General features: G+C 71.7%; 44 protein-coding genes (2 of these 44 cut by a window edge). 16 read left to right on the plus strand and 28 right to left on the minus strand.

The window, feature by feature from the left end:
* From ACFQS9_RS00830 to ACFQS9_RS00845, 4 genes are all read right to left on the minus strand, one after another.
* Positions 1 to 26 carry the beginning of a globin domain-containing protein gene (locus ACFQS9_RS00830; protein WP_378400576.1) on the minus strand. The gene continues 1,138 nt to the left of window position 1, outside the view, so only the first 26 of its 1,164 coding nucleotides appear in the window; the start codon lies at positions 24 to 26; its stop codon lies beyond the left edge, outside the window.
* A gap of 133 nt (positions 27 to 159) precedes the next feature.
* On the minus strand, positions 160 to 1,359 hold the full coding sequence (locus tag ACFQS9_RS00835; RefSeq protein ID WP_378400578.1) for a sensor histidine kinase: 1,200 nt from the start codon (positions 1,357 to 1,359) through the stop codon (positions 160 to 162).
* Position 1,360: 1 nt separating this feature from the next.
* Positions 1,361 to 1,999: a response regulator gene (locus ACFQS9_RS00840; RefSeq protein ID WP_378400580.1), complete on the minus strand. Its 639-nt coding sequence runs from the start codon at positions 1,997 to 1,999 to the stop codon at positions 1,361 to 1,363.
* 104 nt (positions 2,000 to 2,103) lie between these two features.
* A complete protein-coding gene (locus ACFQS9_RS00845; protein ID WP_378400582.1) occupies positions 2,104 to 3,429 on the minus strand; it encodes a lipase family protein in 1,326 nt (441 codons plus the stop codon).
* Between the two features lie 72 nt (positions 3,430 to 3,501).
* Here ACFQS9_RS00845 and ACFQS9_RS00850 point away from each other — a divergent pair, with 72 nt between their 5' ends.
* The gene (locus ACFQS9_RS00850) at positions 3,502 to 4,539 is read left to right on the plus strand and encodes an AraC family transcriptional regulator (protein WP_378400584.1); all 1,038 of its coding nucleotides are present in this window, start codon (positions 3,502 to 3,504) and stop codon (positions 4,537 to 4,539) included.
* A 45-nt stretch (positions 4,540 to 4,584) separates the two neighbouring features.
* Here the strand turns inward: ACFQS9_RS00850 and ACFQS9_RS00855 are convergent, their stop codons facing one another.
* The 4 genes from ACFQS9_RS00855 to dnaK are packed head-to-tail and all read right to left on the minus strand — an operon-like array spanning position 4,585 to position 8,630.
* A complete protein-coding gene (locus ACFQS9_RS00855; RefSeq protein WP_378400587.1) occupies positions 4,585 to 4,962 on the minus strand; it encodes a heat shock protein transcriptional repressor HspR in 378 nt (125 codons plus the stop codon).
* Positions 4,963 to 5,000: 38 nt separating this feature from the next.
* Positions 5,001 to 6,203, minus strand: a complete 1,203-nt coding sequence (gene dnaJ / locus ACFQS9_RS00860; RefSeq protein WP_378400589.1) for a molecular chaperone DnaJ — start codon at positions 6,201 to 6,203, stop codon at positions 5,001 to 5,003.
* Positions 6,204 to 6,237: 34 nt separating this feature from the next.
* Positions 6,238 to 6,786, minus strand: coding sequence for a nucleotide exchange factor GrpE (gene grpE, locus ACFQS9_RS00865; protein WP_378400591.1), 549 nt, complete (start codon positions 6,784 to 6,786; stop codon positions 6,238 to 6,240).
* The gene (dnaK, locus tag ACFQS9_RS00870) at positions 6,783 to 8,630 is read right to left on the minus strand and encodes a molecular chaperone DnaK (RefSeq protein ID WP_378400593.1); all 1,848 of its coding nucleotides are present in this window, start codon (positions 8,628 to 8,630) and stop codon (positions 6,783 to 6,785) included. The genes grpE and dnaK overlap by 4 nt, the downstream gene beginning before the upstream one ends.
* Before the next feature lie 434 nt (positions 8,631 to 9,064).
* Between dnaK and ACFQS9_RS00875 the strand changes: the two genes are divergently transcribed.
* Positions 9,065 to 9,445, plus strand: coding sequence for a hypothetical protein (locus tag ACFQS9_RS00875; RefSeq protein WP_378400595.1), 381 nt, complete (start codon positions 9,065 to 9,067; stop codon positions 9,443 to 9,445).
* Positions 9,446 to 9,540: 95 nt separating this feature from the next.
* Here the strand turns inward: ACFQS9_RS00875 and ACFQS9_RS00880 are convergent, their stop codons facing one another.
* On the minus strand, positions 9,541 to 10,719 hold the full coding sequence (locus tag ACFQS9_RS00880; protein ID WP_378400597.1) for a beta-ketoacyl synthase N-terminal-like domain-containing protein: 1,179 nt from the start codon (positions 10,717 to 10,719) through the stop codon (positions 9,541 to 9,543).
* A 158-nt stretch (positions 10,720 to 10,877) separates the two neighbouring features.
* On the opposite strand from ACFQS9_RS00880, the gene ACFQS9_RS00885 reads away from it, so the two are divergent.
* Entirely contained in the window at positions 10,878 to 11,462 is a 585-nt protein-coding gene (locus ACFQS9_RS00885) for a hypothetical protein (RefSeq protein WP_378400600.1), read from the plus strand.
* Positions 11,463 to 11,586: 124 nt separating this feature from the next.
* On the opposite strand, the gene ACFQS9_RS00890 is transcribed toward ACFQS9_RS00885, so the two are convergent.
* The 3 genes from ACFQS9_RS00890 to ACFQS9_RS00900 form a co-directional block, all read right to left on the minus strand.
* Positions 11,587 to 13,059, minus strand: coding sequence for a dynamin family protein (locus ACFQS9_RS00890; RefSeq protein WP_378400602.1), 1,473 nt, complete (start codon positions 13,057 to 13,059; stop codon positions 11,587 to 11,589).
* A complete protein-coding gene (locus tag ACFQS9_RS00895; RefSeq protein WP_378400604.1) occupies positions 13,056 to 14,909 on the minus strand; it encodes a dynamin family protein in 1,854 nt (617 codons plus the stop codon). The genes ACFQS9_RS00890 and ACFQS9_RS00895 overlap by 4 nt, the downstream gene beginning before the upstream one ends.
* A 129-nt stretch (positions 14,910 to 15,038) precedes the next feature.
* Positions 15,039 to 17,876 (minus strand): IniB N-terminal domain-containing protein, encoded by a 2,838-nt coding sequence (locus ACFQS9_RS00900; protein WP_378400606.1) that lies wholly within the window; start codon positions 17,874 to 17,876, stop codon positions 15,039 to 15,041.
* A 370-nt stretch (positions 17,877 to 18,246) separates the two neighbouring features.
* On the opposite strand from ACFQS9_RS00900, the gene ACFQS9_RS00905 reads away from it, so the two are divergent.
* The 4 genes from ACFQS9_RS00905 (at position 18,247) to ACFQS9_RS00920 (ending at position 23,999) form a co-directional block, all read left to right on the plus strand.
* Complete coding sequence (locus ACFQS9_RS00905; protein WP_378400607.1) at positions 18,247 to 20,100, plus strand: Hsp70 family protein; 1,854 nt, start codon at positions 18,247 to 18,249, stop codon at positions 20,098 to 20,100.
* A gap of 11 nt (positions 20,101 to 20,111) precedes the next feature.
* Positions 20,112 to 22,622: a LuxR C-terminal-related transcriptional regulator gene (locus ACFQS9_RS00910; RefSeq protein ID WP_378400609.1), complete on the plus strand. Its 2,511-nt coding sequence runs from the start codon at positions 20,112 to 20,114 to the stop codon at positions 22,620 to 22,622.
* 109 nt (positions 22,623 to 22,731) lie between these two features.
* Positions 22,732 to 23,535: a hypothetical protein gene (locus ACFQS9_RS00915; protein WP_378400611.1), complete on the plus strand. Its 804-nt coding sequence runs from the start codon at positions 22,732 to 22,734 to the stop codon at positions 23,533 to 23,535.
* 8 nt (positions 23,536 to 23,543) lie between these two features.
* Positions 23,544 to 23,999 (plus strand): RDD family protein, encoded by a 456-nt coding sequence (locus ACFQS9_RS00920; RefSeq protein ID WP_378400778.1) that lies wholly within the window; start codon positions 23,544 to 23,546, stop codon positions 23,997 to 23,999.
* A 129-nt stretch (positions 24,000 to 24,128) separates the two neighbouring features.
* Here ACFQS9_RS00920 and ACFQS9_RS00925 read toward each other — a convergent pair whose 3' ends face one another.
* Positions 24,129 to 24,647 (minus strand): nitroreductase family deazaflavin-dependent oxidoreductase, encoded by a 519-nt coding sequence (locus ACFQS9_RS00925; protein WP_378400613.1) that lies wholly within the window; start codon positions 24,645 to 24,647, stop codon positions 24,129 to 24,131.
* 83 nt (positions 24,648 to 24,730) lie between these two features.
* Between ACFQS9_RS00925 and ACFQS9_RS00930 the strand changes: the two genes are divergently transcribed.
* From ACFQS9_RS00930 to ACFQS9_RS00940, 3 genes are all read left to right on the plus strand, one after another.
* Entirely contained in the window at positions 24,731 to 26,530 is a 1,800-nt protein-coding gene (locus ACFQS9_RS00930) for an Hsp70 family protein (protein WP_378400615.1), read from the plus strand.
* 103 nt (positions 26,531 to 26,633) lie between these two features.
* On the plus strand, positions 26,634 to 27,983 hold the full coding sequence (locus ACFQS9_RS00935; RefSeq protein ID WP_378400617.1) for a S1 family peptidase: 1,350 nt from the start codon (positions 26,634 to 26,636) through the stop codon (positions 27,981 to 27,983).
* 128 nt (positions 27,984 to 28,111) lie between these two features.
* Positions 28,112 to 29,410: a S1 family peptidase gene (locus ACFQS9_RS00940; RefSeq protein ID WP_378400620.1), complete on the plus strand. Its 1,299-nt coding sequence runs from the start codon at positions 28,112 to 28,114 to the stop codon at positions 29,408 to 29,410.
* Between the two features lie 453 nt (positions 29,411 to 29,863).
* Here ACFQS9_RS00940 and ACFQS9_RS00945 read toward each other — a convergent pair whose 3' ends face one another.
* Positions 29,864 to 30,559, minus strand: coding sequence for a DUF8020 domain-containing protein (locus tag ACFQS9_RS00945; RefSeq protein ID WP_378400622.1), 696 nt, complete (start codon positions 30,557 to 30,559; stop codon positions 29,864 to 29,866).
* A gap of 327 nt (positions 30,560 to 30,886) precedes the next feature.
* Here ACFQS9_RS00945 and ACFQS9_RS00950 point away from each other — a divergent pair, with 327 nt between their 5' ends.
* Together ACFQS9_RS00950 and ACFQS9_RS00955 are read left to right on the plus strand one after the other, a co-directional pair.
* A complete protein-coding gene (locus ACFQS9_RS00950; RefSeq protein WP_378400624.1) occupies positions 30,887 to 33,955 on the plus strand; it encodes a heterodisulfide reductase-related iron-sulfur binding cluster in 3,069 nt (1,022 codons plus the stop codon).
* A gap of 261 nt (positions 33,956 to 34,216) precedes the next feature.
* Entirely contained in the window at positions 34,217 to 35,098 is an 882-nt protein-coding gene (locus ACFQS9_RS00955; RefSeq protein WP_378400625.1) for a type IV toxin-antitoxin system AbiEi family antitoxin domain-containing protein, read from the plus strand.
* A gap of 48 nt (positions 35,099 to 35,146) precedes the next feature.
* Here ACFQS9_RS00955 and ACFQS9_RS00960 read toward each other — a convergent pair whose 3' ends face one another.
* Together ACFQS9_RS00960 and ACFQS9_RS00965 are read right to left on the minus strand one after the other, a co-directional pair.
* Positions 35,147 to 37,096, minus strand: coding sequence for a prolyl oligopeptidase family serine peptidase (locus ACFQS9_RS00960; RefSeq protein WP_378400627.1), 1,950 nt, complete (start codon positions 37,094 to 37,096; stop codon positions 35,147 to 35,149).
* Positions 37,097 to 37,151: 55 nt separating this feature from the next.
* The gene (locus ACFQS9_RS00965) at positions 37,152 to 38,546 is read right to left on the minus strand and encodes a carotenoid oxygenase family protein (RefSeq protein WP_378400629.1); all 1,395 of its coding nucleotides are present in this window, start codon (positions 38,544 to 38,546) and stop codon (positions 37,152 to 37,154) included.
* Between the two features lie 105 nt (positions 38,547 to 38,651).
* Here ACFQS9_RS00965 and ACFQS9_RS00970 point away from each other — a divergent pair, with 105 nt between their 5' ends.
* From ACFQS9_RS00970 to ACFQS9_RS00985, 4 genes are all read left to right on the plus strand, one after another.
* Positions 38,652 to 39,959, plus strand: a complete 1,308-nt coding sequence (locus ACFQS9_RS00970; RefSeq protein WP_378400631.1) for a pyridoxal phosphate-dependent aminotransferase — start codon at positions 38,652 to 38,654, stop codon at positions 39,957 to 39,959.
* Positions 39,960 to 40,050: 91 nt separating this feature from the next.
* On the plus strand, positions 40,051 to 40,680 hold the full coding sequence (gene bluB / locus ACFQS9_RS00975; protein WP_378400632.1) for a 5,6-dimethylbenzimidazole synthase: 630 nt from the start codon (positions 40,051 to 40,053) through the stop codon (positions 40,678 to 40,680).
* Positions 40,681 to 40,762: 82 nt separating this feature from the next.
* A complete protein-coding gene (locus tag ACFQS9_RS00980; RefSeq protein WP_378400634.1) occupies positions 40,763 to 41,443 on the plus strand; it encodes a helix-turn-helix domain-containing protein in 681 nt (226 codons plus the stop codon).
* 472 nt (positions 41,444 to 41,915) lie between these two features.
* Positions 41,916 to 43,232 (plus strand): YibE/F family protein, encoded by a 1,317-nt coding sequence (locus tag ACFQS9_RS00985; protein WP_378400780.1) that lies wholly within the window; start codon positions 41,916 to 41,918, stop codon positions 43,230 to 43,232.
* Here the strand turns inward: ACFQS9_RS00985 and ACFQS9_RS00990 are convergent.
* The 12 genes from ACFQS9_RS00990 to ACFQS9_RS01045 all read right to left on the minus strand — a co-directional run.
* Positions 43,229 to 44,542, minus strand: coding sequence for a DUF7159 family protein (locus ACFQS9_RS00990; protein WP_378400636.1), 1,314 nt, complete (start codon positions 44,540 to 44,542; stop codon positions 43,229 to 43,231). The two genes, ACFQS9_RS00985 and ACFQS9_RS00990, sit on opposite strands and share 4 nt — an antisense overlap.
* 149 nt (positions 44,543 to 44,691) lie before the next feature.
* Positions 44,692 to 46,014: a UDP-glucose dehydrogenase family protein gene (locus ACFQS9_RS00995; protein WP_378400637.1), complete on the minus strand. Its 1,323-nt coding sequence runs from the start codon at positions 46,012 to 46,014 to the stop codon at positions 44,692 to 44,694.
* Between the two features lie 99 nt (positions 46,015 to 46,113).
* Positions 46,114 to 46,686: a hypothetical protein gene (locus tag ACFQS9_RS01000; RefSeq protein WP_378400638.1), complete on the minus strand. Its 573-nt coding sequence runs from the start codon at positions 46,684 to 46,686 to the stop codon at positions 46,114 to 46,116.
* A complete protein-coding gene (locus ACFQS9_RS01005) occupies positions 46,683 to 48,398 on the minus strand; it encodes an alpha/beta hydrolase (RefSeq protein ID WP_378400640.1) in 1,716 nt (571 codons plus the stop codon). The genes ACFQS9_RS01000 and ACFQS9_RS01005 overlap by 4 nt, the downstream gene beginning before the upstream one ends.
* Complete coding sequence (locus tag ACFQS9_RS01010; RefSeq protein ID WP_378400641.1) at positions 48,398 to 48,703, minus strand: hypothetical protein; 306 nt, start codon at positions 48,701 to 48,703, stop codon at positions 48,398 to 48,400. Before ACFQS9_RS01010 ends, ACFQS9_RS01005 begins: the two co-directional genes overlap by 1 nt.
* Before the next feature lie 88 nt (positions 48,704 to 48,791).
* The gene (locus ACFQS9_RS01015) at positions 48,792 to 50,372 is read right to left on the minus strand and encodes a sugar transferase (protein ID WP_378400643.1); all 1,581 of its coding nucleotides are present in this window, start codon (positions 50,370 to 50,372) and stop codon (positions 48,792 to 48,794) included.
* A gap of 240 nt (positions 50,373 to 50,612) precedes the next feature.
* A complete protein-coding gene (locus ACFQS9_RS01020; RefSeq protein WP_378400645.1) occupies positions 50,613 to 51,824 on the minus strand; it encodes a lipase family protein in 1,212 nt (403 codons plus the stop codon).
* Entirely contained in the window at positions 51,814 to 53,085 is a 1,272-nt protein-coding gene (locus ACFQS9_RS01025; RefSeq protein ID WP_378400648.1) for a hypothetical protein, read from the minus strand. The genes ACFQS9_RS01020 and ACFQS9_RS01025 overlap by 11 nt, the downstream gene beginning before the upstream one ends.
* The gene (locus ACFQS9_RS01030) at positions 53,075 to 54,178 is read right to left on the minus strand and encodes a glycosyltransferase (RefSeq protein WP_378400650.1); all 1,104 of its coding nucleotides are present in this window, start codon (positions 54,176 to 54,178) and stop codon (positions 53,075 to 53,077) included. Before ACFQS9_RS01030 ends, ACFQS9_RS01025 begins: the two co-directional genes overlap by 11 nt.
* 14 nt (positions 54,179 to 54,192) lie before the next feature.
* Complete coding sequence (locus ACFQS9_RS01035; RefSeq protein WP_378400652.1) at positions 54,193 to 55,395, minus strand: YveK family protein; 1,203 nt, start codon at positions 55,393 to 55,395, stop codon at positions 54,193 to 54,195.
* A 118-nt stretch (positions 55,396 to 55,513) separates the two neighbouring features.
* On the minus strand, positions 55,514 to 56,653 hold the full coding sequence (locus ACFQS9_RS01040; RefSeq protein ID WP_378400654.1) for a glycoside hydrolase 5 family protein: 1,140 nt from the start codon (positions 56,651 to 56,653) through the stop codon (positions 55,514 to 55,516).
* A gap of 22 nt (positions 56,654 to 56,675) precedes the next feature.
* Positions 56,676 to 57,671, minus strand: the 3' portion of a protein-coding gene (locus ACFQS9_RS01045; RefSeq protein WP_378400656.1) for a glycosyltransferase family 4 protein. Its footprint extends 90 nt past the window's final position; 996 of the gene's 1,086 nt are visible here — the last part of the coding sequence; the start codon falls outside the window, past its right edge; the stop codon is at positions 56,676 to 56,678.

The following is a 57,671-nucleotide window of genomic DNA, read 5'->3' on the forward strand; positions in this document are numbered from 1 at the left end:
ACAAGCGAAATTGCCGTTGAATCCACTGCAGAGTCCCCGTTCCGCATACAAACGCGGCCTGCGGCGTTCTCTGCAGGTCGCGTGGCCCCTCTCGGCGGGTTGCCGTTGGGTTTGAGGAAGTCTAGCGAGGAATCCCCGCGACCGAAACACGTATCGGAATTACAACAATGTGAGTTGATCCGCAGGGACCGTGGCCACCACGCGGGTGCCCTCTCCGGGCGCAGACGTCAGGTCCAATGTCCCGCCCAGGTTCTCTATCCTGAGGAACTGCGAGGCCAGCCCGATGTGCCCCTCCGCGACGCGCGCCGGCAGGTCGTCCGGGTCGAACCCGACGCCGTCATCGGCCACCACGAGGGTGATGGCGGTGCCGGTCCGGGACAACAGCAGCTCGACCCGATGCGCGTTCGCGTGCCGGTCGATGTTGCCGAGCGCCTCCCTGGCCACCCGGTACAGCAGCGACTGGCAGTCCGGCCTGCCCACCTCCGCCAACCGCACCCGCATCTCGTAGCCGCCGCGGCGCGCCATACCGTCGGCCAGCTCGCGCAGCGCCGCCGTCAGGCCCAGTTGCTCGAGTACCTGCGGGTGCAGCGTGGTGACCGTCGAGCGGAGCTGCGTGGCGGTCTCGCGCAGCGCCGCCTCCGCGGCCACCAGCGCGGGATCGCGGTCGCGCTCGATCGCCTCCTCGAGGTCCATCCTCGCCGCGAGGACGTTCTGCAGCGGGCCGTCGTGCAGGTGCTCGGCCAGTCGCCTGCGTTCGCGTTCCTCCGCCCCCATCGACTCGGCGACCAACTGCCTGCGCACGTCCAGCAGCGAGATCACGGTCCCCGAGCGGCGCACCAGCACCAGGGACAACGCGGTGGTCGCGGCGGTGAGCCAGAGCAGGAATCCGAAGTAGAGGAACACCACGCCGGGCAGATCGACGAGGTCGTCGCGGACCGCGTAGAGAAGCCACACCAGCAGGTAGCCGACCGCCGTGCAGGTGCCGAGCGTCGCCGTCAATGCGGGCCGGTACTGGAACGCCACCGCCACGGGCAGCAGGAAGAACACCGGCAGCAGCGACGAAGTCGCCCCGCCGGACGCCAGGCAGAGCGCGAGCAGGGCCGCGATGTCGACGACGGTGGACGCCCAGCCCGCCCAGGGCCGCACCCGCCTGCGCAACACCACCGCGAGCCACGCCGCGGCGGCGACGGCATACCCGAGCAGGACCAGCCGGAACACCGTCGGCATCCAGTGCTCGATACGGACGACGGGTCCGAACAGCGCGATGAGCGCGATCAGCGGCAGCCGCAGGAAGGCGGTGACCCGCACGGCCTCCGTGGCGTATCGCTCGACGACGCGGTCCCGATCGCGGCCTGCCACGTCACTCCAGCAGTCCACGGCGCATGGCCTCGGCCACCGCTGCCGCGCGGTCGCTGACCCCGAGCTTCTCGTACAGCCGCTGGACGTGGGTCTTGACGGTGGACGGCGCGAGATACAGCTCGCCCGCGATGGCCGGGATCGTCAGCCCCCGGGCGATGGCCGCCAGCACCTCCCGTTCACGGGCGCTCAGCGCCGGACCGGTGGGTTCCGCGTGCCGACGGACCTCGCCGACCAGGCCCGCGGCCAGGCCGGCGGGGAGCACGTCGCGGCCCTTCGCGCACTCCAGGACCGCGGCCACGATCTCGGCCCGCGTCGACTCTTTGGGCAGGAACCCGGACGCGCCCTCCTGCACCGCGTGGTAGACGATCGCGGACTCGTCGTGCGCGGAGAGCAGCAGCACGCGGGTGCCCAGGCCGTCGCGGCGCACGGCGGCGGCGACCTGGCCCCCGTCGAGCTGCGGCATCCGGTAGTCGACCAGCGCGACCTGCGGGCGGTGTTCCCGGATCAGCGCCAGCGCGGCGGCCCCGTCGTCGGCCTCCCCCACCACCTCGACGTCGCCGCTCCCGACGAGCGCCCGGACGACGCCGTCACGAAAGAGCGGGTGATCGTCGGCCACCACGACGCGTACCTTCTCGACCATCGTTCACCACGACCCGAGACCGGCCATGGCTCACTGTCTCATGGCGCTCACACCACGATCGGGCGATTCGCCGGATAGGGCACGCCGGCCGAAGGCGCTCGAACCTAGAGCTGGCAGCCCACCGGGCCGGGGCGGCCCTCGAAGCGGTCGGTCATCCAGGTGAGGGCCTCGGGGATGCCGCTCAGCAGCGGCAGGCCGTGGCCGACGATGAATCCGGGCGCGATGGGTGGGAAATCCGCGGTGCTGAATCGGACGGTCGCGCCCCGCGCGCACCACGCCGCCGCGACCTCGCGCGCCGGTCCGTAGGGGATCAGGTCGTCGCCCAGGCCCTCGACGACCAGGACCGGCGCCGCAGGCGTCTGCCGACCGATCTGCTGCGCGTCGACCGCCGCGCGCACCATCGGAAGTGTGTCGATCGTGTCCGCGACCGACCGGCCGTCGGCAGTCCACTCGGACGTGCGGTGCAGGCCGTGACGCAGCAGGGTCTCGGCCAGGCACTGCTCGCGCACGTCCTCGACCGTCGCCCGGCCGGCCGGGCTCATGGCCCGATCGATCTCAACCCTGGTCTCGGGGTAGGCGGCATAGATGCCGTTGATGGCGTAGCCGATCAGCCCGGTTGCGGCGCTGCCGTCCATCATTCGCGCCACCTGCCGGAGATCCGCGGGGATCCCGCCGGCGTAGGCGCCGCGCAGATCGAGGTCCGGCGCGTAGTCGGCCTGCAGCTCCGCCGCGGCGGCCACGGCACCGCCGCCCTGCGAGTACCCCCAGAGCCCGACCGGGCCGGTGGTGCCCAGGCCCGACCCGGGCAGGGCCCTCGCCGCCCGCGCGGCGTCGAGGACCGCGTGCGCCGCGGCGGCCCGGTTCAGGTAGGTGTGCACCCCCGGGGTGCCGAGACCCTGGTAGTCGGTGACGACCACCGCGATGCCGCGGGAGAGCAGCGCGAACACCTGGAGCAGTTCGTATTCCGCGCGCACGTCGAGCGGGGCGTCGTATCCGACGATCTCGGTGAACAGCCGCGACGGAGCGCACTGGTCGCCCTGCCCCTGCGTGCCCGTGGCGAGGCTGACCAGTGGCCGGGCCCCCGCGCCCGTCCAGGGCAGCGTGGGGGCGAAGTAGGTGCCGGTCACCGCGATATCCGCGCCGTGGGTGTCGGTGCTGCGGTACATGATCCGGGTCGCCTCGGCCGGCCACCGCCTGCCGTCGATCGGAACCGCGACCGCGAGCGTGACCGGCTCGGTGCGCAGGATCTCGCCGGGCCGCCCGGGTGCCAGGTGGGCGGGGGCGGCGTAGAAGTCGGGCGCCGGGGTACCCGACGCGACCGCGGTCGACCCGACGGCGGCCAGGACGGCGGTGCCCAACGCCACCGCCAGTCGACACGCCACCCGCAGCGATCCGGTGCCGAGCCCGCCCGCCACGTCACGAATGTCCATGCCCTGACCCTAGGAGCGCGACGCGCTCGTGCTGAATGACGAAATCGGCACGCCGCTTGATACTTTCGGCAGATGCCCGGTATGGGAGCGCCGTCGCCGTGGTGGGACTTCCCGCGCGGGGTCGCAGGCGCACGCATCATCGCCGGAGTCGGTGCCGAGCACGGACTCACGGCGGGCCGCTGCCTGCGGGGCACCGGCCTGACCCCTGGCGACCTCGATGATGCCGACGCCGTCGTGGACGCGGGCGACGAGATCCGGATCGTTCGCAACGTGTTGGCGGGGGTGCCCACCGAGGTCCGCGGCGACGGGTCGTGGCTCGGCGCCGCGGCCGGCGCCCGGTACACGCTCGGACAGGCGGGCGTGCTCGGGTTCGCCCTGATCGCCAGTCCGACCCTCGGCGACGCGATGCGGATCGGTATGCGGCATCTCGGGGCGAGCAACGCGTTCGTCCGTGTCGGGCTGAACGCCGGTGGCGCCGAGGTCCGGGTCACCTTCGACGACTCGGACATCGACGAGGACGTGCGGCCCTTCCTCGTTGCCCGCGACCTGATGGCGATCCTGCAGGTCCTGACCCACGTCACGGCGGGCTCGACGTCGCACGGCCGCCTCGAACTGCGCCTACCTCGGGTTCCCGCGATCGAGACGGCGGCCGCCGGGCTCGTCGACCGGATCGAGTTCGGGCGGCCTCGCAACGTCACCGTGCTTCCGGCGGAGTTCCTGGCCCGGCCGCTCCCGCAGGCCGATGCCCGGACCGCGGAGGTGTGTGCGCGTCACTGCTCGGATCTCGTCGAACAGCGCCGGCTGCGGCGCGGGACCTCGGGTGCCGTGCGGGCCGCACTCCTGCGCGACCCGGCGCGCCCACCGTCCATGCGCGGCGTCGCCGGGGAACTCGGCGTCAGCGAGCGGACCTTGCGGTCCAGGCTCGAGTTCGAGCGGACCTCGTTTCGGGTCATCCGGGACGAGGTCCGGGAGGCACTCGCCCTCGACATGCTGGGGACGAGCGCCCTGTCCGTCGAGGAGGTCGCCCGGCGACTCGGCTACGCGGAAACCGCGTCGTTCACCCGCGCATTCACGCGCTGGCGGGGAGCCCCGCCGAGCCGACACCGCTGACCGGCAGTGGGCCTCCGCGCGTCGCCCATCCACGTCGAGCCGGGATCAGCGCTCGTGCCGGGGCTTCCAGACGACCAGAGCGTTGTTGCGCGGGATCGGCACCAGGTCCCGCCGATAGCTGGCGTGCACCTGGGCGATCTCGGCGGCCATCTCGGTGACCCGCCGTTGCAGCGCCTCCACCTGATTGGTCAGCTCGATGATCCGTTTGATGCCGGCCAGGTTGACGCCCTCGTCCTGGGACAACCGCTGCACCTCACGCAGCAGCGCCACGTCCCTCGGCGAGTACCGGCGTCCCCCGCCCGTGGTGCGGTGCGGGGTCACCAGGCCGAGCCGGTCGTAGTTCCGCAGCGTCTGCGCGTGCATGCCGGCCAGTTCCGCGGCCACCGAGATCACGAAGATCTGGGCGTCCGGGTCCGTGGACATGTCAGACGCACTCTGGCCGGGCACCCGGGGCGCGGTCATCACGCACCCGCCCAGCCCGCACGCGGATCGAATCCGCTGGCCTTCTCGGCCGACAGATAGGTCTGCAGCGCCTCGGTGGCGGTCTCGTCGAGATCCTGCGGCACCGCGACCTTGACGGTCACGAGCAGATCCCCCGCACCGCCGCTGCGCTTGGGTACCCCGCGACCGCGCACCCGGAGGATCCGGCCGTCCACGGTGCCCGACGGGATCTTGACGCCGACCCGGCCCTCGAGGGTGGGGACGGAGACGGTGGTGCCGAGCACCAGTTCGCCGTAGCTGACCGGCACGGTGACCGTCAGGTCGTCGCCGTTGCGGCCGAACACCTTGTCCGGCTTGACGTGCACGGTGACGTACAGGTCGCCCGACGGCGCGCCGCGCAGGCCCGCCTCGCCCTGCCCGGCCAGCCTGATCCGCTGCCCGTCGCTCACGCCCTTCGGGATCCGGACGGTGAGGTTGCGGGTGCGGTTCTGCACGCCGGTGCCGCGGCAGTCGGTGCACGGGTCGTCGATGATCGAGCCGGTGCCGCGGCAGTCGTCGCACGGCTCGCTGAACCCGAACGCGCCCTGGTTCCGGCTGACGATTCCGGAACCGTTGCAGCGCGGGCACACCCGCGGGCTGGTGCCCGGCTTCGCCCCGCTGCCGTGGCAGGTGGTGCAGGAGGCCGGGCTGGTCAGCCGCAACGGCACCGTCACGCCCTGCGCGGCCTCGCGGAACGGCAGGGTGGTCTCGGCCTCGACGTCGCTGCCCCGCTGCGGGCGGGTGCTCGCCCCGGTCCGCGTGCCCGCGCCTCCGCGACCGCCGCCGAACAGCCCGCCGAAGATGTCGCCGATGCCGCCATCGCCGGAGGTGTAGCTGGTGCCACCGCCGAACAGGTCGCCGATGTTGAACTCGCCGCCTCCGAAACCGCCGCCCGCCGTGGTGTACTCGGCGCCCGGACGGTACCCGCCGCGGCCGAAGCCGCCGCTGGCGAACAGCCGGCGGGCCTCGTCGTACTCCTTGCGCTTGGCCGTATCCGAGAGCACGGCGTACGCCTCGCTCACGGCCTTGAACCGCTCCTCGGCCGCCGTGTCACCGGGGTTGGCGTCGGGATGCAGGTCCCGGGCCAGCTTCCGGTAGGACTTCTTGATCTCGTCGGCCGAAGCCCCAGAGGAGACGCCCAGCTCCTTGTAGAAGTCCTTCTCGATCCACTCCCGCTCACTCACCGGGCGTCTCCTCCTCTCGTTGCTTCCTGTGTAACTACTCCGAGGCCTCGTCCGGCGCAGGCGCGCCGTCCGTGACCGTCACCATCGCCGTCCGCAGGATCCGGTCGCCGAGGCGGTAGCCCTTGCGCAGGACCGTCCCGAGCACCGGATGGTCGCCGTCGCCCTCGACCTGCACGGCCTCGTGCAGCTCCGGGGAGAAGGTGTCGCCCTCCTCGCCGAAGGCGGCGAGACCGAGACCGTCGAGCACCCCGGCGAGCTTGTCGGACAGCGCCTTCAGCGGGCCCGACTCCAGGTCACCGTGCGCACGCGCCCGGTCGAGGTCGTCGACGACATCGAGGAACTTGCCGACCACCGAGGCCCGCTCGGCCGCGACGGCCTGGTCGATCCGGACGAGCGCGTTCCGGCGGATGTTCGCGATCTCCGCCTTCGCGTAGCCCAGTTCGGTGCTGGCCTTCTCGAGCTCCGAGGTCAGCGTGAGCAGCTCGTCGACCTCGGTGTCGGCCGCGGCCCCGGCCGCCGCATCAGCGGCGGCCGGGGTCTCGGTGTCGACTACTTGTTCGCGGTCGGCGTCCTGCTCGGTCACTTCTTGTCCTGATCGGCGGGCTCGTCCACGACCTCGGCGTCGACAACGTCGTCGTCGCCCTGGCTCGGTCCGGCGCCGTCGGTGCCGGCCGCGGCCTCGTCGGCCTGTGCCTTGTAGATCGCCTCACCCAGGGCCTGGGACTCGGTGGCGAGCTTCTCCACCGCGGACTTCACCGCGGAGATGTCGCTGCCGGCAAGGGCGGTGTTGGCCTCCGCGATGGCGGCCTCGACCTTCTCCTTGACGTCCGCGGGCACCTTGTCCTCGTTGTCCTTGATGAACTTCTCGGTCTGGTGCACCAGCGACTCGGCCTGGTTGCGGACCTCGGCCTCCTCACGACGGGCCTTGTCCTCCTCGGCATGCGCCTCGGCGTCCTTGACCATCCGCTCGATCTCCTCCTTGGACAGGCCGGAGCCGTCCTGGATCTTGATCGTGTTCTCCTTGCCGGTGCCCTTGTCCTTCGCGGTCACGTGCACGATGCCGTTGGCATCGATGTCGAAGGTGACCTCGATCTGCGGCACGCCGCGCGGGGCCGGCGGGATGCCCGCGAGCTCGAAGGATCCCAGGAGCTTGTTGTGCGACGCGATCTCGCGCTCACCCTGGAACACCTGGATCTGCACCGACGGCTGGTTGTCATCGGCCGTGGTGAAGGTCTCCGAGCGCTTGGTCGGGATCGTGGTGTTGCGCTCGATGAGCCTGGTCATCACGCCACCCTTGGTCTCGATGCCGAGGGAGAGCGGGGTGACGTCGAGGAGCAGCACGTCCTTGACCTCGCCCTTGAGGACGCCGGCCTGCAGGGCGGCGCCGATGGCGACGACCTCGTCCGGGTTCACGCCCTTGTTGGGCTCACGGCCGCCGGTCAGCTCGCGGACCAGGTCCGAGACGGCGGGCATGCGGGTGGAGCCACCGACGAGCACGACGTTGTCGATGTCCTTGACCGAGATACCGCTGTCCTTGATCACGGCCTGGAACGGCGCACGGGTGCGGTCGAGCAGGTCGGAGGTGATCTTCTGGAACTCGGCGCGGGTCAGCTGCTCGTCGAGGAACAGCGGGTTCTTGTCCGCGTCCACGGTGATGTACGGCAGGTTGATCGAGGTGCTCTGCGAGGAGGACAGCTCGATCTTCGCCTTCTCGGCGGCCTCGCGCAGACGCTGCAGGGCCATCTTGTCCTTGGTCAGGTCGATGCCCGAGGTGGCCTTGAACTTGTCGACCAGCCAGCCGACGATGCGCTCGTCCCAGTCGTCGCCACCGAGGTGGTTGTCGCCGGAGGTCGCGCGGACCTCGACGACGCCGTCGCCGATCTCGAGCAGGGACACGTCGAAGGTGCCGCCACCGAGGTCGAAGACCAGGATGGTCTGTTCCTTCTCGCCCTTGTCCAGGCCGTACGCCAGCGCGGCCGCGGTGGGCTCGTTGACGATGCGGAGCACGTTGAGGCCGGCGATCTGGCCGGCTTCCTTGGTGGCCTGACGCTGCGCGTCCTCGAAGTACGCGGGCACGGTGATGACGGCGTCGGTGATCTCCTCACCGAGGTACGCCTCGGCGTCGCGCTTGAGCTTCATGAGCGTGCGCGCGCTGATCTCCTGCGACGTGTACTTCTTGCCGTCGATCTCGACGTTCCAGTCGGTGCCGACGTGGCGCTTGACCGAGCGGATGGTGCGGTCGACGTTCGTGACCGCCTGGTTCTTCGCGGGCTGGCCGACCAGCACCTCACCGTTCTTGGCGAAGGCGACGATCGACGGGGTCGTGCGTGAGCCCTCGGAGTTGGCGACCACTACGGGCTCGCCGCCTTCGAGCACAGACACGACCGAGTTGGTGGTCCCGAGGTCGATTCCGACCGCACGAGCCATAGTGTTTCCTCCTACTTGTCGCAGCACCCCCGGCGATGAAGGCGTCGGGGCTGGTTGTGCTGGTTTTTCTTGGCAATCTCACCCGAAGTGAGTGCTACACGCTCAAGTTTGCTACCCATCGAATTGGGAGTCAAGCTCGAACTTGAGTCGCATCCACTCAAGGTTGTCGAATTGCTCAACGGGGGCCGTGCGCGATTTGTTCCCGGGCCCAACCCCCAGATCGCACAGGTCTTGACGAGAACGCACAGATTCTGCGCGCCCAGAACCCGTGCGATCACGTCAATGGGTGTGCGCGCGTGACCGTGGACGCAACATTTTCGAGCGGAGGGAGGGCTTCCACCCTTCTGGTGATGGTGTGCGGTCGGCACCGGCCATAGCGTTGGAGTGTCCGGTGCGCTTCGGCCCACACACCAAACACGAAACGGTCTGTCCCCATGTCCACCAACCGAATCACCACCGCGCTCCGCACCGCAGCCGTCGCCGCACTGATCGGCCTGCCCGCGCTCGGGTTCGCCGGCACCGCTGCCGCCATGCACCCGGGCGAGCACCCGCCCGCCGTCGATCCGATCGTCGGGACGCTGGGTGGGCAGCCGTGCCCGGGCAATCGGGTCGGCATCGACGCCGACACCGGCGAACAGCTCATGTGTGTCTACAGCCCCAACGGCGGCATCTGGGTCCGCACCAACGGAGGAATCATCGGTGTCCATGAATGGTCATCACCGTGTGACCCCTCGACTGACAACGTGTCACAAACGCCGGAGGGCAAGGTGGTCAGGTGCACGCCCACCAAGAATCAGTGGCTCTACGGCGCATAGACCAGAATCCACAGGGAACGCCGGGCTCGTGAGCGTCGGTATCGCGGCGCTGTTCGCGCGATTGCCACTGCCCCGCTTCCGTCACGCCGTGGCCGTCAGTCATCAACCGGCCGACTCGACGGCGGCGCCAGCACGACGACCGTATTGTGCCCGCCCATCCCCAGGGACGACTTGACGGTGACACCGCCCTCCACCCGCACCGGGCCGCGGAGCAGCTGCCGGTGCCCGCCACCCAGCACGGGCGGCGCGGGCAGCACACCGCCGTCGTACCCCAGCGCGGCGACGGCGATCTCGACCGCGGCCGCGGCGCCCTGGCAATGCCCGGTCAGCGGCTTGACGGAGTAGACCCGGGCGGCCGGCGGGAGCAGCTCGTCCAGCACCGCGGTCTCCGCCCGGCTGCACTGGGCGGTCCCCGGACCGTGCGCATTCAGGTACCGCACCCGCCCCGGCTCGACCCCGGCGTCGGCCAGCGCCTCCCGGAAGCACCCGAACAACCGGGACGGCTGCGGGTCGATCGAGACGGCGTGGTGCGCATCGTGCGACACCGCGCCGCCCAGCACCTCCGTGTACGGGCGGGACGCCCGGCGCGAGAGCACCAACGCCACCGAGGCCTCACCCATCCCGAAGCCCCGGCTGCCCTCCTGGAACGGCCGGCACGCGCTCAGCGGTGGGGCATCGGTCACCGCGACGCCGAGCCGAACGAAATGCTCGACGATCTCCGGGCTGAGCGACAGGTCCGTCGCGACGACGACGACGTCGTCCGCGATGCCCTGGTCCAGCCAGGACTTCGCGGTGAGCAGTCCGGCATTGCCGGAGGCGCACATGGCCGACACGTTCAGGGCCGGTCCGTGGAACCCGAACTCCCGCATGATGTTCGACACCGGGGTCGACGACATCATGGCGGGGAAGTCGCGGACCCGACGATGCCCGCGGTCGACGGTGAGGAACTGTTGCCACTCGTCGATGTCGCCGCCGACGACGGCATGCAGCACGCCCACCCTCGCACCCGGGCGCCAACCGCGGCCCTCGGCGTCGCCGATCGCCTCCCGTGCCGCCGCGCGGACGGCGCGGGAGAAGCGGCTGGTGCCGTCGCCCGGGTCGCCGCCGTCGGGCACCCGCGCCAGCCACGCCGACTCGGTCCGATCGACGCCGTACCCACCGACCAGCGTTGCCGCAGGCTTGCCGCTCAGCAGGCCCTCCCACAGTCGCTCCCGCCCCCAGCCGTAGCCGGTCACGGCACCGATGCCACAGATCGCCACCTCGGGTGTGCCCATGTCCTCGTCTCCTCTCGACGCCCGAGGAGCGTTCGCCTTGGGCACCTCCAGGCTCACCCGGACCTGCACCGGAGCACCATCACCCGCAGGGCGGGAACGCACCACCCGTGTCGGTGGCGGTACGTCCGGAGATCGACCCGGACGCCTACGATCCAGTCATGGACAACGCAGGCGAGCAGGAGTTCGGAGACCCGCCCCAGGCCGCATCCCCGCAGCCGCCGCACCGCCCGCAGCCGCCGCGCCCGGAGTTCTCCGCCGTCCCACTGCGACCGGCGCCCTCCGAGACCCCGCCGCGCGCGATCACCGTGGCCAGGTCCGCGTGGATCGGCTCGTTCGCCGTCCTGGTCGGCATCGGCGCCGCCACCGCACTGAAGCTGTCCGCGGTCCGCGACGCGCTCGAGTCCGCGCTGTCCGCCGAACAGCCGGGCACCTCGCAGCGCGACATCGCCGACACCATCTCGCTCACCCTGCTGGGCTGCGCGTCGGCCGCCGCGGTCCTGCTGGTCGCCGCCCTGATCTGCCTGCAACTGCTCGGGCAGCGCCGCAGCGCCGCCCGCATCGCCCTCGCCGTCGTCGGCGTCATCTCCGTCGCCGCCGCCATCGTGTTCTGGTCGCTGATGGTCGATGCGGGCGAAGCCACCGGCGGCGTGCTGGAGTGGGCGCCGCTCGTGTACGCCGGGCTCGTGATCGTCGGTGTCGGAGCACTTTTCGCTCCCGGGGTGAGCGGCTGGCTGCGGCGCTGACCGCCGCGACTCGCGATCGCACAGGCGTTGCCGAGATCGCACAGTGTGTGCGCGCCCAAACCCTGTGCGATGACGTCAGAAGGTGTGCGAGCGACCCCGCGGGTCGCCGCCCCGGGCCGGGCGCTTAGCCCGCCAGCTCGGCCAGCACGCCCTCGGCGCTGCGCGCGGCCACCCCGCAGGCGCGCGCGGTGAACTGGTCGAGCAACGGGTGCTCGGCCCAGGTCCGCCACTTGCGCACCGCCGCAAGGGCCGCGGCCCGCTCCGCGTCGACGCCGTCGTCCGGGTCCAGCCCGAGCCGTTCGCTGCGGCCGATGCCGAACCCGCCGATCAGCCGCTGCAACTGCGCGATGTCCTCGTCGGACAGGTTCGGCCGCGTCGAGCGCAGCCGACCGAGCAGCCGCAACTCCTGGAACCCGTGCACGTCGGCGAGCAGTCGCTGTGCCGCGGCGAGGATCGGGGCGGACTCGGCGCCCGGGTGGGCCGAGAGCACCCGCGTGAGCGCGAGCAGGGCCGAGTGCGTCTTGAGCTGGTCGGCCCGCTGACCGAACTGCACGTCGATCACCTGTCGCAACTCGTCGAGTCCGCTGCGTTCGACGAGTTGTGCCGCGAGACTGGGCGAATCGGCCGTGCCGAGCTTGATCAGCGTGACCGCCAACCGGATTCCGAACAGCCCGAACCGGTGCGCCAACTGGGCGCGGGTGTGCGCGTCCACCGGCAGCGGGCTGTCGGGGCGGGCGAACCGGTCCGCGGACAGCATCGCCAACTGCAGGTCCTCGGGCGGCACCTCGGCCAGCGCACGGAAGGCCGCGAACTCGCTCTGCCGTAGCGTCCGCGCGCCCAGGGCCAGCAGTCCGGCGACGGGGACGACCGCCTGGCACAGCCCCGTCAGCTCCAGCTCCGTGGCGAAGCGGGACGCGACTTCCTTGGCCGACATCATCGCGTCGAGGCGGCCTGCCCCGACCTCGTCCGCGCGGGAGACCACCCCGACCACCCCGAGCGGCCCGGACTCGCCGCCGACGTGCGACCCGATCTGGCCGAGAAACGCGACGTCGGTGGCGGCCAGGGTGCGCAGCAGGTACACGACCGCATCCGCGCCGGACGCCGAGTCCTCCGGCGTCAGCATCTCCAGCGTGCGGGCCGAGACATCGCGCGAGAGCGAGGACGTGCCCGGCGTGTCGATGATCGTGGTGTTGGTGAGCGCCCGCGCCGGCCACTCCACGTCCAGTCGGTCCACCTCCGCGGCCGTCATCGCGCCGAGGTCGAAGGTGAGGCTGCTGCCCTCGCGCCGCTGAACGGGCACGTTGAAGGACTGGTTCCCGTGGTGCCACGCCGTGACCGTCGGCGTCGGGCCCCGCCGATACCAGGTGACGACGCGGGTGCACTCCGTGGCGTCGGTGGGCGCGATGTCCTGCCCCACAAGCGCATTGAGCAACGTCGACTTGCCGGCCTTCAGGGAACCGGCCAGCGCGACGCGGAGCGGTTGATCGATCCGCTCGGCGCACTCGTCGAGTTGCCGCCGCACGGCGGGATCGCCGGCGTACACCTCCCGCGCGGCACCGATCAACGCCCGCGCCTGGGCCAGCGCGCCTGCACTCACCGCTGCGTCTCCGCCGGGAGGATCTGAGCCGCGTACTCCTTGAGCTCGTTCAACGCGCGCATGTCCTGCTCGATCTGCGCGGACCGCTGGGTGCGCTCACTGGTGGCCAGGTTGGCCGCCTCCTGCGCGGCACGAAGCGAGTCGTTGAGCGAGCGCAGCGTCTGCTCGGCAATGGCGGTGAAGTGATCCCGCAACAGCCGCTGGATCAACCGGAGCCGGTCCTTCGACTCCTTGTTCACCTGGAAGCTGACGTCGTCGACAAACCGCCGGATCGCGGCCTTCGCCTCGCTGCGGCGCTTGAGGATCCGCTGCTCCCGATCCTCCCGGTAGGCCTTGGTGCCCAGCACCAGCCCGGCCCCGACCGAGATCGGGTTCACCAGCGCCATTCCCATCAGCGTGGTGATCAGTCCGAACATCAGCACGCCGCCGTATGAGCCACGCATGCCGACGAGCATCTTCTGGGTGATGCCGATGCGCCCGGACTCGAGCTCGGCGAGCGAGCTGACCGGCTCGAGGACCCCACCCAGGTCGGCGACGTCGAGGTGCGGGAGGTCCACCGACCCGGACTCCGCGAAGTGCCCGGCCACGACCTCGGCCAGCCAGATCGCGCGGTCGTGCGCCCAGACGAAGTTGTCGCCGATCGAGGTCGCGACCTGCTGCTCGAGCCACTCGCCGAGCTCCGCCCAGTCCTTGCCCGGGTCGCCCTCGTCGACGGATTCCTCGGCCTGACGGGTGACGCGGCGCAGCCGGTCCCGCAGATCGTGGTCGATGTCGGCGGCCAGGTCGGTGACGCCGTCGGACAGGGTCTGCTGCCACAGCGAGGTGCGCTTGTGCAGCTCCTCGGCCGCGACCTTGGCCTTCTGCAGCTCCGCGACGGCCGCCGCGCCCTTGGCCGGGTCGCGCAGCGCGGCCAGCTCGCTGCCGAGCGCCAGGGTCAGGTGCTCGGTGACCGAGTGCACGTCCAGCGCCACCGCCCGGCGGGTCGTGACGTCGCCCCTGGCGACCACCTGCTCGCGCAGGAACGCGTACAGGTCGGCGAACCCCGATTCGACGTTCAGCTCCTCGTCCTGCAGCCGCACCGCGTGCGAGCGCAACGCCGACGACACCGGGATCAGTGGCACGCTCAGCCCGGCGCGTCCGAGGTGCCCGCGGTCCGCCTCGACGATCTCCCGCCAGTGCGGGTACAGGTCGGTCTTACTGATCAGGCACGCCACCGCCGGGCACAGCCCGAGCACCTGCCGCAGGAACGCGAGCTCCGGTTCGGTGAACTCCTGACTGGCGTCCGAGAGCACCAGGACCGCGTCGGCGGCGGGCAGCAGGCCGAGTGTGCTTGCCGCGTGCGGGTTTCCGTGACCGCCGACACCGGGGGTGTCCACCAGCACCAGGCCGTCGGCGAGCAGGGGGCTCGGCACGTTCACCTCGACCCGCAGCACCTCGCGTCCACCCGCCAGCGGGGTCGTCGGTGTGACGGCGCTGAGTTCCTCCAGCGGCAGCGCCACCCGGACGGCGTCGGCGCCCGGTTCGGCAAGGACCAACTCCGCGCTCGCGGTCGGCGCGTTCTGCACGACCGTCGGCACGGCGGTGGTCTCGTCGTCGCCGACCGTGCACACGGTCAGGTCCAGCAGGGAGTTCACCAACTGGCTCTTGCCCTGCTTGAGCGGGCCGACCACGACGATCCGCATCCTCGGGTCCAGTACCCGGCTCTTGGCCAGCTCCAGCCGGTCCACCAGATCGGCCCGTCCCGCGGTCCGGGCGATGCCCTCGGTCCGATCGAGCAGCGCGACCATGTCCGCGGCCGTCACCTGTCCCGCGGCAGTGCGTTCGACTGCCGAAGCAGATGCGTTGTCCATGAACCCGACCCACAATTCCCTCTGCGCCGCGCGCGTCCGAACGGACGCGCGCGAGCGATTCACTGTATCCAGCACGGAGCCGGCCCCACACGCAATAACGCGTATGGGGCCGGCTCCGTTACAGATCGATCAGGGCAGCAGGGGGTCGGCGTGCGTGGACGTCTCCCCACCGATCTCGGCCGCACCGGTCGCGTCCGCGTCGCCGAACAGGCTGCCGCCGACGCCGCCGAGCCCGTCGCCGAACAACCCGCCGTCCGTCTCGTGTGTCGTGGCGACCTCGCTGCCGAAGGCGTTCGAGGCGTCCAGCGACGACCACGCGTTCCCGGTGGCGGCGGTGGCACCGGTCAGCCCGGAGCTGATCCCGCCGACCAGGTCGGAGGTGCCGCCGAACTCGCCGCCGGCGGAGGCACCGCCGCTCGCGCCGGCCGATGCAGCCGCGCCGAGTCCGGCGTCGGCCGCACCGGCGACCCCGCCACCGAGGTCCGCGACCCCACCCAGGCCGGCCGTCAGATCCGCACCCACGTTCGCCGCGCCGTCCAGCGCGCCGGTCAGGCCGCCACCGAGTCCCGCGCCCGCGTTCGCCGCGCCCGACAGGGCGCCACCGAGGTCCGCGCCCGCGTTCGCCGCACCCGACAGGGCGCCACCGAGATCCGCACCCGCATTGGCCGCACCGTCCAGCGCACCGGTCAGGCCGCCACCCAGCTCCGCACCCGCGTTCGCCGCACCGTCCAGCGCGCCCGTCAGGCCGCCACCCAGCTCCGCACCCGCGTTCGCCGCACCGTCCAGCGCGCCCGTCAGGCCGCCACCCAGCTCCGCACCCGCGTTCGCCGCACCGTCCAGCGCGCCGGTCAGGCCGCCACCCAGCTCCGCACCCGCATTGGCGGCACCATCGAGCGCACCGGTCAGGCTGCCACCGAGGCCGGCGCCGGCGCCGAACAGGCCGCCGAGGCCGCCGGCCAGCCCGCTGGTCAGGCCCGCGCCGAGACCGGCGACCGCGTCGAGGCCACCGCCGAGGCCCGCGTCGACGCCCGCGCCGAGGTCTGCGCCGCCGCCGAGGCCGAGCTCACCGCCGAGTCCCAGCCCGCCGCCCGCGCCGAGCAGGCCGTCGAGCGCGCCACCCAGACCGAGGTCGCCATCGAGCGCGCCGCCGAGGTCGAGGTCGCCACCGAGGTCCAGGCCGCCGCCGAGCGCGCCGCCCGCACCGAGCGCGCCCTCGAGCGCGGTGCCGAGGCCGCCCGCGAGGCCGCCATCGAGATCGAGCGCGCTGCCCAGGACCGCGCCGAGAGCGCCACCGAGGTCGCCGGTGCCGCCTGCCGCGCCGCCGAGCGCCGCCTCCAGTTCGCCGCCGAGTTCGCCGCCCGCACCCAGCGCCGCGCCGAGCACGCCACCCAGCGAGGCGCCCAGGTCGGTGCCGATCTCGCCACCGGCGCCGAGCACGCCCTCGAGCGCGGTGCTCAGCGATCCACCGAGGCCGCCCTCCGCACCCAGGTCGAGGCCACCCGCGGCGCCCAGTGCGGCATCCAGCGCCGCTCCGAGACCTGCGGTGAGGCCGCCGTCCACGCCCAGCGCGCCACCGAGCGCACCGGCCAGCGTGGCGCCGAGGTCGCCGCCGATCTCCCCGCCGGCACCGAGGACGCCGCCGAGGCCCCCACCGGCACCGAGGACACCGCCGAGGTCCAGGCCCGCACCGGCGTCGACCAGGGCGCCGAGCGTGCCGCCCAGCGCGCCACCGAGGTCGGCGGCGACGTCACCACCCGCACCGAGCGCGCCCCCCAGCGCCGCGCTCAGCGTGGCGCCGAGGTCGCCGCCCAGATCGAGTCCGCCACCGAGACCGCCGCCCGCGCCGAGCACCGTGTCCAGCGCACCGGTCAGACCCGAGGTCAGTCCGCCGCCGAGGCCCAGCGCGCCGCCCAGGTCCAGGCCGCCGCCGGCGCCGAGCACCGTGTCCAGCGCACCGGTCAGGCCGGAGGTCAGTTCGCCGCCGAGGCCGAGCGCGCCGCCCAGGTCCAGGCCGCCGCCCGCGCCGAGCGCCGCGTCCAACGCGCCGGTCAGGCCGGAGGTCAGTTCGCCGCCCAGGCCGAGCGCGCCACCGAGGGTGCCGCCCAGCGCGGTGCCGAGGTCGAGGCCGCCCTCGAGCGCGGTGGACAATGCGCCGCCGAGGCCGCCCTCCGCACCGAACGCGGCACCGAGCACCCCGCCGAGTGCCACACCCAGATCGCCGCCGATGTCGCCGCCGACCTCGAGGGCACTACCCAGCACCGCGCCGAGGTCGAGCGCCCCGCCGAGCCCGAGGTCGCCACCCAGGCCGAGCGCCCCACCGAGGTCGATGTCGGTCACACCGCTCAGCGCGGCGTTCAGTGCGCCGCCGAGCTCGGCCACCAGGTCCCCGCCGACTCCGAGCGCCCCACCCAACGCTCCACTGAGCGCGCCGCCCAGGCCGAGGTCGGTGCTGACGTCGATTGCGCCGCCCAGGCCGAGCGAGGCCTCCAGCGCGGCACCGATCGCCGCACCCAGGTCGGCGCCGATCTGGCCGCCGATCTGCAGGGCCGCGCCCAGCGCAGCGCTCAGGGCCGCGCCGAGGTCCGCCCCCAGGTCGATGTCTCCGCCCAGGCCGAGCCCGCCGCCGAGCCCCAGGCCCGCGCCGGCGCCGGCCGCGAGACCGCCACCGAGCCCGAGGCCCCCGCCCAGACCGAGACCGCCGCCGAGCCCGCCACCGAGACCGCCGCCGAGCGCGCCACCGACCGCCGAGTCGAGCCCCGCGTTCACGATGCTCGTCAGCTCGCCTGCACCGCCCGCGAACAGACCCGACTCGGCAACCAACGGGGCCACCGCGGAGATGTCCGCGGCGCACACGCCGCCCAGCCCTGCAGCGGCCAAGGCCGCCTCCGGGTTCTGGCAGTACAGCGCCCTCGCCTCGTCATCGCGCAGGAGGCTGAGGATGAAGTCGAGAAGAGCGTTGGTGGTCATGTCGATCTCCTGAGGTCTTGTCGAACGGATCGCGAAGACGACGCGAAACGATTGCCCTCAACGCTAGGTACGCGGACAACCCTCCCCAACGGGGTGAACTCCCCTGCCTCGCGGGGCGCCTGGGGGGTGCCGTCGATAGGGGATCTCCCCCCATTAGGGGATACCTCCCCCATCTGCGCGTTTGCCGCCGAATCGGTAACGAATCACGCGCGTGACCCGACAAGGTGGGTATCAGCGGGGGGCCACGTCCGGCCGCCACCCCGGACGCAGAGCCCGGGAAATCGTCACCCGCCTCGGGGCCTGGCCACGGGGAGAATTGTCAGCCACCTCGGCGGCGGAAGCCTCGAGGCGAGCACGGGAGAACACTTCGATGACTGTTGGACTCGGACTCACCGTCGGCGCCGTGAACTCGGTGGCGGTCACCGCCCTCGAGCACGGCGCGGACACGCAGGGAGCGTCGATCACGGCGAGTTCGACCCTGGCGCTCGGCGGGGACTCCCCCGCGGTCCTCGGCGTGCCGGCTCGGCACGAGGGTGAGGTTCCACGTGGAACCGTCATCTCCGGTTTCGCCACCCGCGTCGGCGATCCCGTCGCGATCGTCGCCGACGACGGCTCCACCCACACCGGGGAGGACCTCGTCGCCACCGCGATGCAGTGCCTGATCGAGGCGTCCTCAGCCGGACTCGACGAGTCACCCGCCGTCGCGGCGGCCTACCCGGCCGTCTGGCCGAGCCACACGGTCGACGCGCTGCGGTCCGCACTCGACCGCGCGGGCCTCGCCGGCGTGACGCTCGTCCCGGAACCCGAGGCTGCGGTTGCGTGGTTGCAGCGCAACGGGTCCCACGGTGGCTCCCCCGACGACCTCGTTCTCGTCTACGACCTGGGCGGGACCAGCCTCGACGTGACGCTGGTCCGCGCCGGCGACACTCCCGCGATCATCGGGAAGCCGATGCGGTCCGAGGACTTCGGCGGCGCCGAGTTCGACCACCTGACGCTGCGGTACGTGCTCGACGGCATCGCGAGCGAGGTCGGCGACCTGGACCCCTTCGCCCCCGACACGATGAACGCCCTCGCACAGCTGCGCGCGCGCTGCGGTGCGGCGAAGGAGGCACTGTCCTCGGACACCGAGACGGTGATCGGGATCGACCTGCCCGGCGTGCACAGCGACGTCCGGCTGGTACGGGCCGAGCTCGAGGACCTGATCCGGGAGCCACTGGCCGACTCGCTCGAACTGGTCCGGGAGACCCTGCGCAACGCGGGCGTCGACCTGTCCGACGTCAGCCAGGTCCTGCTCATCGGTGGCAGCTCGGCGATGCCACTGGTCACCGAGCTGCTCTCCGCCGAGCTGCGGCTGCCCGTCACCGCGGACGCGCACCCCGAACGAACCGCCGCACAGGGCGCCGCGATCATCGCCGCCGCCGAGGGCGCGCACACGGTGCCGCTCGCGGTGATCCCGGCCACCGCGGCAGCCGCGACCACCGTCGTGGAGGTCGAGCCCGTGTTGCCCGCGTCCACGATCACCGGTCCGCGCCCCGGCGTCCGGCCGGCCTCGCGCGGCGCATCGCTCTCGACCCCCAAGAAGGCCGCGATCGTCGCCGCCGCGGCGGCCGCGATCGCCCTGCTGGCCGCGGGCGGGCTCTCGCTCGGCACCGGCGGGCCGACACCGTCCAGCGCGGACACCGGCCGGGGCACCACCACCAGCCGCGGTGTGACCACCACGGTCGCGCCGGACGGGACCGTCCTGCCGGTCGTCGACGGTGTCGTGTCCCCGACGACCGCGGGCTCGGACCCGGTTCGCCTGGACCCGACCGGCGCCCCGATCCGGTCCGACGCAGGCCCCGTCGCACGGCAGGTCTCCGCCAATACGCCCGGTGCCCCGGCACCCGCCCCCGCACCCGGCTCCCCGGCAGCAGCCCCGGCCCCGGCACCGGCACCCGCTCCGGCTCCGCCCGCACCGGCACCCGGAGGCGGCTACACGCCCCCGCCGCCGCCCCCGGCCGGCGGCGGATACACGCCCCCTCCGCCGCCGCAGGGTGACGGCGGAGGGCAGATCGCCAACGACTTCGTCGACGGTGTCGGCGGTGCCGCCAACGGCGTGGGCAACGGCGTGGGCGGCGTGGTGGACGGCGTCGGCAACGGCGTCGGCGGGGTGCTCGGCGGCCTGGGCGGGGTCGTCGGCGGCGTCGGGCAGGGCGTCGGCGGATTGCTCGGCGGCGGGCAGTAGGACCCATCGCCGTGTTGACCTCCGAACCCACCCTCACCCCGCCACCCACCTTCGCCGGGATGCCGGGCGCGCAGGCCCTCGTCAGCGCTGCCCGAACCGGCAACCCGCACACCCTGATCCGAGGCACGGCGGGCAGCGGCAAGTCCGCCCTGATCGCCGCGATCCGAGACGACCTGCGGGCACACGGAATCGGGGTCGCGACCGCGGTCGCACCCGGCACGGACATCGAGCCGGGCTGCGCGCTGGTGATCGACGACGCCCATCGACTGCCCCACAGCACGGTGGACATGCTGGCCTCGGCCACGCGGCGGCCGGACATCACCGTGATCGTCGCGACCGAACCCCGACCGAGCGACCGCACGCTGCGCTCGCTCGGCGACGCGCTCGGGGACACGCTGGCCCTCGCTCCCCTGACCCCGCGGGACATCGTCGTGCGGGCGGAATCGACCCTGGGCGTTCGCCTTCCGCTCGGCCTGGCCGCCGCGATCGCGCGGATCACCGGGGGCGGCGTGCAGTGCGTCGATGCGGCGCTCGGCGCGCTGGCCCGCCTCGACCAGACCGAGCCCCGCACCCAGCCGGCCGTGGAGCGGGCCCTCGATGCCGCGGTGGCCGCGCACCTGCGTGCCCGGCTCGGGGAACTGGACTCGGATCTGTTGTGCACCCTCGCGATCGCCGCGCTCGGCGTCGGGCTCGACGCCACCGAACTCGTCCGGGTGTTGTCCGTCGAACCGGCCGCGGCCCAGGACCTGATCGACCGCGCACACGGCACCGGGCTGATCTCGCCCACCCTCCTGCGCGCCACCCGCGAACCGCTCGCGGCCGTGCTCGGACCACAGCGGGTGGGCCGCCTGCACGCCGACTCGCTGCGCGCGAAGCTGGCGGACGGCACGCTCGACCTGCTCGCGGCCCGCGCCTACGGCGAGGCGGGCGTGATGGACACCGAACTCGCCGATTTCCTTTGCGGCGCTGCCGAACACGCCGAACCACGGTTGGCGGCGACGCTGTACGCCGAGGCCGTGCGCGCCGGCGCCGACCGGGCCGCACTGGCCCTGCGCTGGTCGGAGGCCGCGGCGTTGAGCGGGGACATCGACACCGCGGTCGGGCTCACCGACGGCCTGCTCGAGCGGGCGGCGGACCTGACGGACACCGAACTCGCGGCGGCCGTGCGGATCGCGGCCAGCGTCGCGGCGCAGCAGGGAATGCTCGGCCGCAGCGCGGACCTGTACGAATGGCTCGGCCCCCACCGGGTCGGCTCCGACGCACCCGTCGCAGCGACCGTGTTGCTGGCGGCGGGACGGCCCGCGCAGGCGGACGCGATGACGGATCTGCAGGCGGGCGCGCCCCCCACGTCAGCGACCGCGGGTGCGTCCCTGCTCGCGCAGGGCCTGCGACAGTCCATCGACGGTCAGGTGGCGATCGCGGTCAACTCACTGACCCGCGGGCTGTCGCTGTCCACCAACGGTTCCCGATCCCGACTGCTGCCCGACAGCGGGGCCGCCATCACCGCGCTGGCGGGCATCGCGTGCGGTGAACTCGCGGGCGCACAAGCGATCCTGCAACGGGCCCTGGACACCGAACCCCCGGAGAGCATCACCCGGCGGCGCCACGAACTGCTGCTGACCTGGATCGCCATGGTCCGGGGCGACCTGGACGCCGCCGCCACCGGCCTCGATGCGATACCCGCGGACACCGAGTTGGCGCCGCGCGACGCGCTGTTCGCGGCGGCCCTGCGGGTCGGGCTGGCCCGTCGGGTCGGAGACATCGGCGCCCTCACCCAATCGTGGGAGCGGGCGCACGGCGTCATCGCGGAGCACTCGGTCGATCTCTTCAGCCTGCTCCCGCTCGGCGAACTGTGGCTGGGCGGGGCCCGGCTGCGGGACACCGGCCGGCTCGCCCACCTCATCGAGCAGGCCAGGGATCTGCTGGCCCGGCTCGGTGAGCCGACCCTGTGGGGCTCGCCGCTGCACTGGTACGGCGTGCAGGCCGCGATCCTGGCCGAGAACCCCGCCGAACTGCTGCCGCACGCGAATGCCCTCGGCGTCGCGGCCGAGACCAGCCCGTACGCGGCCGGTCTCGCCACCGCGGGCCGCGCCTGGCTGCGGGTGCTGCAGGGCGAGATCGACGCGACGGTGGTGGAACAGTCGGCGCGCACCCTGGACCGGATCGGGTTGCCGTGGGACGGCGCCCGGCTCGCCAGCGAGGCCGCGCTGCGCGCCTCGGACACCAGGACCGCCACCACGCTCCTGCAGGTCGCGCGCTCGCTGCGGCCGGCGGCGTCGTCGACGCCCGGCGCCGTCGCGGGAACCGAACGCGAGCTCAGCGCCGGACTGACCGACCGCGAGGCCGAGGTGGCGAACCTGTTGGTGATGGGCCTGACCTACCGGGACATCGGTGCCCGGCTGTTCATCTCGGCCAAGACCGTCGAGCATCACGTCGCGCGGATCCGCCGTCGCCTCGACGCCGCCTCGCGCGCGGACATGTTGTCGATGCTGCGCGCGATGGGTCACGGCGCGGAGGGCTGAGCACCGGGTCGGGGTCACGACCCCGACACAACCGCCGTCGGGCCCGCCGGTGACACCTATGATCACGACCTGACCGCTTTCGCGTCAGCCACCGATCAGGGAGGGGACCATGCCTCCGGACGAGCGAGTCGAACGCGCGTCGAACCGGGCGTTGACGTCCCTGCCCGGCGCCGATGCGGTGTACCTCACGATCGGCGTGGCGGTGACGGCGGCCGAAGCGGTGGGCGCGACGGCCCGCTTCGCCGTCGACACGCTACGCCGGGTGCCGGGGTTGGCCCGGCGCCTCGACGCCACGGCGGACGCGCTGCGGGCGCGCGGCGAGGAGGTCGCGCGGGCGGCCGCCCCGACCGTCCGGGACCTGCTGCGCCTCGTGATCCGGGAGGTGGTCGCGGCGGCTCTGCTCGAGGTCGATCTCACCCGACTCGTGCGCGAGAACGTCGACCTGAACCTGATCGCCGAGTCCCTCGACATAGATCGGATTGTCGACACCGTCGACGTCGATCGGATCGCCGCCACCGTCGACGTCGACCGGATCGCGGCGCGGCTGGACGTGGACGCCGTGATCAGCCGGCTCGATCTGGACGGCATCGTCGACTCCGTCGACCTGGGCAGGCAGATCGCGCGGGTCGACCTCGACGAGGTGGCGCGCCGGATCGATATCGACGCGATCGTCGCCCGGCTGGACCTGGTGGGCCTCGCCAACGACATCATCGACGGCGTGGACCTGCCGGACATCATCCGGGAGTCGACGGGTTCGCTGTCCTCCGAGGCGGTTCACGGGGTCCGGAGCCAGGGCATGCAGGCCGACGACGCCGTCGCGGGCTTCGTCGGCAGGCTGTTCGGCCGCGCCCCCGACACGGAGGACGATCTGCCGGCGGGCGGCAGCGATCGGCCCGGGAACCCGGCGCCGTGAGCAACCGGATCGAGCAACCTCCACACCGGCCCGCCGGGATCGTCACCCGCGCGATCGCCGCCGTGATCGACCTCGGGGTGGTGCTCGCGATGATGGGCCTGACCTACCTGGGTCTGGCCCTGGTGCGGTTGCTGTTCTCCCCGCAGAACTTCCGGTTCCCCGAACCGGCCGCGCTGGCCTCCGCGACGGTCACCCTCACCGTGTCGATCGTGTACCTGACCGGCTGCTGGGCGACGACCGGGCGCACCGTCGGCGCGCTGTCGATGGGGCTGCGGGTCGTCACCGCCAAGGGCAGGCTGGTCCCCTGGCCCCGCGCCGCCGTGCGGGCCGTGCTCTGCGTCCTGTTCGCGTTCGGGCTGCTGTGGGCGGCGGTCGATCCCAGGCGCCGGTCGTTGCAGGACATCGTGTTACGGACCCGCGTCGTCTACGACTGGCGGAAGGAATCGACCAACCTGGTCGGCTGAACCTGCGCCGTCGCACACCCCTTCACGAGATCGCACCCCCGTTGAGCGGCCAAAACCCGTGCGATCTCGACGAAAAGGGTGCGTGCTCGGTGGACTGGCCGGGTGACCTCCGGGTCGCTGCGGCCGCTCTCAGTCGGCGCTCGCCTCAGGCTCGAGCACCATCACCGGGATCCGACGGTCGGTAGCGCGCCGCTCGTACCCGGCCCACCCGGGGTAGACGTCCAAGCCCTTCTGCCACAGCCGTTCTCGCTCGTCGCCCTCCGCCTCGTAGGCGCGAACCGTTCGGGGCGTTCCGCCCGCCACCGTGATCGTCGCCGCGGGCTGCTTGCGCAGGTTGTAGTACCAGCCCGGGTTGTCGTGCTGGCCGTAGTTCGACGCGATCACCGCGATCCGGTCGCCGTCGGGCAGTCCGAGCAGTGGCAGGGTGCGGGCCACCCCACTCTTGGCGCCCGTGGTGGTGAGCATGACCACCGGAAAGCCCGTGGTCATGCTCGTCATGGTGGTGCGCCCCTTGGTGAGCCGAAAAATCAGGCGGTCGACGTGATGCAGGGTGCGCGCGGAGTACCGCGACATGGGCTTCGTCCCGCCCACGGTACGCATGAACCTGAACAACGGATTCGCATCCCGGTAGTTCGGTGAATGCGTCATCGCTCAGCGGCCCTCCCAGCACCTCGCGCAGGGCCCTTGTCACAACCCCGCTTGGTCGACGCTCTCGGGTCGAGCGTAGGCGAATGGATAGGCTGTCGCCCGAGATCGCGCCGCGGTCCGGTACGCGCGACGCGCGAGAACCCGGCGAGCGCGGCAGCAATGAGACGGGGGAAGAGATGGCCGCGGGGCTTGGACTGGGGGTCGGCGGCACCAACGCCGTTGCGGTCCTCCACACCACCGGCAGTCCGAGCATCGACGCCGAGCCGGCCACGATCGTCCGCCGCGCCACGCTGCAGCTGACGACCGCGGGCGAGGCGGTGCTCGGCTCGCCCCCCGACGCGACCGGGGTCATCGCCGATTTCGCGGTGCACGCGGGCGATCCGGCCGGGCTCGAGATCGGCGACGGGTCCGCGTACCTGGCCGAGGACCTGGTCGCCACCGCGATGCACAGCCTCGTGCAGGAGGCGGCCGAGACGTTCCCCGGCCTGTCCGAGCAGCCCGAGATCGTCGCCACCCACCCGCCGCGGTGGTCGGAGGCGACCGCACAGTCGATGCGGGAGGCCCTCGACCACGTCGGACTGCCCGGGGTGAGCCTGGTTCCGGAGCCGGTGGCCGCGGTGACCTGGCTCGAGGCGGCGCACGGACCCCTCGGCGACGCGATCGTCGCCGTCTACGACCTCGGCGGCGCCGGGCTCGACATCTCGCTCGTACGAACAGGCACCGACGCCGGACTGCTCCGGCCGTCGACCTTCACCACCCGCTTCGGCGGCGACACCTTCGATCGGGCGATCGTCGAGCACGTCCTGGGCACGGTCGCGGGTGAACTCGGTCCGGTCGATCTGAGCGATCCGGCCACCAGGGCCGAGCTGTCGTCGCTGCGCCGCCGGTGCGCCGAGGCGAAGGAAACACTGTCCACGGCGGCCGAGGCACCGATCGCGGTCGAGCTGGCGGGCACGACCACCACCGTCACCCTGCGGCGGACCGAGCTCGAGGAACTGCTGGAGTCGTCGATCGCCGGGTCTCTCGACCTCGTCGAGCAGACCATCGGCGCGCACGACCTGGCCACGTCGGACGTGCGCACGGTGCTGCTGACCGGCGGCGGCTCCGCGATGCCACTGGTGCCGCGGCTGGCCGGGGAGATCATCGGCCTGCCCACCGTGCTCGGGCCCCGCCCGGGGTGCACGGGCGCGCACGGCGCCGCGCTGCTCGCGGTCGGCGGCCCCGCCGCGACCGCCGCGCAGACCGTCGGCATCGACGACGGCGCCGTCGTCGATGCCGACGCCGACACGGTGACCATGCCGGCCGTCGCTGTCGCGGGCCCACCGACCGCGTTCACCGAGGCGGGACCCGGCCGTCCGGTGTTGCCCGCACTGCCGGACCCGGTGGAGCCACCGGCGGCGGCCGCGGCGACATCCATCACTGCGAGGTCCCGGTCGCGGTTCGAACGCACCACCGTGATCACTGCGGCGGCGGGAGTGGTCCTGGCGGTCGCGCTGGTCGGCCTGGTGGTGAACCTGCGGTCCACCGACGCCCCCGTGACGGCGGTCCCCGTCATCGACCCGTCCACCCCGGCCGCGGCCACCACCTCGCCGCGACCGACCACCACGACCACCAAGGCCCCGACGTCCACCACGGTCCGGGCCACGACGGCAGCACCGACCACCACCACGGTCGCCCCGACGACCCAGGCCCGGCCGCCGGTCACCACCGCGCCGCCCGCCCCACCGAGTCCGTCGGCCCGTCCGACCACGACCACGACCACCACGACGACGGTCGCCCCCACCACGACGACCGAAACGACGCCGCCGCCGACCACCACGACGACCACGACCACCGCGGCGACGACCACGACCACCCCCGCGGCCGGGGCGGGCGTCGCCTAGCGTGTGGCACCCCGACCGGGGTGTGACACGCGCACGAGCGCCGGAGGCGCCCGTCACCTATGGTGGAGCGCTGACACATCCGCGCTCTCGACGAAAGGTCTTCATGCGTCTCCCGCTGGCGTTCCGCGCCGCAGCCCTCGCCTCGGCCACCCTGATCCCCTTCTCTGCAATCGCCCAGGCCGAACCGCATGAACCCCAGTCGAATTCGGCCGCAGATGTCGCGCAGCAGCTACCCGCCGAACTCGTCGACGCGATCGCCCGCGACCTGAAGCTGAGCCCGCAGCAGTACATCGAGCGGGCCGAGGCCGCACAGCGGCTGGCCGGCTACGCGCAGACCCTGCGCGAGGGCAGCCCCGCCACCTACGCCGGGTCCTGGATGGGGACCGACGGCGTGCCCGTCGTCGCGGTCACCACCACCGCGGAGGCGCAGCGGGTGGCCCGCGACGGCTACGCCACCCGGCTCGCGGCGGTGTCCGCGAACGACCTCGAGGGTTCGCTGGCGCAGCTCAACAAGTGGATCCTCGGCCTGCCGAAGGACATCTCCTCGCAGATCAACTCCACCTCCATCGACGTGCTGGAGAACCGGGTCGTCATCGACGTGGTGAACAGCCCCATCGGCCGGGCACTGAACCTGCCGACGCTGCTGGCCGGACTCAAGGTCGTGCTGAGCCCCGGTGGACAGCCGCCGGTCGACCAGCACGCCCAGGGCGGCGACACCTACATCACCACCCCGCGTCCGATCACCGGCGACATCGATCCCGCCGAGATCGGGGTCTGCTCGTTCGGCTTCAACGCCGTCGACTCCGCGGGCACGCCCTACAACCTCAGCGCCGGTCACTGCGATCCCTCGCAGGAGAACGCGTCGGTGCCCGCGGGCGCACCGGTCTACCTGCCCGACTTCGCGGACGTCACCCGCAGTAAGCAGATCGGTGCCTTCCGGCACTCCGCGATGGGTGAGCCCGCGGGCGGCCTGGACTACTCGGTGATCAAGCTGAACGAGGCGGGCACCGCCGCCGGGCTGGACAAGCCGACCGTCCGCGGCGCCAACGGCACCACTGTCACCGTGACCGGCACCGCGCGCCCGGTCATCGGCGCACCGATCTGCAAGTCCGGACAGACCTCCACGTTCACCTGCGGCCTGGTCCTCGCCGACAGCGTCGACGCCCCGCTGCACATGGCCGACGGCAGCACCCGCCTGGTCCGCGGTTTCGCCGGCTCCACCTGCACCCTCGGCGGGGACAGTGGCGGCGCCATCCTCACCGGCACCAGGGCCCTCGGCATCACCAGCGGCTCCAACTCGGGCGGGGCGCCGAGCTGCATGGAGGCCAACCTCGTGCTGGCCCCCGAGGGCGGCACCGCGAGCATCGGCATCCCGATCGAGAAGATCGTGGACCACGCCAACGGCGCTCTCGGTCTCGACCTGCGGGTCCGGGCCGCCGACGCGCGCCGCTGACACACCGGCGGCACCGAATCATCCGACGGTTTCCGGTAGGCAACGGCGGGCGCAACCCATATAGTCGCTAGGACTGACCCGGCCGATGGCTAGGTCATGCCCGCATGCCCTCAATCCGAAAGGTCCCCATGCGTAGCGTTCGCGCCCGCCGTGCCGCGATGATCGGCTCTGCGGCCCTCCTCCTGATCGCGCCCGGCGCGGCCCTCGCACACGCGGAGCCCGCCGCCCCGGCGCCTGCGGCCGCGCTGCCCGCCGACCTGATCACCGCGATCCAGCGCGATCTCGGTCTCAGCCCGGAGCAGTACCTCGACAAGGCCGAGGCCGGACAGAAGCTGGTGGCGTTCGCCAACACGATGCGCGAGAAGTTCCCGGAGTCCTTCGCGGGCGCCTGGCTGGACCCGGCCGGGTCGCCGCTGATCGGCCTGGCCGACGGCAAGGACGCGGCCGCGGCCCGCGCCGCCGTCGAGGCCGCCGGATACAACGTCAAGGACCTGCCCCGCAGCGAGCGCGCCCTGCGCGACCAGCTCGGCCACATGAACAGCTGGATCGAGAAGCTGCCCGCACCGCTGTCCGGTCTCATCGGCGGCGCCGCGATCGACACCGTCAACAACGACGTCGTGCTGCGCGTCCAGAACACCGCGGAGGGCCAGGGCCTGCAGCTGCCCGACTTCCTGGAGTCGGCGCGCGTGGTGCTGGCCCCGGCGCTCGGCTCGTCCGCTCCGCCCGCCGTCGACAACCCGGTGCGCGCCGACGCCCGCCTGGGCGGCGACTCCTACGCCGCCGAGAACGCCGACGGCGCCTTCCGTTGCTCGCTCGGCTTCAACGGCACCGACGGCTCCGGCCGCGCGGTGAACATCTCCGCCGGGCACTGCGACCCGAACCGCGCCGCCGCCGGCACCAACGCCGCGTCGATCGCCTTCGAGATGCACGGCGCGAACTTCGGCAACCGTTTCGGCACCTTCGCCAAGTCGACCGTCGATGGCCTCGACTACTCGGTGATCAAGATCGACGACGCCGCCGCGCAGCGCTTCGCGAACAACTTCGTGCGCGCCCCCGGCGCGAACCCGGTGCCGATCACCGGAACCGCCGATCCCGTCGTGGGTGCGCCGGTGTGCAAGTCCGGCCTCACCACCGGCTTCAGCTGCGGCACCATCAACTCCGTCAACCAGATCGTGGACGTCGGAACCCGCACCCTGAAGAACGGCTTCACCGCGAACATCTGTGCGCTGCAGGGCGACAGCGGCGGCGCCATCGTGACCGGCACCAGGGCACTGGGCATCTCGAGCGCCTCCAACGTGGGCGACATGATGTTCTGCGAGCTGGCCTCGGTGGTCACCACGCTGGTCGGTGACAGCCCCCAGCTGTACGCGACGCCGATCAACGCGGTCCTCGCCGCCAACCCTGGCCTGAAGGTCCGCACCAACTAGGCGCATAGATTCCACGAAAAGGGGCCTCCGACGCGGCATTTCGCGCGGGAGGCCCCTTTTCGCGTTCCGGGGTAACGTCCCACCGAACCGCGGGTTAACGGTAGAATCCCGTTGTTCCTGGGGCGGGAAGGGTTGCGCGCCAGCGACACACCTGGCTGGGGGGCCCAGTCAGAACGATGCCGGACACTCGCGCCGGCGGACAGAAGGAAGTTCCATGGAGGCATTGCTCCCCATCGTGTTCGGAATGGTCAGCAACATCGTCACGATCGCGACGAACGCGGGCACCGCGTCCTAAGCGACTGAGTGTCACGGGTGCGGGCGTCGACCCACACCCGTGACACTCACAGCCCTTCGGCGACCCCACCCGGGTGGCGCCAACGAAGGGCCAGATAGACGCCAGCGGCCCGTCACCTCCGTGGAGGTGACGGGCCGCTGGCGTCTATCTTGGGTGCGCTACTTCTGCAGGTGCTCCGCGTACTGGCTGGTGCCCGGCTCGGCGAGCAGGGTCTGGCCCAGGCCGATGCCCGCGGCGATCAGCGTCGGGCCACCGACTGCGATGGTGCCGACGATGCCACCGACCGTTGCACCGACCGGGATGGTGGCGAGCATGCCAACAAGCGTCGGCGCACCGACGATTCCACCGACGACCGCACCGATGATGGTTCCGACCAGAGCACCGGAGGCGGTGGCCACGGCGAGCTGCGCGTTGAAGGTCTCCTGAGCGAGCAGGTTCTCAGCCGGCGAGGCGATGTCCTTGATCCCGATGCCCCCGATGTTGCGGTCGCCGCGGTCCGCGGGGGTGACCGGCTTGGCCTTGCCCAGGTCGAAGATCGGGGTCAGGGTGACGGTCTTGCCGTCCTCGCTGACCTTCTGCTCCATCGGGAACTTGAGGTCGTTGAGCTGGAAGGCCAGCGGCAGGCTCACGACGGCCTTGCCCGCGTTGTCCTGCAGCTCGATGTTCTTGCCGTCGCCGGAGACCTTGAAGGCGCCCGCGTCGATGGTGGTGACGACCGACTGTCCCTCGATCTTCGAGCTCCAGTCGATGGTCTCGGGCGCGGGCGCGGCCGGTGCCGCGTACGAGGTGCCCGCACCCACACCCAGCGCCGCGATCGCCATCAGCGACGTCGCCGCGAACTTCTTCAGCCTCATCTATAGATCCCCTCTGGAAAGCAAAATTGACACATGGGTCACAACACAGTCTCGGGGGACCTTAATCTGTGATTCGTCTGAGAACAAGGCGCAGCAATTGACCTCGAACCCGTTTCGCCGACTCACTTCTTCGCAGGTCATCCGGCGAAGTTAGGTTGACCTGCGCTGACCCCTCTGAGGGGCACAAATTACGGTGAGCGTGAGAACACCTGTGCCTCGCGTGGACCCTCGGTCGATGCGACCATGGGCTCGACGTTGGCTCGGGATGCTACCGACGGGTAACTTGGCCCGTGTTGGCGTTGCCGTCGGATAAGGAAAGGCCGTGACATGAACGCCCTGACGATCACGTTGGGCACGATCGGTGTGCTGCTGAGCATCCCCGCTTGGGGGTCGTTCTTCCGCGGCGTGTGGAAGATAGTCAGCGCGATCCGGATCGGTCAGCCTGCTCCGGACCGGTGGCGCCCGTTCTTCCCGCGCCTCAAGCAGATGGTCGTGGAGTTTGCCGCGCACACCCGAATGAACAAGTTCCGCACCGTCGGCTGGGCCCACTGGCTCGTGATGGTCGGGTTCCTTCTGGGATCGATCGTCGCGATGGAGGCGTACATCCAGACCTTCAACCCTGAAGGTGGATGGCCGTTCATCGGTGGGACCGCGGTGTACCACTTCATCGACGAGCTGCTGGGAATCGGAACCGTCATCGGCATCGTCGTGTTGGTCGTCATCCGCCAGCGCAACCATCCTCGCGAGCCGGGTCGGCTCTCGCGCTTCGGTGGCTCGAACTTCCGGGCCGCCTACTTCGTCGAGGCCGTCGTCCTCATCGAGGGCTTGGGCATGATCATGGTCAAGGCCGGCAAGATCGCCACCTACGGCCACGCCAACCCGTGGACCGACTTCTTCACCATGCGTGTCGCCGAGCTGCTGCCGGCGAACACGAACATGGTCTCGGCGTTCGCCTTCGTCAAGCTGATGTCCGCCATGGTCTGGCTGTACGTGGTCGGCCGCAACATCAACTGGGGCGTCGCCTGGCACCGCTTCTCCGCCTTCTTCAACATCTACTTCAAGCGTGAGGACGACGGCGGCGTCGCCCTCGGCGCGGCCAAGCCCATGATGTCCAAGGGCCAGGTCCTGACCATGGACAACGTCGATCCGGACACCGACACCCTCGGTGCGGGCCAGATCGAGGACTTCTCCTGGAAGGGCTGGCTGGACTTCACCACGTGCACCGAGTGTGGCCGCTGCCAGTCGCAGTGCCCCGCCTGGAACACCGGCAAGCCGCTCTCGCCCAAGCTGCTGATCATGTCGCTGCGCGACCACGGCTACGCCAAGGCGCCGTACCTGCTGGCGGGCGGCAAGAAGGACATGGGCGGCGACGAGGTCGGCCTGGTCGACGCCGACGGCAAGGTCGACGAGGCCGCGCTGGCGAAGATCCCCGAGGCCGCGCGCACCGAGGCGGAGCGCAAGCTGGTCGGCGAGACCGTCGAGGGCGAGCTCGCGCCCGTCATCGACCTCGAGACCCTGTGGTCCTGCACCAACTGCGGCGCCTGCGTCGAGCAGTGCCCGGTGGACATCGAGCACGTCGACCACATCATCGACATGCGCCGCTACCAGGTGCTCATCGAGTCGGAGTTCCCGTCCGAGCTGGCAGGCCTGTTCAAGAACCTCGAGAACAAGGGCAACCCCTGGGGCCAGAACTCCAAGGACCGCCTCAACTGGATCTCCGAGATGGACTTCGAGATCCCGGTCTTCGGCAAGGACGCGGAGACCTTCGAGGACTACGAGTACCTGTTCTGGGTCGGCTGCGCCGGCGCCTACGAGGACCGCGCGAAGAAGACCACCAAGGCCGTCGCCGAGCTGCTCGCCACCGCGGGCGTGAAGTTCATGGTCCTGGGCGCCGACGAGACCTGCACCGGTGACTCCGCTCGCCGCGCGGGCAACGAGTTCCTGTTCCAGCAGCTCGCGATGCAGAACATCGAGGTCCTCAACAACGTCTTCGACGGCGTCGAGCAGTCCAAGCGCAAGATCGTCGTCACCTGTGCGCACTGCTTCAACGCGCTCGGCAACGAGTACCCGGAGGTGGGCGGCGACTACGAGGTCATCCACCACACCCAGCTGCTCAACCGCCTGGTGCGGCAGAAGAAGCTGATCCCCGTCGCCTCCGTCAACGAGGACGTCACCTACCACGACCCGTGCTTCCTGGGTCGCCACAACAAGGTGTACGACGCCCCGCGTGAGCTGATGGCCGCCACCGGCAGCAACCTCAAGGAAATGCCGCGGCACGGCGAACGGTCCATGTGCTGTGGCGCCGGCGGTGCGCGCATGTGGATGGAAGAGAACATCGGCAAGCGCATCAACGTCGACCGCGTGGACGAGGCACTGTCGACCGATCCGAAGAAGATCGCCACCGGCTGCCCGTTCTGCCGCGTCATGCTCACCGACGGCGTCACCGCGCGCCAGGAGTCGGGCCAGGGCGAGGGCGTCGAGGTCGTGGACGTCGCGCAGATGATGCTCGAGTCCATCACCCGCCTCGAGCCCGCGGAGCTGACCGCGAACATCAAGGTCGAGCCCCGGGTGAAGGCGGCGGCTCCCGTCGCCGAGGCCGCGCCGGTCGTCGAGGCGCCGGCCGCTCCCGTCGCCGAAGCCGCTGCCGCCGCCCCGGCCGCCGCGAAGCCCGCGGTCAAGGGTCTGGGCATGAAGGGTCTGGCCAAGGCTCCGGGTGCAAAGGCTCCGGGTGCCAAGCCCGCCGCTGCCGCTGCCGCTCCCGCCGCCGAGGCCGCTCCGGCTGCCGAGGCCGCTGCGGCGCCTGCCGCCGCCCCGAAGGGCCTCGGCCTCAAGGGTGGCGCGAAGGCACCGGGCAAGGGCCTGGGCATGAAGGGCGGGGCCAAGGCTCCGGGCGCCAAGGCAGCCCCGGCCGCGGAGGCACCGGCTCCCGCTGCCGAGGCTGCCGCTCCCGCCGCCAAGCCGAAGGGGCTGGGCCTCGCGTCCGGCGCCAAGGCTCCCGGCAAGGGTCTGCAGATGAAGGGTGGGGCCAAGGCTCCGGGCGCCAAGGCTGCCCCGGCCGCCGCAGCGCCCGCTGCGGAGGCACCGGCTCCCGCCGCTCCGGCCGCGGAGGCACCGGCTCCCGCCGCTCCGGCCGCGGAGGCACCGGCCGCGAAGGCTCCTGCCGCACCCCCGCAGCCCAAGGCGGGCGGGCTCGGGTTCAAGGCGGGCGCCAAGGCCCCGGGTGCCCGCAAAGCCGCCCCGGCCGCCGCCGCACCCGCGGCTCCGGCTGAGGCTCCGGCTCCGGCTGCACCCGAGGCCGAGAGTGCACCTGCCGCCGAGGCTGCCCCGTTGCCGCAGCCGAAGGCGGGCGGACTCGGGTTCAAGGCAGGCGCGAAGGCGCCTGGCCGCAAGAAGTAAGCGCAGCACGAAGTAGCAACGCCGGCAGCGCGCCCCCACCGACTCTCGGTGGGGGCGCGTTCTGCTTTGCCCGCACACCTCTTGGCAAGATCGAACACCCGTTGACGGTCCACACCCTGTGCGAACATGCCAACGGGTGTGCGCCCGACGAGAACTCCGCGACACCGACGGCCTGTGCTCAACCCGAAACCCGTACACAGGCTGCGCGTTCGCCCAGCGCTCCGAGCGATGTTCCCCCGACCGAGGTGCAGCATCAGTCGCATGGGGGCACACATCATCCGACGCCAGGAGGCACTGCAGCGCGGCGCCACCGACCACGAACTGCAGCGCCAGTGCCGCACGGGGGTCTGGGAGCGACTGCGGCCGGGCATGTATACGCCACGCGACGCCCTGGACGCGCTCGATCCCACTGCGGCCCACCGGCTGCGGGCGGAGGCGGCGCTGCGGGCCGCATCGCCGGATGCCGTTCTGAGCCACCAGTCCGCAGCGGCGGTACACGGCCTCGAGATGTGGAACACGCCCCTGCGTCGAGTCCACCTCACTCGCAACCGCACGGGCGGCGGGCGCAGAACCGAACTGCGGCACGTGCACGTAGCGGAGTTCGCCGACCACGAGACGACAAAGGTCGACGGGCTGCGCGTGACCACGCTCGCCCGCACCGTCCTCGACCTGGCTCGCTCACTCCCCTTCGAGGAGGCCGTCGTCGCGGGCGATCACGCGCTGCACACGACCGCGCTCACCGCCGCCGACCTGGCCGAAGCGGTCGCTGACCTCCCCGAGCGCTCGGGCCGCCGTAAGGCCCACCGGGTCGTGGACCTGCTCGACGGCCGATCGGAGAGCGTCGGCGAGTCGCGCAGCCGGGTACTGATGATCCGCGAGCAACTCCCCGTTCCGAACTGCCAGCCGAACCTGTACACCGCGGACGGCGCGCACCTCGGCCGGGTGGACTTCCTGTTCGAGGAGCTCGGAGTCGTCGGCGAGTTCGACGGCCTGGTCAAGTACGGCCGCCTGGTGCCGGAGGGGCAGACGCCCGCGGACGTGCTGTGGGCGGAGAAGCAGCGAGAGGACGCCCTCCGGGCCGCGGGCTGGCAGGTGGTTCCGCACACGCTCTCCCGAGATCGCACACCCTCTGGGGCCAGATGACGTGTGCGAAGTTGTCAAAGGGTGTGCGAGCGGTACGAAACGCGACGGCTACGGCCGCCAGAGCTCGAGCCTCGGGATCCCCGGCGTCTCGAAACCGAGCACCTGGCCGTAGAACGACAGCTCCGCCTCGCGCGCGCTGACGATGGTCTCCACCTTCCGGAACCCGTGCGCCTCCCCCTCGTATGCCAGGTACGCGTGCGGTATGCCCTTGCGCACCATCGCATCCCGGAACCGCTCCGCCTGCGACGGCGGCACGATCGGGTCCGAGAGGCCCTGCAACAGCAGCACCGGGCAGGAGAGCCCGTCGACGTTGTTCACCGGCGCCCGGCGCGCGTAGAGCTCCGCGAATTCCGGCAGGGGGCCGACCAGCCCGTCGATGTACCGGGACTCGAAGTCATGCGTCTCCTGCACGAACAGCTCCAGCTCCGCGACGCCGTAGTACGAAGCGCCGCAGGCGAACACGTCCGAGGTCGTCAACGCCGCCAGCACCGTCCAGCCGCCGGCGGAGCCGCCCTCGATCGCGAGCCGCCGCGGATCCGCCAGCCCGACATCGGCCAGCCCGCGGACGGCGGCGATGGTGTCCTCGACGTCGACGATCCCCCACTGACCACGCAGCCGGTTCCGGTACTCGCGGCCGTACCCGCTTGACCCTCCGTAGTTCACGTCGATCACGCCGATCCCGCGGCTGGTGAAGTAGGCGAACACCATGCTCAGCGAGGGCGCGACGTGGGCGGTCGGGCCGCCGTGCACGAACGCGACGTACGGCGGCAGTTCCCCGTCCATCCCCACATGGTTCGGGTTGCGCGGTGCGTAGGCGTACGCGTGCACCTCCCGCCCCTGCGGCCCGGTGACCGTGATCGATTGCGCGGTGGGCAGATACGCGAGGTCCGGCAGCTCGTCGACACCGAGCCGGACGTCGGCGACCGCGCCCGTGCCCAGGTCCAGCAGCCGCAGCCCGCCCGGCGTCAGCGCGCCGCCGCTGCGCAGCAGCACCCGGTCGCCGCGCAGGTCCGTGATGCCGAGCGAGGTGAGGTCGCCGAGGTCGACGTCCGAGGTCGATCCGTCGGACGGGTCGACCACAGCCAGGGTGTCGGTGCCGACCGTGCGGGTGGTGAGCAGCCGACCGTCGGCCAGCTCGGCGTACCAGCGGACACCGAGATGCCAGAGCGGTCCGCCGAAGTCCGCGGCCACCGGACACACGGGCAGTGGTGGCCGCGCGCCGACGTCCACCCGGTACAGGTTCCACCATCCGCTGCGGTCGCTGATCGCGTAGAGGGAGCCGTCGTCGAACCACTCCGGCTGCAGCACCGACTCCTCGGGCCCGCCGAGCAGCACCCGGCCCGGCCCGCAGACGCCGTTCTCGTCGAGCTCCGCGACCCGCAATTCGGTACCGTCCCACGGCATCTGTGGGTGGTCCCAGGCGATCCAGGCAACGCGCCTGCCATCGGGCGAGAGCCGAGGATAGGCCAGGAAATGCGATCCGCTCACCACCGACCGCAGCCGGTCCGGATCGCCGCCGCCGGAGCCGTCGAGCGGGATCGCGCAGATGTCGCGGCGCACCTCACCGTCGGCCGAATGCGTCTCGCGCACGCACCACACCTCGTCGCCGACGATGCTCAGCTCGCCGTACCGAAGCCCCGCCCTGACCGCGGGCGGCGGTGTCAGTGGGATCGGATGCTCGCCCGGGCGCAGCGCGTACACCCGCTGGTCGCTGAACTCCGCGAACACCAGCCGACCGTCGTGGGTGACCGTCCAGCCGCCGCCGCCGTACTCGTGCACCCGGGTGCGGGCGTTCCACGGCGGCGGCAGCACGTCCTCGGGCTCCCCGTGTCGGTCCGAGCGTCGGATCGAGGTCCGCCCGCCCTCATTGGGGCGCAGCTCCGACCACCAGATCTCCTCCCCGACAAAGTGGCCGGCGTCGACCGGGTGCCCGCTCGAGGCGAGGTCCGCGGCGGTGATCGGCGAGATCCAGGATCCGTACGGTGCGCGCTGTGGCATGCGGTCCAACTTAGGCCGAGTCGCCGACAACGCGGGCTCGGCACGCGAGCCCGCGTCACGCGGGCAACCACGCCCCGTGCAACCCGGCCGGCACCCGGAGCGGCAACCGCACCCTGCAGAGCGGGCCCGATCCGGGGTCCTCGGCGGGGAGCACGCAGAACCACGACGACATGTCGGCTCGGTCGGTACCGATCATCCCCCAGTAGTCGTGTTCGGCGCCGGGCATGAAGATCGGTTCGCCGACCGCGATGCTGCCGGGATCCCAGTGTGCTTCCGACCCCGACGGTTCGAAGAACCACAGCGAATCCATCGGTCCCTCGCGGCCCGCGAGCTTGCCGACGGTCGCGACGGTGCCGTGTCCGCGGGTGAGGCTGCGGTCGTCGATGCGCGGGAACTCGACGTCCCTGTCGGAGAGCGCCGTTCGCTGCACCGCGCCGGTCTCCGGGTCGATCACGGCCCGCATCAGCGTGCCGACCGAGGGGTGCGCGACCTCCGCGAAGCCACCCGGATACGACCACTGCGCGTAGTCGACGCTCACCCGCCCGTCCGGCAGGTCGTACCCGTTCGCGAAGTGCCACACCCAGAACGCCTCGCAGCTCGTCCACCGAACCGGTCCGCCGTCGCGTGGGATCAGCGCCACCCGGGTGCCGTCCTCCGGCCGCCAGTCCAGTACCGACCCCCCGGTGAGCAGGCCGGCCATGTCGAACGCCAACGGGCACAGCATCAGCACGATGTACCGCTCGGTCAACGCCATGTCGTGGACCATCAGTGCCCGGTCCGTGCCCGCGACCGGTTCCGGCGGCCGGGCGAGCGAACCGTCGGCCGCGACCACCGACCACGTCAGGTACGGCGGGTCGAGCAGATAGTTGAACAGCACCAGCTCGCCGGTCGTCGGATCGATCTTCGGGTGCGCGGTGCTGCCGACCGCCATCGCGCCGTCGCAGCTCTCCCGCCCGAGGGTGCGCAGATCGGCCGGGTCGAGCAGGTACGGCTGCGAGGCCTCGGCCATCGCCATCAGCCGGCCGCCGTGCCGCACCACGTTGATGTCCGGCAACTCGCGCGGCATCCCGGCCAGCTCGGACCCGACCTCGGACTCGCTCGGGGTGTACAGGTCAGTCACGCCCGCCCAGATGGCGTGCCCCGCCCGCTCCTCCGCCACCACCATCGGGGTCCGGACGAACCGGTTGGTGTACCTGGCGACGCCGTCGGCCAGCTCGATCCGGTGCACCATGCCGTCGCCGTCGAACGGGTAGACGTATCTGCCGATCGGCGCGAACCGCGGGTTGGGGCCGTTGCGCAGGTACGCACCATGCAGATCCGACGGCAACTCGCCGACCACCTCGAGCCCCCGGACGTCCACCTCCTCCCGCTGCGGCTCGAAGAGTCCGGTCAGGTGGCTGTGATGCGCGACATCGACCGGCGCGGGCCGTGGAAAGCTCGGTGCGTTCATGGGAAGGCCACTTCCGTGCGGATTTCGTACCGTCTTCCAGGGTCCTCTCCGCGGGCGCCACGGAACACCGATTTCGACGTCCGATCAGGCCGTTACCTGCACCACATGCGGGGTAGTCGGAGAAAACCCGTTGAACCGGGGTGGCACCATGGTCGGGTGACCGTCTCGGAGCCCTCCCACCACACCCACATCCAGCCGCGCGTGCTCAACCAGTCCGCGAAGCTGCAGAACGTGCTGTACGAGATCCGTGGACCGGTACACGCGCACGCCGCCCGGCTCGAGGCCGAGGGCCACCGCATCCTCAAGCTGAACATCGGCAATCCGGCCCCGTTCGGGTTCGAGGCTCCGGACGTCATCATGCGCGACATGATCGCGGCGCTGCCCACCGCGCAGGGCTACTCCGACTCCAAGGGCATCCTGTCGGCACGCCGCGCCATCGTCACCCGCTATGAGCTGGTGCCCGGTTTCCCCGACCTCGACGTCGACGACGTCTACCTCGGCAACGGGGTGTCCGAGCTGATCACGATGACGATGCAGGCCCTGCTCGACAACGGCGACGAGGTGCTGATCCCGGCGCCCGACTACCCGCTCTGGACCGCGACGACCAGCCTCGCGGGCGGCACCCCGGTGCACTACCTGTGCGACGAGTCCGACGGCTGGAACCCGGACATCGCCGACATCGAATCGAAGATCACTCCGCGCACCAAGGCGATCGTGGTGATCAACCCGAACAACCCGACCGGCGCGGTCTACACGGCCGAGGTGCTCAGCCAGATCGTCGCGCTGGCCCGCAAGCACCAGCTGCTGCTGCTCGCCGACGAGATCTACGACAAGATCCTCTACGACGACGCCAAGCACATCTCGCTGGCGACGCTCGCCCCCGACCTGCTGTGCCTGACCTTCAACGGCCTCTCCAAGGCCTACCGGGTGGCCGGCTACCGCTCGGGCTGGCTGGCCATCACCGGCCCGAAGGATCACGCGGCGAGCTTCCTGGAGGGCATCGACCTGCTCGCCTCCATGCGGCTGTGCCCGAACGTGCCCGCCCAGCACGCCATCCAGGTGGCGCTCGGCGGACACCAGAGCATCGAGGAACTCATCCTCCCCGGCGGCCGGCTGCTCGAGCAGCGCGACGTCGCCTGGGAGCGACTGAACATGATCCCGGGCGTCACCTGCGTGCGGCCGAAGGGTGCGCTGTACGCCTTCCCCCGCCTCGACCCCAACGTCTACGAGATCCACGACGACGCGAAGCTGGTCCTCGACCTGCTGCTGCAGGAGAAGATCCTGGTCGTCCAGGGCACCGGCTTCAACTGGCCGAACCACGACCACCTGCGGATCGTGACCCTGCCGTGGGCCCGCGACCTGGCCGTTGCCATCGAACGTTTCGGCAACTTCCTGGCGGGCTACAGCCAGTAGGCCAACCGCTCGGTCGGCGGGGCGACCGCCACCGATCGACTACCGTGGCAGGGGTGTACGCACCTCGGATCATCCCGGCAGGACCGTCGACATGACCGGCGAACCGCTCTCTGTCTATGACGCCATCCGGATGCGCCGCGACGTGCGCGCGGAGTTCACCGGCGAGCGGATCTCGGAGGAGCGGCTGACCCGGATCCTGCAGGCCGGACACTGCGCGCCCAGCGTCGGCAACACCCAACCCTGGGACTTCGTCGTCGTGCAGAAACCCGAGACGCTCGACACCTTCGCCGAGCACGTCGCGGTCTGCAGGCGTAACTTCGCCGATTCGCTGCCGCCGGAGCGCCGCGCGACCTTCGACCCGATCAAGATCGAGGGCATCCAGGAGTCCGGTACCGGCGTCGTGGTCACCTACGACCCCGGTCGCGGTGGCGCCAACGTGCTCGGCAGGCACACCGTCGAGGACACAGGCGTGTTCTCCGCGGTGCTCGCGATCCAGAACATCTGGCTGGCCGCCGTCGCGGAGGGCATCGGTGTCGGCTGGGTCTCGTTCTACGAGGAGGACTTCCTCACAGACCTGGTGCGGATCCCCTCCCCGGTGCGCCCCATCGCCTGGCTCTGCGTCGGGCCGGTGTCGGAATTCCAGGAGACGCCCGACCTGGTCCGCTTCGGCTGGCGTGACGGCAGGCCGCTCGACGAGGCCGTGCACCGGGAGAGTTTCTGAGCCACGCTCACTAGCCACAAACAAGCGACAAACCCATGGCCTCGTTGTTGGTTGGGTGACCCAGACAACATAAGGTCGAGCCATGGTCTCCGAGAGCCGGGCACGCTTCGGCAGGTTCGTGACGGAACGCCGCCGCGCCCTGAACCTGACCCAGGACGAGGTCCGGGCCGCCGGGGGCCCGTCCGACGCGGCGCAGACCCGGGCCGAGAACGGCACCGGCCCCGAGCCGAGCCAGCGCACCCTCCGGCGGCTCGACACCGGACTGAACTGGGCCCCCGGGAGCGCGGCCCGGACCCTGCTGGGCGGCGTCCCCGACCCGCTCGAGGGCGAGCCCGGACGCGCCACGGACGGGCCACGCGGCGCCACCGGGTTCGGGCCCGATTACGTCGCGGTGCCCGTCGAGGTGATCGCCGACCTGATGGCACCGCACGGCACCCTCAACTCGTTTCGGGACCGCTGGTCCGAGGTCTCGAAGGACGAGTTCGACAAGGCCACCGACGCGCTCAATTCGGCCATCTCCCGGCTCACGGGGGTGTACGTCACCGACCTGCTCGAACGCAACGGCGGGCCGGGGGTCCCGGTGCCCGCCCTGATCGAGTTCGCCTTCGGCCATCATCTCGACGAACCCGTCGGCGACGATCCCTCCGACGCGGAGGAGCGCCTCTACCGCAGGTGGCTGGCGGGCCGGCCGGTCGACGCGAGCAGCGACCTCGAGTCGAGGTTCCGCCGGCGGTGGCAGGCACGACGACGAGCTGACGCGTGACCCGCCAGGACGAACAGCCCATTGCCTCCGGCGGCGAACTGGACGGCTGACTACCCCCCGCGATGACATCGCGATCGGGGCCATGTACATTCTCCACAGACACCTTGTGTGTCCAGCAAGCCCGATTGCCCCTCCCCCCCCTGTGGGCAATCGGGTCGGTGGCGGGGACACACCCCCCTGTTCCCCGCCACCGCTGCAAAAACTTCCCCGATCTGCGCTGACGGCTCGCGCACCGGCCTCCCCCACCGCAGCAAGCCTCCCCGCGTGACCGTCGGCGCCTCCACATCGCGTGCAGCGGCACAATTGAAGCACACAAAGCCACAAAAAAGCCACACGGAGGCAATGATCGGGCGCTGTTCGGCACCCGGACGCCCGCGGGCACGGCGGCTCGACTCCCGTCGGTACGAGATCGGTACCCTGGCCGGATGTGTCGACAGGGCCGCGTGGCCGCAATCCGGGCAAGCGGGCCGACATGACGGAGGCGCGCAACAGCCACGGACATGGACACGGACATGGACATGGACATGGACACGGGCACGGCGGGCCGGTCCCGGTCGGCCCCGTCGCGGCCCGGGTGGTCGTCGGACTGCTCGTCGCGATCGGCATCGCGGTGCTCGCCGGCGCGGCCATCCTGTGGCCGAGCAGCCGCAGCATCGACATCCCGCTGCCCTTCCAGACCTCCGGCGGCGGCGCCGTCGTCACCGAGGCGGGCACTGTCACACTGCAGGACATCGGGCCCTGCGGAAGCGCCTCCGCCGGTAAGCCGTTCACGGGGGCACCGCAGCCTCCCCCGAACGACTCCTACGACTGCCAGCGCAGCCTCATCGACATCGAATCCGGGCCGAACGAGGGCACCACGACGCTGCTCGAGGTCGGCCCCGGCCCCGGGCAGCCCGATCTGCGTGTCGGCGATGACATTCGGCTCGTGCGACAGACCGATCCGTCCGGCGCCACCGTGTACTCGTTCGAGGACTTCTCGCGCGGCCTGCCGCTGCTGCTGATCGTCGCGGCGTTCGTGGTCGTCATCGCCGTGGTCGCCCGCTGGCGGGGCGTGCGTGCCCTACTCGGGCTCCTCGTCGCCTTCGGCGTGCTCGTCGGGTTCATGCTGCCCGCCCTGCTCGACGGCCAACCCGCGATCCCCGTCGCACTCGTCGGCGGGGCCACCATCCTCTACGCGGTGTTGTACCTGGCGCACGGGGTCAGCCTGCGGACCAGTTCGGCGCTGCTCGGCACGCTGGCGTCGATGCTGCTGGCCGCGCTGTTGTCCTGGATCACGATCGAGATGACGCACCTGACGGGCCTGTCCGAGGAACAGAACACCAACGTGCAGACCTACATCGAGCACGTGAGCATCACCGGCCTGCTGCTGGCCGGGTTCATCATCGGCTCGCTCGGTGTGCTCAACGACGTCACCATCACCCAGGCCTCGGCCGCCTTCGAACTCGCGGACCTCGACCGCGAGGCCAACCGCCGCCAGATCTTCGGCTCCGCGATGCGGGTGGGCCGCGACCACATCGCCAGCACCGTCTACACCCTGGTGCTCGCCTATGCGGGCGGCGCGCTGCCGCTACTGCTGCTCTTCAGCGTGGCGGGCCGCTCGATCAACGACGTGCTGCTCGGGGACGCGGTGGCGATCGAGATCGTGCGCTCCGCGGTCGGCGGCATCGCCCTCGCCCTGTCCGTCCCGCTCACCACCGCGATCGCGGTGATGCTCGCCCGGCCGATCGGTAACAGCACCGGCCTCGCCGCGGCGGGCACCGCCTCCCGCGGCGGACGGCACGCGCGCTAGCGCGGGACGCCCGGCAGCTCGATCCCCGGCGGCAACGGCGGCAGCTCGATCGGCGGAAACGGCGCGGGCATGGGGAGGGTGATCGGTCGTGGCCCCGGCGGCGGTGCCGGCGGGGTCGGGCCCTCGTCGTACTCGCGCACGACCGGCCGCCGCTGGGGCGGCTCCTCGGGCGCGGGGGTGGGCGTCGGCACCGTGCCGGGGACGACGGCCGCGGCAGGCGGCGCCACCGCCGTCGACGGGCCATTGTCGGAGGGCGCCGGGGTGGCCCGGCCCTCACCGCTCGAATCGCCGCCGACGGTCCCGCCCAGCCCGACACCGATGGCCGCGATCGCCGCGAGCGCACCCGCCGCGATGCCCGCCGCCGACAGGTGCCGCTTCGAGGCCGCCGGTTGGCGTTGGAAGTCGGGGGTCGCAGCGAACGGCGATACCGACGGCGCCGGTTCGGGCACCGAGACCGGTGTCGCCAGTATGGCCGCGCCCTGCGCCGTCACCATCTCCGGCTCGGCCGGTACCACCATCGGCAGGTTCAGCCACGTGCGCAGGATGGACTGCACGAGGGGGATGTGCGCGCCGCCACCGAGCAGGACCACCGCGTCGGGACGACGGCCGGACGCGGCGATCACCCCGCGCGCGAACCGCGCCGAGCCCTCGACGGGCACCACGATCATCGATTCGAAGGTCTCCCGGGAGAGCAGGATCAACCCGGCATCGCTCGGCACGGCGATCGCCTCACCGGCGGAGAGCTGCTCCTTGGCGAAGCGGCACCGCTCGTTGAAGGCGGCGGCCTCGTCCGCACCCACCGGCGAGACGACGCCCTGCGCGCCGGCCTGGTGTTCGCTGATCAGCCAGTCGAAGTAGTCACCCGCGATCTCGGTGCTGCGCTCGGTGGCCAGCACCTCCCCCGAGTCCCGGTCGACAACGCTGACGGTCAGGCCGGAGCTGCCCAGGTCGTAGAGGACCAGCGTCCGGTGGTCCTGCAGCTCCCCGGTGGCCTCCAACCGCACGATCGCGGCCGTGCTCGCGGGGATCAGCTGGTAGTTGTGCAGGCGCTGGCGGGCCATCGCCTGCTGCAGCACGTCGGCCTGACGCTGCGTGGCGTACGCCACCCCGATCGCGCCGACGGACTCCTCGTCCTGCGCGAGCAGGACGCCGACGGCCTGCGCGGCGGTCTCCTCGGCCCGGTGCGGGGCGGTGGCGATGACCTGCCGCTGGAAGGCCTCGACCCCGCCGGGTCCGCGGCGGGAGGCGGCGTCGGGACGCGCCATCCGGACGGCACTGGACCCCACCGACACACCCAGAACCGCACTCATCGAGCCGCCTTAAATCGGGTTTGCACGCTGCCGACGCTCGAATCGCGCGCACTTGGACGAGGTGAGCATAACGAACGAGCGACAGGGGGCTACCTCCACGCGGTGATCGCCGGGGACGCCGACCTGGCCGATTGTCCAGCTCACCGCCCTCAGCTGCGGCCGAGCCCTCGGTAGGTCCATCCCGCGGCGGCCCACTCAGCGGGATCGAGACAGTTGCGGCCGTCGATGAGCACCTTCGAGCGAACCGTCGCCGCCAGATCCCCGGGGCGCAGCGCCTTGAACTCGTCCCATTCGGTGGCCACGAGCACCGCGTCGGCGTTGTCGCATGCCTCCGCGACCGAGGTCGCGTAGTTCAGCGTGGGAAACAAGCGCCGGGAATTGTCGAGCGCCTTCGGGTCGAACACGCTGACCACCGCGCCGTGCAGCTGCATCATCCCAGCGACGTTCAGCGCGGGCGAGTCCCGGACGTCGTCGGACTCGGGCTTGAACGCGGCGCCGAGGACCGCGATGTTCGCGCCGAGCAGTGAACCACCGCAGGCCCTGGTGGCGAGCTCGACCATCTTGGTCCGGCGGCGCATGTTGATGCTGTCCACCTCCCGCAGGAAGGTCAGCGCCTGATCGGCGCCGAGCTCGCCCGCCCGCGCCATGAACGCCCTGATGTCCTTCGGCAGGCAGCCGCCGCCGAAGCCCAGTCCCGCATTGAGGAACCGGCGTCCGATCCGGGCGTCGTAGCCGAGCGCGTCGGCGAGCTGTGTGACGTCCGCGCCGGTCGCCTCGCACACCTCGGAGATCGCGTTGATGAACGAGATCTTGGTCGCGAGGAAGGCGTTCGCGGACACCTTCACCAGCTCCGCGGTCGGCAGGTCGGTGAGCAGGAACGGCACGTCGTCGTCGATCAGCGTCGCGTACAGCTCGCGCAGCAGTTCCTCGGCGCGGCCGGGACGCTGCGGGTCGATCCCGAGCACCAGGCGGTCGGGGCGCAGGGTGTCCTCGACGGCGAAGCCCTCCCGCAGGAACTCGGGGTTCCACGCGACCTCGACATCGTCGGCGGCGGGCGCGAGCTCGCGGGCCCGCGCCCCCAGCTCGGCCGCGGTGCCGACCGGCACCGTCGATTTGCCCACGATCACCGCGGGCCGGTCCAGCAGCGGGGCGAGGGTGTCGATCACCGAGTGCACGTGCCGAAGGTCGGCGCCGTACTCGCCCTTCTTCTGCGGTGTCCCCACCCCCAGGAAGTGCAGGTCCGCGAAGGCGGCGGCGTCGGGGTACGAGGTGGTGAAGTGCAGCCGGCCGGCTGCGATGTTGCGCTCCAGGACCTGCGCGAGGCCCGGTTCGTAGAACGGCACCTCACCCCCGGAGAGCTTGGCCACCTTGCCCGGGTCGATGTCGACCCCGAGCACCTCGTGTCCCAACTCGGCCATGCAGGCGGCGTGCGTGGCTCCGAGATAGCCGGTTCCGAAAACGGTGCAGCGCATAGGTAGTTGATAGGCGCCCAGGGTGAGCGCAACGGATACCCGGCGCAAGTGTCGCGGCAACAGCAGGTGTACATCCGGCGACGACCGAACGGGCTGCGATCAGGGGCGCTCGATGACGTCCGGCTGCCCGGTGACACCCGCGGCACCGCGGGGGAAGCACGCGGAGGTACCGGAGACCGACAGGCTGCCGCGACCGTTGTCGTGGGCGACGATCGCGTACCCGTCGGGCATGGTCACGACCGCCGTCCGCCCCTCCCCCGACGTCCGCCGGGTCAGCGGCCGGTCGCGGTCCTCCCAGTACGCGGCGATCGCGTCCAGGTTCTCGGCGGCGCCGGTCTCCGCGATCCCGCTCACCCAGTAGTTCAGGGTGAGGAACACGGGGCCGGTGGCCTCGGTGTCGTTGTCGTCGCAGGGCGTGACCCCACCCGGGTTGAACGCGCCGACCGGCGAACTGGGATGCGCCAGGGTCAGCCGGGCACCCTCGGGAAGCGCGGCCAGCGTCTCGTCGAAGTACCCGATCAGCGCCGCGGAGGCGGCGTTCTCGGTCAGCCCGGTGTCCACGTTCGTCTCCTCGTCTGAGCTGCAGGCGGCGCCGAGCAGGGCGACGACGCCGACGAGGCTCGCCGCCAGTGCCCTCGCAACGCCGCTTCTCGCGGCGATCCCGGGCCTCACGACGCTCCCACCCCGGCGATGATCTGCCCCATGCCCTCCAGTGACGGGTTGCGCAGGTCCCAGTACTCGCTGTGGACGCCGGGATCGGTTCCGAGGAGGGGGCCCGGATCCCCCGGGTTGCTGGCGAACACCCGGCCGCCGAAGTCCGGATCGGTCGGGTCGAGTCCGTGCACGTGCCTGCCTGCCAGGGTCATGTCCCCGATGTAGGGCACCGGATCCCAGCGGGCCGCGGTCGAGTACACGTGCCGGCCGACGTCGCCCGCGCTGACGCCGTCGAGGTGCAGTTCCGAGACGTGCTCGGCATTGACCCCGGGGCTCCCCACGAAGACCAGCTCGTCGACATCCAGCGATCCGCCGCCGATCGCGGCCGTTCCGATGACGGTGCTCCCGTAGCTGTGGCCGATGATCACCTGGTGGGCGGCCTGTCCCTGGTGCGCGGCGCGCAGGCCGTCCTGGAAGCCGTCCAACCGCGGCGCGCCCCGCTCGGCGAATCCGTCGAGCCCGGCCTCGGGAATGCTCTGCGGGGCGTTGTAGCCGTACCAGGTGACGACCGAGGTCGTAGCGAGGGGATCGGCACGGTTCGCGGCGTCGAGCATCCGCGCGGACCGGTCGACGTCGCCACCGATGCCACCGAGGTGCGAGCCGGTGCCCGGGACGAACGTGGCGACGTTGTCGGCCAGGTCGGGGTTGCCGAGCGAGACCGCCGCCCGCCCGGCGCCGTCGATGCCCAGGAGGAACCGCGGCGGCGCCTGCCCCGAGTTCGCGGCGCGGCTCACGGCGTCGTATTCGTCGACCTTCGCCCGGAGCGGGTCGCGCTCACCCGTCCACGCGCTGTACTGGGCCCAGGCCTTCCATGCCCTCTCGTCGCGGGAGTTGGACGCCGGCTGGTCGGGCACGTTCTCGCCCCGGGCCCAATCGGGATGCCGCGCGTCCACCGCGTCCAGCGACGCGGCCGCCCGCGTCTGCAGGGCTTCGAGGTGCATCCGGTTGTAGTGATCCTTGTCGGCGGCCGGGATGCCGTCGCGGTTCCCGATCTCCGGGTCGTGCGCGAAGAGCGCGTCCTTCTCGTCGGCGGTCAGGCCCGTCCAGAACTCGTTGAGCTCCGCCGCGCCGGTCGGCAGGCCGGATCTGCCGTCGATGATGTCCTGGATCCGCGGGCCCGGCCCGGGCGCGTCGCGTGCCCGATCGAGTTCGGCGAAGCAGTCGGTCAGCGCCGCCGCGGTGCGGCTGTCGGCGAGCGCGACCTCGTCCAGCGCGCGGGCGATGTCACCGGCCAGCTCGCGGGCCCGGGCGTCGAGCGCCCGCTGCGCGAGATCGGTGTCGCCACCCGCCGCGACGATCAGCCCCGCCCCGGCGGTCGGCGCGGTCACGGTGCCGTCGTCGGACACGCCGAAACCATCGACGAGCGCACCGTCGATCATCGAGATGGCATGCGACCTGGCCGATTCGATCGTGGCCGCGCCCCGCCGCATCGACGAGGCGACCTCGAGCAAGGCCATCGCGACCCTGTTGCCCGCGGACCGTTCCTCGATCGCGCGATCCCAGGCCTGTCGCGCCGCGTCCCCGCGCCAGGAGTCGAGGACGCCGTCCACCCCGCGGACGACGAGGTCGATCTGCGCGTCCAGCTCCGCGGTGGCTCGGGCGAGCTCGTCCGCAGAACAGTTCAGGCAGTCGGGATCCCAGCTCCGCACCTGCGTGATCGTCGGACGCATCAGGCACCCCCGGCCGGGGCGAGCAGACCTCGGTTCCTGGCCTCGGCGTCGTCGTATCGAGCGGCGTTGGTGGCCGCGATCTGTGACATCGCCCGGACCCCCGACCCGACCGCGCGTACGCCGTCCGCGATTCGATCCGCCCCGGCGGCGCAGGCCACGGCCGTGGCGGACCCGGCGAGTCCCTCGGCCGCCCCACGGAACGAACCCGCGGTGTCGATCTTCTCGATGGCCCCGGCGGACGACTCCAGCATCCCCGCGAGCTGTGTCAATGCGGCGGTGTCGACCGCCATCTCCCCTGACGTCATGGTGCCCCCCAGCAATCCGTCGTCGACTGCCAGCACCCTAGCGCAGCGGGCGCCGCGCCCACGGCGCATCAGACGGAGGTGGGTCGGGTCAGTACGCGCCGTCGCGGGCGGTCACCGCGCGGATCGTCTTGGCGATGATCAGCAGGTCCTGCAGCATCGACCAGTTCTCGACGTAGGACAGGTCCAGCCGAACCCGCTCGTCCTCGGACAGGCTCGAGCGTCCCGACACCTGCCAGAGCCCGGTCATGCCCGGCCGCACCACCATTCGCCGCTCGACGAAGCCGTCGAACTCGGCACCCTCGCCGCGCTGCAGCGGACGCGGGCCGACCAGGCTCATGTCGCCTGTCACGACGTTGAACAGCTGCGGGAGCTCGTCGATACTCGTGGACCGCAGCAATCGCCCGATCGGCGTGATGCGCGGATCATGCCTCGCCTTGAAGAAGGCGCCGTCGCCGTCCTCGGTCTCGGCCTTGACCGCGGCGAGCAGCTGGTCCGCGTCGGTGACCATGGTCCGGAATTTCCACATCCGGAACTCGCGGCCGTCCTGGCCGACCCTGGTCTGCCGGTAGAAGACCGGGCCACCGTCGCCGCACTTGATCAGGGCCGCGACGACCAGCAACACCGGGAGCACCGACAGCACCGCGGCGATCGCGCCCACGCGATCGAAGACCGTCTTGCCGAACCTGCTGGCACCCTCGTACCGCGGCTCGTCGACGTGCATCAGCGGCATGCCCGCCGTCGGCTGGATCCTGATCCGCGGACCCGCGAAGTCGGTCACCAGCGGCGCGACGATCAAGTCGATGTCCCGCTCGTGCAGCGCCCACCCGAGGTCGCGCATCCGGTCGTGCCCGATCTGGTCCGTGGCGGTCACGGCGACAGTGTCGGCCGCGCAGAGATCGATCGCGTCGAGCACCCGGTTCTCGTCGCCGAGGATCGGGACCTCGTGTTCCCCGACGGCGATCGTCGGGTTCGCGCGGCAGCGAAGCGGCACGCCGCGATCCATCGACACAGTCGCCTCGCCCCGGAATTCCGGGATGCAGGCGCCGACCACCCGGTACCCGGATTCCGGTGCGCGCGCGAACGATTCCATCATCGCGATCGCGGACGACCCGCCGCCGAGGACGAGCACCCTCGTGATCAGGTCGCCCGCGCGGCGGCGGCGCGCGAGGTACCGGCGTGCGGTCCACCGGCCGACGATCAGGCCGATCAGCCCCACCGGAAGCGCGATCGCGAGGTACCCGCGCGCGACGGTGACACCGAACAGCGTCGAGAGGACGGCGATCGCCCCGAACAGCTTCACCGTGGCCAACGCGACCCGTCGGTACTCCTCCAGGCCGCGGCCCAGGATCTGCGGTTCGTGCGCGTGCTCGAGGCTCAGGCACATCCACCAGAGGGCGGCGATGCCGAGCGAGGCCCCGGTGTACACGACCACGGAGCTGCCGAAGGCGCTGTCCCAGCTCTGATCCCCGAACCGCACGAGCTGCGCAAGGCCGACGGCCCCCGCGATCACCACGGCGTCCGCGGACTTCAGCCTGCGGATGTGACCCGTGAGGACCCCGCGCCGAACGGGTTGGGGGCGAACCGGACCCGCCGTCGATTCACGATCGGGCGGCGCGTCGGCATGGCTGCGCCGCGCCGCGCCCGGCAGACCCACTCCGGTGGCACCCACAATTCGCTCCCCCACGATGACAGATTCCGATGACGTTTCGGCGGCGCCGGCTGCGTCGGCAGCGCCCCCACACGCCCTCCATCGCGACCACCCACAGTGGATGTCGCGGAATGATCAACTTTCATTACGCTGCGGTCACCCTCGTTACCGCAGCGCGATGGTGCGCTGATCTTCGCAGAGGATCTGGACACCCGTACTGCAGACACGGTGTGCGGTGCATCACGACGGCTGTGCGCTTGCTCACTTGCAGGTGTCGGGGGCTTTTCGGCCGGCGAACCGATCCAGCACCCAGTCGACCGCGGGGCCGGAGGCATCGAGGTTCTCGTGCCCCTCGCCCTCCCTGATCAGCGATTCCACCGTGTCGCCCGCCTCGCACGCGCGTTCCACGCTCGCCTCGGTCCACATCGGGAGAACCAGCTGATCGACATCGCCGTAGGCGACGAACATCGGTGCGCTGGCGCCGCGCTCCGGGAGTGCCGACTCCGACAGCAGCCGCCGCAGCAGCGCCGCCGCCTGTGGCGTCGAGGGCTTGACGTCGGAGACCGGCGCCGAGGACGCGATCGCCCGCTTCACCCCGTCCCGCGACCCCGTGCAGGCGAGGAACACCTCCTGCTGCTTCGCCATCTCGCCGTGCAGGTAGTCGTCGATCTCGAGGTCCGGGTGCGCGACCTGCAGGCCACGCAGCAGCAGCGGGAGCACCATCATCTGCTCGACGGTGATCGTGCCCTCCTCCATCGACCGGACGAGTCCCGAGATGTCGGTCGGCGGGGCCATGCTCACGGAACCGACGAACTGCAGGCCGCGCCCGTAGGCGGGCGCCAGTTCGTTTGCCGCCCAGGTCGCCTGCCCACCCTGGGAGTAGCCGAACGCCGCCCACCGGTCGGAGGTGCCGGGGATCGCCTGGCGCGCGGCACGCACCGCGTCGATCACGTTGTATCCCGCGGTGCGCGGTTCGAGGTAGGGATGCTGTCCGGGACTGCCGAGGCCCTGGTAGTCGGTCATCGCCACCACGAATCCGCGCTCGATGCCGGACAAGACCGTCGGGAGGCTGCCGAGCAGATCCGGATAGGCGGACGGCGCGCAGTCGCCGGTGACGCCGGTGGTCGAGTGGCCGATCGAGACGATCGGCCAGCCGCCGGGAGGGGGATTTCCCTTGGGCGCGAAGACTATTCCGGAGACGACGGTCGGCGAATCGTCGATGCCGGAGGTGGATCGGTACCGGACCTTGAGCGCGGTGCCCGTGCTGGCGTACACCGACTGATAGCCCTCGAACGCGGTCGGCGTGCCGAGCAGATCGCCGGGTGCGGCGCCGGCAGGCACCTCCGTTCCGCCGTCGGGTTCCGGTGTCGGCCGGTCCGATCCACACGCGGTCATCGCCAGGGCCAACGCCCCCACCAGGACTGCGGCGAACGCCCGCCGCCTGCCGGTCGACCGCCTGCGCTCACCCCGCATCGGCGCGCCCCGCCCCTGACAACACCGCGACCGGGTCGGCACTGGCCCGGTCGAGCGCGGCCTGGACCCGGCCCCTGTCGATCACGCTGTCGTGGAAGGACGCCGAGACCACCCGGCCGCCGCCCACCTCGAGCACGCACAGTGTCATCGCGTCGGGCCCGTCCGGATCGATGTACGGGATCACCACCGGGGGCCGGCCGTCGTCGCTCCACCGCACCGCCTCCAACGCCGCGGGACGACCCATGTCGCTGACCGCCAGCCGGACCCGGCGCTGCGCCGTCACCACGGGGGCCCCGGCCGCGGACCGCGGCCTGCGTAGCGCCGACTTCACCTCGCCGATGCCCATGGCGGCGATCGGCCACCCCGACTCGGTGACCTCGCGCACCGCCTCGGCGATCGCGCGGGGCTGCGGCCGCGCGTCGAAGCGCAGCGAGATCCCGACCGCGAAGTTGCCGTTCCGCAGTCGCTGCTGCTCCGGCAGGTAGCGGCGGCAGTCCATCAGGACGAACATCCGGTCGTCACATTCGATGCCCTCGTCCCGCAACGCGGTCGCGTACAGGGCGGCCGAGAGCGACGCGGTGGTCGCGCCGGGCTCGTGCTCCTTGCCCCACGCCCGCAGCGCCGCGATCTGCTCGCCCGGCATCCGGGAGATCACCGCACGCTTGGTCGACTCCCACTCGCCCAGCTCGATCGGCTCCTCGGGCGTGCCGTCGAGCGCGCGGTGCCTCGCCCGCAGCCGGAGCACCTGCCGGAGGCGGCGCGGGTCGGCGCGGAAGTGCCGCCACAGGCCCGACCGCAGGCCGTCCGCGGGCAGCGCCCGGGCCGCCAACGCGTCCATCCCCCCGGTGTCCGGGCCGTTGGCGAGGGCGGTGAGGATCAGCACGATGAGCAGCCCGTCGCCCAGCGCGTGCGAGACGTCCACCACGATGTAGTCGCCGCTCACCGTGATCTCGACCGGCAGCCGCGGGCCCGGTCGATTGCGCACCTCGGTCAGCAGCCCGGCGATGCCGTCGGGCCCCACCGGCGCGACCTCGGCGACCGCGTGCTCGACGAGGTCGGGGCGGTACTCCCATTCGGCGGCGTTCGGGTCCGGGTTCAGGGCGACCCGGCCGTCCGGTGCGGTGTGCACCAGCCGGCTCAGCGCCGCGCGGACGTCCTCCGCCCTCAGGTCGCGAACCGGCCCGATCACCGACACCACCCGCGAACCGGCGAGCGCGCGGTCGAGGGCGGTCGGCCGGTACCGGCGGCTGCTACCGGACACCGTCCACCACCGCCTGCATCTTGTCCCGGAACGCCGTGCGGGAGAAGGTCTCCGCCCAGCCCCGGATCCGGTCACGGTCGTAACCGCCGCTGTCGAAGTCGCGCATCGCGGCCGCGAACCCCGCGACGAGCTCCTCGTCGCCACGGCCGGAGACGAGCTCGCCCGTCACCCCGGGCACCACCGTGTCCAGGGCCCCACCGGCTCCGAGCGCGAGGACCGGGGTGCCGCAGGCCATCGCCTCGACGGGCACGATCCCGAAGTCCTCGAGGCCGGGCATCACGAGCGCGCGGGACCGGCGATGCAGATCGAGCAGCTGCGCGTGCGGCACCCGCCCCAGGAAGGTCGTCTCGGGCCCGGCCAGGGCGCGGCACTGCTCCATCGCACGGCCGTCGCCGACGACGACCAGTCGCACGCCGGCCCGGCGCGCCGCCCGCACGGCCAGGTCGGGCCGCTTGTACGGCACCAGCCGGCCCGCCAGCAGGAAGAAGTCCTCTCGCTCGACCGTCGGGTCCGGCGTGAAGCCCGCGGTGTCGACCGGCGGGTGCACCACGACCGCGTCGGCGCCCCACCACTTCTCGATCCGCTCGGCCACCGCCGCGGAGTTCGCCACCACCCCGGCCAACCGGGGTGCGGCCGCCGACTCACCCCGCCGGGCGACCGAGGACAGCGCGGTCAGCGCGGCGCGGCCGAGCATGCCGTCCGCCTCGCCCTGGCGGAGCGAGGGGTCCCACGCCCACCGTGCTGGGCTGTGCACATAGGCGACGACCGGCGCATCGGTGGCGAACGCGGCCTGCGTCGCGAACGCGTGGTGGCTGGCGACGACCACATCCGCGCTGCCCAGCTTCATCCCGCGGAAGGCCAACGGCATCAACGGCATCAACGGCGCGTACGAACGCCTGCCGAGCAACCGGTACCCGGCGTCGAGCCAGGTCGTCCGCGGCGCGCCGGACAACCCGGCGGGGATGCCCTCCGGCCGGGCGATGGTCGCGTGCACCTCAGCGTCGGGCCACTGCACCGACAACTGCTCGACCACGTGCTCCGAACCGGCGATCTCGGTCAACCGCTCGTGCACGATCGCAATGCGTCTACCCACGCTCGGCGCCCTCGTCAGATGGCCGCTGCGGGGGCGGCGGCCGTCTGGAGCACGAGGTCCGTCGGCACCGCCAGCTCGGACAGCTCCCGCAGGGTGCGCTCGGCCAGCGCCCGATCCGAGCTGCCGGCGGCGACGACCACGACCGCCATCACCACCTCGTTCAGGTTCGCGGTGCGCCACCACTCGCTCTCCATGTCCTGGACGTTCACCCAGCCGTAGGTGGCGTCGGCGCCGATCTCCGGCAGCGCCGCGGAAACATCCACCGCCGTGCCCGTGCCGAGCAGGATCAGGGTCTCCCCGCTGCGGTAGACGTTGCGGCTGAGCGCCACCGCGGTGCTCGTCGCGAATCCCGATGGGCTCCCGGCGTCCCGCCCATAGCCGGCCCCGTACTTGCGGGCGACCCGGCGCGCCCAGGAATCGGTCGGCCGTTCGCCGAACCGCCCGCGTGCGAAGACGATCGCCTCGGCCGCAACGATGAAGGCGAAGAGCCCGGCCACGATCGACTCGGCGAGCGGTTTCGGCGCCACCGGCTCCGTCGACTGATTCGGCGCGGAAAGCATCATCAACCGGCTGCCACCGTTGACCTGGAGCTTGGCGATCTCGTCGACCATCGCGTTGACCTCGGCGTCCGCCGTCTGCTGCGCGGGATCGTCGGGGTCCTTGGCCGCATTGCGCGCCTTCGCCGCCGCGATGCCCGCCTGGATCTGCGCGACCTGCTTCTCGACTTCCTGCGCGCGCTGCCCCGTCGCGGCCTGGTCGACGGCGACCACCATCGCGCGGGCAAGCTTGCCCGCCAGCTCCGGCGAGTCCGCCCGCACCGTGACACTGAGGATCGCGGGTGACGGGCCGGGGGCGAACTTGGTGTGCGCGGCGAGGGTGGGGCCGTCCCACCCGGTATCGAACTGGCCGAGCACGGAGTCCAGCACGGTCGCATCGTTGGCGAGCCCGACGAACGGGGCCCGGAGCTGCTCGATGTACGCATCGCCCGGTGCGACCCCGCCCGCGGTGCTGATCTGCGCGATGACCGTCGCCTCGTACTGCTTGGTGGTCAGCGCGGTCCGGAGCCCGAAGACGGCGGCCCCGACCAACAGCGCGATGAGCAGCGCGGGCAAAGCGGCCCTGGCGAGCGCGCGACCGTGTCCCACGAGGTCGATCGGGGGCGGCGCGTCACGATGGGTGGACCCGCCCGAACGCATCCGTGTGGCTTGCTCCGACACGAGTTGATCCCCTCCCATAGCCCCTCCTGCCCTGCGCACGAGAAGGTCCCGGCGGATCATACCTGCAGGTACGCGTCACGACCCCGCTTGGTGGCGGACGAGCGGACGGTCACGGGGCTCAGTTTCCGGGGGCGAACATCCGGCTGCGCACCAGCCCGTAGGCGAGCTTCTCGGAGAAATCGTGTCGGAGTAGACCGAAATTCTGTTCCCGGTCGGCGGGGTTCGGACCGGTGTCGCGGATCGAGTAGAGATAGATCGGGCCGATCCACGGCGCCTCCCGCGCCGCGTTCAGCGCGATGGCGATGCTCTCGGCCTGCACCGCCTCGGTCACCGCCGTGGGATGGGTCCCCGTCGGCGCGCCGAATTCGGTGATCCACATCTGTTTGCCTGCGTCCCCGCCCGCCACCATGACGTCCCGCATCTGCCACATCTTCTGTGCGGCACTCCAGCTCGCGGTGGTCGGATCGTTGGGCAGCGCCGGATAGGTGTACGGGTGCATCGCAAAGGCGTCGAAGTACCTGTTCGCACCGATCTGGTACAGCCGCTGGATGAACGTCACCGGCGCTATGTCGGTGCCGTTGTCGGCAGCGGGCGCAAGGCCACCGGCGAGGATGAAGGAGTTGCGTTGCACCGACTTGATCGCCTCGTAGCCGGCCCGGAGGAGCTGGCCGTACTGGTCGACGTTCGGTGCGGGCCGGAAGAAGTGCACGATGTTCGGCTCGTTCCAGATCTCCCACAGCGAGATCCGGTCCCGGTAACGCACCGCGGCCGCCCTGGCGAAGTCGGCGAACAGCCCGGCGTCGCGCGGAATGTAGTGCGAGTCGCTGACCCACCCCGCCTGGGGCCGAGCCCATATCGGCGTGAACCCCACCAGACCCAGCGGGCACAAACCGTGCGCGACAATGGAATTGACGACGCGATCGGTGTTCGACCAGTCCCGCCTGCCCCGGGTCGGCTCGATCACCGACCAGTCGATGTCGACCCGGATGGAGAACATTCCCGCGTTCTTGGCGGCGGTGAGTTCGCGGGCGAGGACGTCGTTCGGCATGGCCAGCAGGGCGGCGCCGTCGGCTCCGCCCGCGCGGACCTGCGGCGAGTTCGGTGAACAGTTGGGTGCCGCGGCCGAGACCGACGACGCGGTGCTGACCGCGGGGCCGCTTCCCGGTCCCGTCCAGACCGCGCTGAGCGCGACCGCGCCCACCACCAGCAATACCCCGGAAAGCCCCACCATCGTGCCGAATGACTTCCGCACCTTCATGTCCTGGAGGCTATCACCGGGATCATGCCGTCAGCGTCCGTAACATCGCAGGCAACGTGATCGAGATGTCGTGCTCGGCGGCGACCCTCGCGCGGGCGGTGGCCGTGAGCCGTTCCCGCAGTTCCCCGTCCGAGAGCACCCTCGTGATCGCGGACGCCATCGCCTCGGGGTCACCCGGTGCCACCAGGAGGCCCGCACCGCCGCACAGGAACTCGCTCGTGCCGCCGTGGTCGGTGCCGATCACCGGCACCCCGTACGACATCGCCTCGAGAACCGAGAGCGGACCTGCCTCCGGCTGCACGCTGGCCGAGACGACGGCGTCCCAGCCCTCGAGCACCTCGCCGGTGCGCACATGCCCCAGGAAACGGACGCGGCCCGCGAGGTCGGGGCGCTGCGCCCGGGTGTGCAGTTCGGCCACGTAATCCTCGTCCCCGGGAAAGTGGCCGCCCGCCAACTCCAGCCGCACACCGGGCAGCAGCGCCACCGCCTCGAGCAGCACCCGATGCCCCTTCCACGGCGTGAGCAGCGCCAGGGCCCCGACGACCGGTGGGCGGTGCACCTCGCCCGTCACGGCGGGCACGGGCCACCGAACCCCGTTCTGCGCCACCAGCACCGGAAGTCCCAGCGCGCGCAGCGGACGCGCGGTCGCCTCCGAGACGGCGACCGCGCGGCGAATGCCCGCTCGTCCCAGCCGGATCACCGCGCGCTGCTTCGCACTGGTCACGGTGTCGTGGACCAGCCAGGACGCGGCCCCGGGCACCCGGGCCAGCCGTACCGCCGGCAGCGCGAACAGCGAGTTGACGACGGTCCCCGTGCCCGGCACCCGGGCAGCCGACGCGAGCACCCGGGCCGCCGCCACCCACCGGGCGAGCATCCTGGCCGCGCCGAGCGCGCGGGCGGCGCCGCTCTCGCCGGACAACCCGAGCGCGGGGATCGACAGGCGCACGCACCCCGGCGCGAGCGCATCGGCCAGCGGGCCGTCCGGGCACGCCACCAGCACCTCACGGCCGCCGCGCAG

This window comes from Rhodococcus daqingensis, assembly GCF_042665615.1.
Taxonomy (GTDB): Bacteria; Actinomycetota; Actinomycetes; order Mycobacteriales; family Mycobacteriaceae; genus Rhodococcus_G; species Rhodococcus_G daqingensis.

Bases quoted from the DNA above. Each gene is read 5' to 3' on its own strand.
- ACFQS9_RS00840 (WP_378400580.1), bottom strand. From the start codon at position 1,999: ATGGTCGAGAAGGTACGCGTCGTGGTGGCCGACGATCACCCGCTCTTT.
- ACFQS9_RS00845 (WP_378400582.1), bottom strand. From the start codon at position 3,429: ATGGACATTCGTGACGTGGCGGGCGGGCTCGGCACCGGATCGCTGCGG.
- ACFQS9_RS00850 (WP_378400584.1), top strand. From the start codon at position 3,502: ATGCCCGGTATGGGAGCGCCGTCGCCGTGGTGGGACTTCCCGCGCGGG.
- ACFQS9_RS00855 (WP_378400587.1), bottom strand. From the start codon at position 4,962: ATGTCCACGGACCCGGACGCCCAGATCTTCGTGATCTCGGTGGCCGCG.
- dnaK (WP_378400593.1), bottom strand. From the start codon at position 8,630: ATGGCTCGTGCGGTCGGAATCGACCTCGGGACCACCAACTCGGTCGTG.
- ACFQS9_RS00875 (WP_378400595.1), top strand. From the start codon at position 9,065: ATGTCCACCAACCGAATCACCACCGCGCTCCGCACCGCAGCCGTCGCC.
- ACFQS9_RS00880 (WP_378400597.1), bottom strand. From the start codon at position 10,719: ATGGGCACACCCGAGGTGGCGATCTGTGGCATCGGTGCCGTGACCGGC.
- ACFQS9_RS00885 (WP_378400600.1), top strand. From the start codon at position 10,878: ATGGACAACGCAGGCGAGCAGGAGTTCGGAGACCCGCCCCAGGCCGCA.
- ACFQS9_RS00895 (WP_378400604.1), bottom strand. From the start codon at position 14,909: ATGGACAACGCATCTGCTTCGGCAGTCGAACGCACTGCCGCGGGACAG.
- ACFQS9_RS00900 (WP_378400606.1), bottom strand. From the start codon at position 17,876: ATGACCACCAACGCTCTTCTCGACTTCATCCTCAGCCTCCTGCGCGAT.
- ACFQS9_RS00905 (WP_378400607.1), top strand. From the start codon at position 18,247: ATGACTGTTGGACTCGGACTCACCGTCGGCGCCGTGAACTCGGTGGCG.
- ACFQS9_RS00915 (WP_378400611.1), top strand. From the start codon at position 22,732: ATGCCTCCGGACGAGCGAGTCGAACGCGCGTCGAACCGGGCGTTGACG.
- ACFQS9_RS00925 (WP_378400613.1), bottom strand. From the start codon at position 24,647: ATGACGCATTCACCGAACTACCGGGATGCGAATCCGTTGTTCAGGTTC.
- ACFQS9_RS00930 (WP_378400615.1), top strand. From the start codon at position 24,731: ATGGATAGGCTGTCGCCCGAGATCGCGCCGCGGTCCGGTACGCGCGAC.
- ACFQS9_RS00935 (WP_378400617.1), top strand. From the start codon at position 26,634: ATGCGTCTCCCGCTGGCGTTCCGCGCCGCAGCCCTCGCCTCGGCCACC.
- ACFQS9_RS00940 (WP_378400620.1), top strand. From the start codon at position 28,112: ATGCGTAGCGTTCGCGCCCGCCGTGCCGCGATGATCGGCTCTGCGGCC.
- ACFQS9_RS00945 (WP_378400622.1), bottom strand. From the start codon at position 30,559: ATGAGGCTGAAGAAGTTCGCGGCGACGTCGCTGATGGCGATCGCGGCG.
- ACFQS9_RS00950 (WP_378400624.1), top strand. From the start codon at position 30,887: ATGAACGCCCTGACGATCACGTTGGGCACGATCGGTGTGCTGCTGAGC.
- ACFQS9_RS00955 (WP_378400625.1), top strand. From the start codon at position 34,217: ATGGGGGCACACATCATCCGACGCCAGGAGGCACTGCAGCGCGGCGCC.
- ACFQS9_RS00960 (WP_378400627.1), bottom strand. From the start codon at position 37,096: ATGCCACAGCGCGCACCGTACGGATCCTGGATCTCGCCGATCACCGCC.
- ACFQS9_RS00965 (WP_378400629.1), bottom strand. From the start codon at position 38,546: ATGAACGCACCGAGCTTTCCACGGCCCGCGCCGGTCGATGTCGCGCAT.
- ACFQS9_RS00970 (WP_378400631.1), top strand. From the start codon at position 38,652: ATGCGGGGTAGTCGGAGAAAACCCGTTGAACCGGGGTGGCACCATGGT.
- bluB (WP_378400632.1), top strand. From the start codon at position 40,051: ATGACCGGCGAACCGCTCTCTGTCTATGACGCCATCCGGATGCGCCGC.
- ACFQS9_RS00980 (WP_378400634.1), top strand. From the start codon at position 40,763: ATGGTCTCCGAGAGCCGGGCACGCTTCGGCAGGTTCGTGACGGAACGC.
- ACFQS9_RS00985 (WP_378400780.1), top strand. From the start codon at position 41,916: ATGACGGAGGCGCGCAACAGCCACGGACATGGACACGGACATGGACAT.
- ACFQS9_RS00990 (WP_378400636.1), bottom strand. From the start codon at position 44,542: ATGAGTGCGGTTCTGGGTGTGTCGGTGGGGTCCAGTGCCGTCCGGATG.
- ACFQS9_RS00995 (WP_378400637.1), bottom strand. From the start codon at position 46,014: ATGCGCTGCACCGTTTTCGGAACCGGCTATCTCGGAGCCACGCACGCC.
- ACFQS9_RS01005 (WP_378400640.1), bottom strand. From the start codon at position 48,398: ATGCGTCCGACGATCACGCAGGTGCGGAGCTGGGATCCCGACTGCCTG.
- ACFQS9_RS01010 (WP_378400641.1), bottom strand. From the start codon at position 48,703: ATGACGTCAGGGGAGATGGCGGTCGACACCGCCGCATTGACACAGCTC.
- ACFQS9_RS01020 (WP_378400645.1), bottom strand. From the start codon at position 51,824: ATGCGGGGTGAGCGCAGGCGGTCGACCGGCAGGCGGCGGGCGTTCGCC.
- ACFQS9_RS01040 (WP_378400654.1), bottom strand. From the start codon at position 56,653: ATGAAGGTGCGGAAGTCATTCGGCACGATGGTGGGGCTTTCCGGGGTA.